Source organism: Deltaproteobacteria bacterium CG11_big_fil_rev_8_21_14_0_20_42_23 (assembly GCA_002796345.1).
In the GTDB taxonomy this organism is placed as follows: Bacteria; UBA10199; UBA10199; order 2-02-FULL-44-16; family 2-02-FULL-44-16; genus 1-14-0-20-42-23.
Window position 1 is genome coordinate 1 of record PCXC01000039.1, and the last position, 56,601, is coordinate 56,601.

61 protein-coding genes and 1 pseudogene (1 of these 62 only partly in view) are annotated in these 56,601 nt (G+C 41.8%); 39 read left to right on the forward strand and 23 right to left on the reverse strand.

The genetic code is table 11. The features are described from left to right. The first annotated feature begins 95 nt into the window (after positions 1-95). On the forward strand, positions 96-770 hold the full coding sequence (locus COV43_05235) for a hypothetical protein (protein ID PIR25452.1): 675 nt from the start codon (positions 96-98) through the stop codon (positions 768-770). Here COV43_05235 and COV43_05240 read toward each other — a convergent pair. The 4 genes from COV43_05240 to COV43_05255 form a co-directional block, all read right to left on the reverse strand. Continuing rightward, entirely contained in the window at positions 750-1,745 is a 996-nt protein-coding gene (locus COV43_05240) for a hypothetical protein (GenBank protein PIR25453.1), read from the reverse strand. The genes COV43_05235 and COV43_05240 overlap by 21 nt on opposite strands. 15 nt (positions 1,746-1,760) lie before the next feature. After that, positions 1,761-3,011: a hypothetical protein gene (locus tag COV43_05245; protein PIR25454.1), complete on the reverse strand. Its 1,251-nt coding sequence runs from the start codon at positions 3,009-3,011 to the stop codon at positions 1,761-1,763. Between the two features lie 227 nt (positions 3,012-3,238). Continuing rightward, a complete protein-coding gene (locus COV43_05250; GenBank protein PIR25455.1) occupies positions 3,239-3,652 on the reverse strand; it encodes a hypothetical protein in 414 nt (137 codons plus the stop codon). Between the two features lie 43 nt (positions 3,653-3,695). Further along, complete coding sequence (locus COV43_05255; GenBank protein PIR25516.1) at positions 3,696-5,303, reverse strand: peptide chain release factor 3; 1,608 nt, start codon at positions 5,301-5,303, stop codon at positions 3,696-3,698. A gap of 113 nt (positions 5,304-5,416) precedes the next feature. On the opposite strand from COV43_05255, the gene COV43_05260 reads away from it, so the two are divergent. After that, positions 5,417-6,268 carry an ABC transporter ATP-binding protein gene (locus COV43_05260; protein PIR25456.1) on the forward strand — a complete coding sequence of 284 codons (852 nt, stop codon included), beginning with the start codon at positions 5,417-5,419 and terminating at the stop codon, positions 6,266-6,268. Beyond that, positions 6,265-7,032 carry an ABC transporter permease gene (locus COV43_05265; protein PIR25457.1) on the forward strand — a complete coding sequence of 256 codons (768 nt, stop codon included), beginning with the start codon at positions 6,265-6,267 and terminating at the stop codon, positions 7,030-7,032. The genes COV43_05260 and COV43_05265 overlap by 4 nt, the downstream gene beginning before the upstream one ends. Before the next feature lie 54 nt (positions 7,033-7,086). Here the strand turns inward: COV43_05265 and COV43_05270 are convergent, their stop codons facing one another. After that, positions 7,087-10,392: a hypothetical protein gene (locus COV43_05270; protein ID PIR25458.1), complete on the reverse strand. Its 3,306-nt coding sequence runs from the start codon at positions 10,390-10,392 to the stop codon at positions 7,087-7,089. A gap of 71 nt (positions 10,393-10,463) precedes the next feature. On the opposite strand from COV43_05270, the gene COV43_05275 reads away from it, so the two are divergent. After that, on the forward strand, positions 10,464-10,673 hold the full coding sequence (locus COV43_05275) for a hypothetical protein (GenBank protein PIR25459.1): 210 nt from the start codon (positions 10,464-10,466) through the stop codon (positions 10,671-10,673). 13 nt (positions 10,674-10,686) lie between these two features. Here COV43_05275 and COV43_05280 read toward each other — a convergent pair whose 3' ends face one another. Next, positions 10,687-11,157, reverse strand: a complete 471-nt coding sequence (locus COV43_05280; protein ID PIR25460.1) for a hypothetical protein — start codon at positions 11,155-11,157, stop codon at positions 10,687-10,689. An 84-nt stretch (positions 11,158-11,241) separates the two neighbouring features. Between COV43_05280 and COV43_05285 the strand changes: the two genes are divergently transcribed. After that, positions 11,242-12,513 (forward strand): AAA family ATPase, encoded by a 1,272-nt coding sequence (locus tag COV43_05285; protein ID PIR25461.1) that lies wholly within the window; start codon positions 11,242-11,244, stop codon positions 12,511-12,513. Positions 12,514-12,516: 3 nt separating this feature from the next. On the opposite strand, the gene COV43_05290 is transcribed toward COV43_05285, so the two are convergent. The 5 genes from COV43_05290 to COV43_05310 form a co-directional block, all read right to left on the reverse strand. Then, positions 12,517-13,404, reverse strand: coding sequence for a hypothetical protein (locus tag COV43_05290; GenBank protein PIR25462.1), 888 nt, complete (start codon positions 13,402-13,404; stop codon positions 12,517-12,519). A gap of 9 nt (positions 13,405-13,413) precedes the next feature. Further along, positions 13,414-13,884, reverse strand: coding sequence for a peptidylprolyl isomerase (locus tag COV43_05295; protein ID PIR25463.1), 471 nt, complete (start codon positions 13,882-13,884; stop codon positions 13,414-13,416). Positions 13,885-13,971: 87 nt separating this feature from the next. After that, entirely contained in the window at positions 13,972-14,976 is a 1,005-nt protein-coding gene (gene thiL / locus COV43_05300) for a thiamine-phosphate kinase (GenBank protein ID PIR25464.1), read from the reverse strand. Positions 14,977-15,059: 83 nt separating this feature from the next. Next, positions 15,060-15,908: a hypothetical protein gene (locus COV43_05305; protein ID PIR25465.1), complete on the reverse strand. Its 849-nt coding sequence runs from the start codon at positions 15,906-15,908 to the stop codon at positions 15,060-15,062. Between the two features lie 23 nt (positions 15,909-15,931). Beyond that, positions 15,932-16,237, reverse strand: coding sequence for a hypothetical protein (locus COV43_05310; protein PIR25466.1), 306 nt, complete (start codon positions 16,235-16,237; stop codon positions 15,932-15,934). Positions 16,238-16,447: 210 nt separating this feature from the next. Here COV43_05310 and COV43_05315 point away from each other — a divergent pair, with 210 nt between their 5' ends. Both COV43_05315 and COV43_05320 read left to right on the forward strand, forming a co-directional pair. Further along, entirely contained in the window at positions 16,448-19,129 is a 2,682-nt protein-coding gene (locus tag COV43_05315) for a hypothetical protein (protein ID PIR25467.1), read from the forward strand. 45 nt (positions 19,130-19,174) lie between these two features. After that, a complete protein-coding gene (locus COV43_05320) occupies positions 19,175-20,062 on the forward strand; it encodes a hypothetical protein (protein ID PIR25468.1) in 888 nt (295 codons plus the stop codon). A gap of 38 nt (positions 20,063-20,100) precedes the next feature. Here COV43_05320 and COV43_05325 read toward each other — a convergent pair whose 3' ends face one another. After that, positions 20,101-20,841 (reverse strand): hypothetical protein, encoded by a 741-nt coding sequence (locus COV43_05325; GenBank protein ID PIR25469.1) that lies wholly within the window; start codon positions 20,839-20,841, stop codon positions 20,101-20,103. Between the two features lie 136 nt (positions 20,842-20,977). On the opposite strand from COV43_05325, the gene COV43_05330 reads away from it, so the two are divergent. The 23 genes from COV43_05330 (at position 20,978) to COV43_05440 (ending at position 37,950) form a co-directional block, all read left to right on the forward strand. Beyond that, positions 20,978-21,280, forward strand: a complete 303-nt coding sequence (locus COV43_05330; GenBank protein ID PIR25470.1) for a hypothetical protein — start codon at positions 20,978-20,980, stop codon at positions 21,278-21,280. Positions 21,281-21,486: 206 nt separating this feature from the next. Further along, entirely contained in the window at positions 21,487-22,026 is a 540-nt protein-coding gene (locus COV43_05335) for a hypothetical protein (protein PIR25471.1), read from the forward strand. Positions 22,027-22,118: 92 nt separating this feature from the next. Further along, the gene (locus tag COV43_05340) at positions 22,119-22,568 is read left to right on the forward strand and encodes a hypothetical protein (GenBank protein PIR25472.1); all 450 of its coding nucleotides are present in this window, start codon (positions 22,119-22,121) and stop codon (positions 22,566-22,568) included. Continuing rightward, positions 22,540-23,520, forward strand: coding sequence for a hypothetical protein (locus COV43_05345; GenBank protein PIR25473.1), 981 nt, complete (start codon positions 22,540-22,542; stop codon positions 23,518-23,520). Before COV43_05340 ends, COV43_05345 begins: the two co-directional genes overlap by 29 nt. Before the next feature lie 167 nt (positions 23,521-23,687). Then, the gene (locus COV43_05350) at positions 23,688-24,089 is read left to right on the forward strand and encodes a hypothetical protein (protein PIR25474.1); all 402 of its coding nucleotides are present in this window, start codon (positions 23,688-23,690) and stop codon (positions 24,087-24,089) included. A gap of 10 nt (positions 24,090-24,099) precedes the next feature. Further along, entirely contained in the window at positions 24,100-24,444 is a 345-nt protein-coding gene (locus COV43_05355) for a hypothetical protein (protein PIR25475.1), read from the forward strand. 213 nt (positions 24,445-24,657) lie between these two features. Beyond that, positions 24,658-25,548 (forward strand): RNA polymerase subunit sigma-70, encoded by an 891-nt coding sequence (locus COV43_05360; protein PIR25476.1) that lies wholly within the window; start codon positions 24,658-24,660, stop codon positions 25,546-25,548. Continuing rightward, positions 25,529-26,029: a hypothetical protein gene (locus COV43_05365; protein PIR25477.1), complete on the forward strand. Its 501-nt coding sequence runs from the start codon at positions 25,529-25,531 to the stop codon at positions 26,027-26,029. The genes COV43_05360 and COV43_05365 overlap by 20 nt, the downstream gene beginning before the upstream one ends. Before the next feature lie 8 nt (positions 26,030-26,037). Next, entirely contained in the window at positions 26,038-27,045 is a 1,008-nt protein-coding gene (locus COV43_05370; protein ID PIR25478.1) for a hypothetical protein, read from the forward strand. 54 nt (positions 27,046-27,099) lie between these two features. Then, complete coding sequence (locus COV43_05375) at positions 27,100-27,789, forward strand: hypothetical protein (protein ID PIR25479.1); 690 nt, start codon at positions 27,100-27,102, stop codon at positions 27,787-27,789. A gap of 18 nt (positions 27,790-27,807) precedes the next feature. Then, positions 27,808-29,163, forward strand: coding sequence for a hypothetical protein (locus tag COV43_05380; GenBank protein ID PIR25480.1), 1,356 nt, complete (start codon positions 27,808-27,810; stop codon positions 29,161-29,163). Positions 29,164-29,168: 5 nt separating this feature from the next. Next, positions 29,169-29,687 (forward strand): hypothetical protein, encoded by a 519-nt coding sequence (locus COV43_05385; GenBank protein PIR25481.1) that lies wholly within the window; start codon positions 29,169-29,171, stop codon positions 29,685-29,687. Between the two features lie 12 nt (positions 29,688-29,699). After that, complete coding sequence (locus COV43_05390) at positions 29,700-30,497, forward strand: hypothetical protein (GenBank protein ID PIR25482.1); 798 nt, start codon at positions 29,700-29,702, stop codon at positions 30,495-30,497. 12 nt (positions 30,498-30,509) lie between these two features. Then, a complete protein-coding gene (locus COV43_05395) occupies positions 30,510-31,424 on the forward strand; it encodes a hypothetical protein (GenBank protein PIR25483.1) in 915 nt (304 codons plus the stop codon). Continuing rightward, positions 31,421-31,897 (forward strand): hypothetical protein, encoded by a 477-nt coding sequence (locus COV43_05400; GenBank protein PIR25484.1) that lies wholly within the window; start codon positions 31,421-31,423, stop codon positions 31,895-31,897. The genes COV43_05395 and COV43_05400 overlap by 4 nt, the downstream gene beginning before the upstream one ends. A gap of 21 nt (positions 31,898-31,918) precedes the next feature. Beyond that, positions 31,919-32,263 carry a hypothetical protein gene (locus tag COV43_05405; GenBank protein ID PIR25485.1) on the forward strand — a complete coding sequence of 115 codons (345 nt, stop codon included), beginning with the start codon at positions 31,919-31,921 and terminating at the stop codon, positions 32,261-32,263. Further along, complete coding sequence (locus COV43_05410; protein ID PIR25486.1) at positions 32,256-33,065, forward strand: EscR/YscR/HrcR family type III secretion system export apparatus protein; 810 nt, start codon at positions 32,256-32,258, stop codon at positions 33,063-33,065. Before COV43_05405 ends, COV43_05410 begins: the two co-directional genes overlap by 8 nt. 35 nt (positions 33,066-33,100) lie before the next feature. Next, on the forward strand, positions 33,101-33,367 hold the full coding sequence (gene fliQ / locus COV43_05415) for a flagellar biosynthetic protein FliQ (GenBank protein ID PIR25487.1): 267 nt from the start codon (positions 33,101-33,103) through the stop codon (positions 33,365-33,367). 28 nt (positions 33,368-33,395) lie between these two features. After that, positions 33,396-34,310 (forward strand): hypothetical protein, encoded by a 915-nt coding sequence (locus COV43_05420; GenBank protein ID PIR25488.1) that lies wholly within the window; start codon positions 33,396-33,398, stop codon positions 34,308-34,310. 195 nt (positions 34,311-34,505) lie between these two features. Beyond that, entirely contained in the window at positions 34,506-35,666 is a 1,161-nt protein-coding gene (locus tag COV43_05425) for a hypothetical protein (GenBank protein PIR25489.1), read from the forward strand. A gap of 24 nt (positions 35,667-35,690) precedes the next feature. After that, positions 35,691-36,470, forward strand: a complete 780-nt coding sequence (locus COV43_05430; GenBank protein PIR25490.1) for a hypothetical protein — start codon at positions 35,691-35,693, stop codon at positions 36,468-36,470. 3 nt (positions 36,471-36,473) lie between these two features. Beyond that, positions 36,474-37,382, forward strand: coding sequence for a hypothetical protein (locus tag COV43_05435; protein PIR25491.1), 909 nt, complete (start codon positions 36,474-36,476; stop codon positions 37,380-37,382). 7 nt (positions 37,383-37,389) lie between these two features. Then, positions 37,390-37,950, forward strand: coding sequence for a hypothetical protein (locus COV43_05440; protein ID PIR25492.1), 561 nt, complete (start codon positions 37,390-37,392; stop codon positions 37,948-37,950). A 203-nt stretch (positions 37,951-38,153) separates the two neighbouring features. Here the strand turns inward: COV43_05440 and COV43_05445 are convergent, their stop codons facing one another. From COV43_05445 to COV43_05475, 7 genes and pseudogenes are all read right to left on the reverse strand, one after another. Further along, a complete protein-coding gene (locus COV43_05445) occupies positions 38,154-39,539 on the reverse strand; it encodes a Fis family transcriptional regulator (protein PIR25493.1) in 1,386 nt (461 codons plus the stop codon). A 16-nt stretch (positions 39,540-39,555) separates the two neighbouring features. Further along, entirely contained in the window at positions 39,556-42,216 is a 2,661-nt protein-coding gene (locus COV43_05450; GenBank protein ID PIR25494.1) for a hypothetical protein, read from the reverse strand. Between the two features lie 15 nt (positions 42,217-42,231). Further along, entirely contained in the window at positions 42,232-42,843 is a 612-nt protein-coding gene (locus tag COV43_05455; protein PIR25495.1) for a hypothetical protein, read from the reverse strand. 54 nt (positions 42,844-42,897) lie between these two features. Then, positions 42,898-43,142: pseudogene (locus tag COV43_05460) on the reverse strand (transcriptional regulator). A gap of 160 nt (positions 43,143-43,302) precedes the next feature. Further along, entirely contained in the window at positions 43,303-43,620 is a 318-nt protein-coding gene (locus tag COV43_05465; protein PIR25496.1) for a YggU family protein, read from the reverse strand. Further along, positions 43,621-43,926: a hypothetical protein gene (locus COV43_05470; GenBank protein PIR25497.1), complete on the reverse strand. Its 306-nt coding sequence runs from the start codon at positions 43,924-43,926 to the stop codon at positions 43,621-43,623. It abuts the gene before it with no gap. Between the two features lie 86 nt (positions 43,927-44,012). Then, on the reverse strand, positions 44,013-44,693 hold the full coding sequence (locus tag COV43_05475) for a YggS family pyridoxal phosphate-dependent enzyme (GenBank protein ID PIR25498.1): 681 nt from the start codon (positions 44,691-44,693) through the stop codon (positions 44,013-44,015). A 108-nt stretch (positions 44,694-44,801) separates the two neighbouring features. Here COV43_05475 and COV43_05480 point away from each other — a divergent pair, with 108 nt between their 5' ends. The 7 genes from COV43_05480 to COV43_05510 all read left to right on the forward strand — a co-directional run bounded on the left by COV43_05480 (position 44,802) and on the right by COV43_05510 (position 52,571). Next, a complete protein-coding gene (locus COV43_05480) occupies positions 44,802-45,323 on the forward strand; it encodes a hypothetical protein (protein ID PIR25499.1) in 522 nt (173 codons plus the stop codon). A 33-nt stretch (positions 45,324-45,356) separates the two neighbouring features. Next, positions 45,357-46,178 (forward strand): transporter, encoded by an 822-nt coding sequence (locus COV43_05485; protein PIR25500.1) that lies wholly within the window; start codon positions 45,357-45,359, stop codon positions 46,176-46,178. 1 nt (position 46,179) lies between these two features. Continuing rightward, on the forward strand, positions 46,180-46,917 hold the full coding sequence (locus COV43_05490) for an ABC transporter ATP-binding protein (protein ID PIR25501.1): 738 nt from the start codon (positions 46,180-46,182) through the stop codon (positions 46,915-46,917). Between the two features lie 15 nt (positions 46,918-46,932). Further along, positions 46,933-47,766, forward strand: coding sequence for a hypothetical protein (locus COV43_05495; GenBank protein ID PIR25502.1), 834 nt, complete (start codon positions 46,933-46,935; stop codon positions 47,764-47,766). A 74-nt stretch (positions 47,767-47,840) separates the two neighbouring features. After that, positions 47,841-49,943: a serine protein kinase gene (locus COV43_05500; GenBank protein PIR25503.1), complete on the forward strand. Its 2,103-nt coding sequence runs from the start codon at positions 47,841-47,843 to the stop codon at positions 49,941-49,943. 25 nt (positions 49,944-49,968) lie between these two features. After that, the gene (locus tag COV43_05505) at positions 49,969-51,066 is read left to right on the forward strand and encodes a hypothetical protein (GenBank protein PIR25504.1); all 1,098 of its coding nucleotides are present in this window, start codon (positions 49,969-49,971) and stop codon (positions 51,064-51,066) included. 2 nt (positions 51,067-51,068) lie between these two features. Beyond that, positions 51,069-52,571 carry a SpoVR family protein gene (locus COV43_05510; protein ID PIR25505.1) on the forward strand — a complete coding sequence of 501 codons (1,503 nt, stop codon included), beginning with the start codon at positions 51,069-51,071 and terminating at the stop codon, positions 52,569-52,571. 1 nt (position 52,572) lies between these two features. Here the strand turns inward: COV43_05510 and COV43_05515 are convergent, their stop codons facing one another. Genes COV43_05515 through COV43_05525 form a run of 3 tightly spaced genes read right to left on the reverse strand, consistent with a single transcriptional unit; the run spans position 52,573 to position 55,431 of the window. Continuing rightward, entirely contained in the window at positions 52,573-53,313 is a 741-nt protein-coding gene (locus COV43_05515; GenBank protein ID PIR25506.1) for a hypothetical protein, read from the reverse strand. 5 nt (positions 53,314-53,318) lie between these two features. After that, positions 53,319-54,299 carry a hypothetical protein gene (locus tag COV43_05520; protein ID PIR25507.1) on the reverse strand — a complete coding sequence of 327 codons (981 nt, stop codon included), beginning with the start codon at positions 54,297-54,299 and terminating at the stop codon, positions 53,319-53,321. Continuing rightward, entirely contained in the window at positions 54,292-55,431 is a 1,140-nt protein-coding gene (locus COV43_05525) for a two-component system response regulator (GenBank protein ID PIR25508.1), read from the reverse strand. Before COV43_05525 ends, COV43_05520 begins: the two co-directional genes overlap by 8 nt. A 3-nt stretch (positions 55,432-55,434) precedes the next feature. Between COV43_05525 and COV43_05530 the strand changes: the two genes are divergently transcribed. After that, the gene (locus COV43_05530) at positions 55,435-55,719 is read left to right on the forward strand and encodes a hypothetical protein (GenBank protein PIR25509.1); all 285 of its coding nucleotides are present in this window, start codon (positions 55,435-55,437) and stop codon (positions 55,717-55,719) included. Between the two features lie 4 nt (positions 55,720-55,723). Beyond that, complete coding sequence (locus tag COV43_05535) at positions 55,724-56,416, forward strand: endonuclease (GenBank protein ID PIR25510.1); 693 nt, start codon at positions 55,724-55,726, stop codon at positions 56,414-56,416. Here the strand turns inward: COV43_05535 and COV43_05540 are convergent. After that, a protein-coding gene (locus COV43_05540) for a hypothetical protein (GenBank protein ID PIR25511.1) crosses the window boundary here: on the reverse strand, positions 56,406-56,601 show its end. It continues 2,351 nt past the right edge of the window; only the last 196 of its 2,547 coding nucleotides appear in the window; the start codon falls outside the window, past its right edge; the stop codon is at positions 56,406-56,408. The genes COV43_05535 and COV43_05540 overlap by 11 nt on opposite strands.

Below are 56,601 nucleotides of genomic sequence, written 5' to 3' on the forward strand. Positions count from 1 at the left end.
AAACTCTGTACTGAACTTCTGTTGTCTTCCCATATTGCCCTCCAGTGAGAGCCTTACCTCTTTCAAACTGTCCGTCAAATCGGGGTCGGATCATTGTGTACTTGGCTGGAAGCAGTACTTCGGCAACGCTTCCACAGATGCTTCCATCGGTAAAGCCAGAGCGAAGTGCTCAGTATATTCCAGATGCCATGGTGATGAAAGTAAACTTGAAGGGAGAAGTAATAGCTTCCTTGTTTTTGGGTGGCAATTCGATAGATCAGGTAAATGATCTTGCGCTTACGAAAGGTAAAAAACTTGTTTTGGTGGGAGCGACGCGTTCTGATAATTTTCCCTTAAGTTCAGATGCTTATGTGAAAACAGTGAAGGGAGAGGAAGACAGTTACTTTGCTTTTCTTGCTCAAGTTTCATCTTCACTTCAAGAAATTCCTTTTTCAAGCTACCTCTACGAAGATCCATCTTATTCGTATTCAGTTTCGTCAGATGTCTGGGAGAGAACCTACATTTCAGGCTCGGTGCAAAACAAAGAAGAAAAACCGGGTGAAGTGCAGGATGAAGAAATCACTCCCGCCGATTATGATGCTGTAGTTCGTCAAGTTCACTTTGGCCTTGCTTCGAAGTCCACCGGTTTCCTCGCGGAAAATCCATTGGGAGTAGTTACTGCAGGTGATGAAGAGGAACAAGCTGTACAGTTAAACCAACAAGACGTGGGGAAAGGTGCTAGCAATCAAAGTGCCGCTGGTGGATGCAGCTTAATTCAAAAGAGATTCTAGCTTTTTGGCTCGTTTGAGCAGGAGTTTCACTTCGGGATCATGAGGATTTTTATGGTGCTCTTCACCTAGAACACAAATCAGTTCCTCAAGTTTTTTGATGGATTTTTTGTGTTCCTTTGCTTCCGAAATATAAGCGGCATATTCCTCAGGATTTGCTTCCAACAAAAGATATCGCCAATTAATCATATCTGAAACCGTAAAGGCATCTTCGATTGCTGCAATGTTCAATTCGGCCTGATGTTCTTTGGGATTCAGATAAGTTCCAAACAGTTTATCCATGAGCGGATTTACAATGGTGAAGTTGCAACGTTGATCCCAATGGTGGAGCAGGTGAATATCCTCGAGCCATTTGAAGTATTTGCTTCCAGCCCATTTGTGGCCTTTTACATGAAACAGCTTGTGGCATTTGCTGATGACACACTTTGCATACCACGCAACAGCAGCGATGAACGTGACGGTGGCAATGCTGATGCCATGTTGAAAGAGGAACAGCCCTGCCAGCAAAAGCCCAGGCAGAGACCATGTCCAGGCGATGCCTTTTTCTGCAGCGGCATACTCTTGAGCACGTTTGTAAATGGTGCCGATGGGGTAAATAATCATGTGGTGAATCCAATGATATCTCTGGCTTTTACGAATAAGGTAAGCACGTCGAGTCATCCAACTAACATGCTGAAACCAACGGTGATAAAGATAGCCAAAAAATTCTACCAGCAAGATGCCACGAATAAACATGACAAGAGGAAGTAAAACGTAATCTGCAATCCAAGCTGACATGCCACGCGCTACAAAAGCATCAAGCGCCATTTGGCTGAAGGGTTCCATCCACGAAAAGAGGAAAAGAGCGCCCAAGCCAAACCAACACCAGGCCCTGTACAACACTTCCTGAGCAAGAGTACGTCTAGGTTTTAGGGCTTGTTCGTAAATCATAGGCAAAGTGTAACTTTTTTTGCCCAAGACCGTCAATGTGAAAAACATTCACCTTAAAGTTGTTTATTGAGCTTGTATTTCTACTCCTTTCGTCAAAGCATCTCTAATCTCACCTCTTCTTCTTTCAAGTGCAAATGGAGGAAGATTGTTTGCATAAATATAATGTCCTATACGGCTTCCGGTTGAGCCTTCTGGAGCATGGGTGGTATCACCAGGCACAACCCAAAGTTCATGAGATAACAGACCCTCAAGTCCGCTGAGTTCACTGGGTGGTGTGGCAGTAACTGTTCCTGCATGAGGTGCTGCAAGCAGTTCAGTTCCAATATCATTGTCACGGTAAATGGGATTTGGTTTATAGTCTCCATCAAAAAGCGCCAAGACCCAAGCTTCGGCGAGATCAATACCGGTGAAGGCTTTGTACAACGGAACAATTGATCCGCCAGGAAGACGTAGTGCAGCTTCACCAAAAAGAATGCGTTGATCGGGAGTGAGGAAAAATTCAATGTGAGCAACTCCCGTTTTGTTTTGAACCTGAAGAGCGCGCAACATTTTTATTCCATATGCTATCATTGTTTCTTCTTGCGGAGTTCTTGCGTAGTGGCACGTCATATTCCCCGGAAAGGCAGCATTAAGAAGGGGTTCCGGGTATCGGCATAATTCGACGAACAAGTTTTCACCACCTCTAAAAAGTAAATCAACATGATATTCTGCAGCTGCGTTCACAAAAGCTTCTGCAATATAATGCTGTGATTTGCCTTGTATTTCATACCAGGCTTTTAAAAGTTCACTTCTCTTGTTGATCACTTTTGTTCCAATGCAACCAAAGCCAGTGCGAGGTTTGAGCACGATGTGAAAATCGTATTCTCGAGCAAAGTTGTAGAGGTCGGTGTAATTTCGAGTGAGATCAGTAAAGTCTGCCGTAGCCAGACCTTGCTTTCGAGCAGCTTGTTTCATCAAAAATTTATCACGTGCTAGTTTGGCGGAGTCTGGAGAAATTCCTACAAGGTTCAGTGCACCACTTAAGCTTGCGGCAGTTTCTACGCAAGCTTCGCGAAGAGGAAGAACATGGCGGACATTACTTCCTTCAAGTGCTTGTTGTACATGACGATGGTTGAAAACATTAGGCACTTGGAGAACTCTGATGCTGCCTGGTAATTGTGGGCGCTCACCTTTCGGAAGAACAAGCGTTGTACCAGCTCCTTTCAAAGCAGCGGCATTTGCCATGCTGGTGAGTTTGCTGTGGTAAGGGCCTACTGAACTTGCTCCAAGTGAAGGGCTGAGAACGACAAGCTGCGGTGTAAGTGGTTGAAGCATAAAATCTCCTTAAAAAGGATTCCGCGTGAGCAGAAATGAAAACAATAAATTGTGGGTAAAAAAGGATGTTTGGGCTAGAGGCCCATCATCATAGACATCATGACGAAAAGAGGTCCGTCCATGTTGTGGGCGGAGATTGCGGGTAATGCTGAGGAGAATGAAAGATTCATAAGACTTGGGAGAACTAGCCTTTTTCAGAGTTTACTGTCAAGTCCTAAAAAAGAGAGCTAAGGATTTGCGTGGGCTTGATGACAGGCAAAACATGTCTGAGATAAAAAGTCTAAGTCTTGATGCAAAAGTTCGGGGGATTTATTTTTGAGGTGCTTTTGCATGGTTTCCATCTGAGAAATAAGGGAGATGATGGGAGATTCAAGCTTGGTGTTTTTATTCATCTTGGAAATTATTTGTGCAGTGTTTTTCATTTTTTTCAATGTTTTGGCCACTTCTTTATAATTTATTTCAGCAGACGAAGAAAGTATTTCTAAGTTCACCCACTCGGAAGCCATGTGGGACATGTGTTTGCGAAGCATCTCATTATTTTGAGGCTCAGTTTTTGTTGCGGTATTTCCGTAAGCAAAAGCGGAAGCTGAAAAAATGCAGATGAAAAAAAAGAGAAGAAAAGAAAGGTGTTTTGGTTTCATAGGCTGGAGTTTCTATCAGATTACAAAATGAAGACAAGAGGAATCAAAGCGCATCACGTTCATAGGCGATGAGGCTTGAATAAAAGCTAAGGTCAGGGTTTTTATCTTGCAAGTAATGGAGGCGCCATTCATTTTCCAACAAAACAAGAGGATAATCTCGTCTGTCGTAAACCACTTGTGCATGATGATATTGGATAAACTCATCCAACTTTTTCTTATCTTTGGAATGAAACCAGCGAGAAAGGTTTGCGTTGATGGGCAGGAAATCTGCATCAGCACTGTATTCGTTAAGAAGTCTAAATTTCACTACTTCAAGTTGAAGTGTTCCCACAAGTCCAATGATGGTTTCGGAAGTATGCTTTCGGTGGAAAATTTGAGAAGCACCTTCTTCTGAAAGTTGTTCCAAGCCTTTGTGAAGCTGTTTCACTTTGATGGGGTTTTTGAGTTCAACGCGGCAAAAAATTTCGGGAGAGAAAAAGGGAATGCCTGTAAACTGAAGTTTTTCACCTTGCGTGATGGTGTCACCAATCATCAAGTTCCCGCGATCATTAATACCAATAATATCTCCAGCATAAGCAGTGTCTACATTTTTTCTATCTTGAGACATAAACTGAATGGCATTGTTGAGCTTGAAAGTGCGCTCTTTTCGAACGTGATAAATGTTCATGCCTTGTACAAACTCACCCGAGCAAATGCGCATAAAAGCTACACGGTCCCGATGTTTAGGATCCATGTTGGCTTGAATTTTAAAAATGAGACCGGTGAAGTTTTTTTCGGAAGGATCAACAACTCTGCTTTCGGCTTTTCGAGGTAAAGGTTGTGGCGCAAGATTGATGAAGCTTTCAAGCATTTCTTGAACTCCAAAATTATTAAGCGCTGATCCAAAAAAAACGGGGCTTACATTGCCTGCCAAAAAATGTTCTTTTTTAAATTCAGCTCCAGCTCCTTCAATGAGTTCGAGATCATCTTTCAATTTTTGAAGAAGGTGATCGTCAATTTTTTTGTTCAGATTTTTATCTTGGATATCGGTGAAGACTTCAGTTTCAAACTGAGTTGTTTTTGCGCCAGCTTCAAAAAGTCGCACTTGCTTTTTGTCGATATCGTAAACACCTTTGAAGTCCATGCCTTGGCCAATAGGCCATGAGAAAGGAAAACAGGGGAGGTTCAATTCTTTTTCAATTTGATCAATGAGGTCGAACGGGTCTCTTCCTTCACGATCAAGTTTGTTAATGAAGGTAATAATGGGCAGATTTCTATCTCGGCAAACTTCGAACAGTTTTTTGGTTTGCGTTTCAATTCCTTTTGCGGAATCGATGACCATGAGAGCGCAGTCAACTGCGGTGAGTACGCGGTAAGTGTCTTCGCTGAAATCTTCGTGGCCTGGAGTATCAAGCAAATTGATTTCATAATTTTTGTAGGTGAACTGCATCACTGAAGAAGCAACTGAAATGCCGCGTTGCTTTTCAATTTCCATCCAGTCCGATTTTGCAAAATGCTTTGCGCGTTTTGCTTTTACCACGCCAGCCATGTGAATGGCATTTCCAAAAAGAAGTAATTTTTCGGTGATGGTGGTTTTTCCGGCATCAGGATGCGAGATAATGGCAAACGTACGTCTGCGGCTTATTTCGTGTTGAATTTCTGAGCTAGCCATTTGCATGTGGCGATCTCCTAGTGAGATTTTGAGGGGGATGCAACTAAAAAGCTTGCGCGAAAAAGTGGCTAAAGTTATTACCTTTCTCTCATTTCATTTGAAGAGGAAACTTTATGGCAGTGGCACTCGAAATTCATCAGCTCAAAAAACATTACGGCTCATTAGTTGCGCTCAATAATCTTGAACTCAGTATTTCAGAAGGTGAATTTTTCGGCTTACTTGGTCCAAACGGAGCTGGAAAAACAACCTTGATCAAAACGATTATTGGTTTAGCACGAAGAACATCAGGTTCTATAAAGGTGTTTGGAAAAGATGTGGAAAAAGATTATCTCTATACACGAAAAATGATTGGCGTTGCGGCGCAAGAACCAAATATAGACCACTACTCGCCAATTCAACGTGTGCTTGAGTTTCAGGGCGGCTATCATGGCATGAATAAAAATGATCGAAGGGAAAAAGCTTTGGCTTTGCTGAAACAATTTGGCCTCATCGAAAAAAGAAAAGCGATGTTCAAATTTCTTTCTGGCGGAATGCAGCGAAGAGTGATGATTGCACGTTCCATGATGGGATCACCAAAAATCCTCATTCTCGACGAACCCAGCGCTGGAGTTGATGTAGAGCAGCGTCACGAATTATGGAATGCACTTCGCGATGTGAACAAACAGGGTGTGACCATCATTCTTACCACACACTATATTGATGAAGCTGAAGAATTGTGTGAACGCATTGGCATTATTAATAAAGGCGAAATTGAACTTATGGGAAATCCACAACAACTGATCAACAAGTATTGCGATCAGTATTTTATGGTGAATGGTGAAAAACGCAAAACCTTAGAAGGTCACGATGTGCGTGATGTAGAAGTAAAACAAGGTTCGCTTGAAGAAGTATTTTTAAAAGTGATTGGAAAATCTATGCATGAATGTGAGCAAGACAGTGAAGCCTCGAAGGATGTTAGTTTATGAAAAGATCACTTGTTCCTTTTTTGACTCTTGTAGAAAGAGAGTCGTATCGCATTTTCAGATTATTTAAGCAGACAGTTGTTCCTCCTGTGATTACCACGGTATTGTTTATCCTCATTTTTGGTTTTTCACTTGGATCTAGAATTCATGAAATTGATGGCTTCTCTTATATTCTCTATATCCTGCCTGGATTAGCGGGTATGGGAGTTCTGACGAATGCGTTTTCAAATACAACCACCTCAATTTTTTTGGCAAAACTCGACAAGTCCATTCAAGGTATTCTCACAGCTCCACTTTCGTATGTTGAAATTGTTTTAGCTTTTGTCTTGGGAGGAGTTGTTCGTGGTGTCGTGGTGGGATGTATTACATTACTTGTCGCCTATGGTATTACAGATCTTGCCATTGCATCTCCTTTTCTTACCTTGCTCATTTTTATTCTTTCTTCTTTTTGCTTCAGTGCTTTTGGAGTGTCGGCTGCGCTGTGGGCTGAAGAGTGGGATCAAATGGCAACGCTGATGAATTTTGTTTTAACGCCACTTACGTATCTTGGTGGTGTGTTTTATTCTGTGCAAATGCTTCCACCAGTTTGGAAATACATCTCACTGTGCAATCCTCTTTTCTACATGATTGATGCCACACGATATGCAGTCTTGGGAACTGCAGACCAGCCAATAGTTGTAAGTCTTTCTGTTTTGCTGGGTTTTAGTGTTTTTGCTTTTGCCTTGGCTCTCGTTCTTTTTAAACGTGGGTACAAAATTGTAGTATAAAAAAAAGCGGGCTCAAACTGAGCCCGCCCTTAGGTAAAGCGTGATGATAACATCCTAGTGCACTGGGAAAACATAATCCTGTTTTATAAAATTATCTCCTGAGGCAGCATTTGGATCACTGTACGAAAAAGCTCTTACATGCACTTCACTTATTCCCGTAGGTATGGTTACTCTGCATTCAGGATTTGTCGTAAATGGACACCACTTAATGTCTGAATAAGCTGCGCTTGTTCCAACTGCCACTTCGAATTTTGCAAATCCGTCACCATCAAATCTAAAGTGAACAATATCACCCGCATTGATGCTAGGGTTTGTGGCAGCACCGAGCATGAGCACTTTTTCTCCAGATTCTGGTTCAGGAGTAGGTATTGGCTCTGGTTCTGGAAGAGGCTCAGGTTCTGGTTCTGGAGTTGGTGCCGGAACTTCAGTTTGACTTCCTATTGAGACCTCAACATCTTTTATCTGAACAAAGTTTCCAGAACTTGCATTTACATCACTGTAGTAGAACACACGAACGAAGATCGAACTCACTCCAGTTGGAATTTCCTCTCTTGAGATGCATTTAGCTTGAGTGGTGAGTGGGCACCATCCAAGATCCGCATAGGCTAAGCTGGTTCCTACAGCAGCTTCAAATGCTACAAATCCATCATCATCAAATCTAAAGTGAACGATATCACCCGCATTAATGCTAGGGTTTGTAGAGCTACCAAGCATGAACACTTTTTTTCCAGGTGCTGGCGCAGGAGTTGGCTCCGGCGTAGGTTCTGGTGTTGGTTCTGGTTCTGGAACTGGCTCAGGTGTTGGCGCTGGAGCAGGCTCTGGGTCTGGATCTGGTGTTGGTTCTGGTGTTGGTTCTGGAACTGGTTCAGGCAGTGGCGCATTGTGCATGTGCGCTTCAATGCGTTCTGCAAGAACTCTTCTCATGTTGTAGACAGCTTCAGGTGAAGTGGCCGTAACATTGTCAACATTTGGGAACAGTGAATACGTCATATCACGAGCAAACTCTTCATCGCCAAGTTCTTTCAAGAGGTGAAGGTATTCGTAATCTTCAAGGCCTTCGCGAATGAGCTTAAAGCGAATGGATGCTACTGGAATATCATTTTGTCCACCGATGATACTTGGTTTTCCAGGGTAGAAGAGAGTACCGTCTCCTGATCCAGAGAAAGCACATTGTCCACCTGCATTCCATGCTGTTTTCAAGTTATATCCTACGTTGAAGTACAATTCTCCAGTGACATTTTTCTGAAAACTAAACCATTCCATCGCACGTGCTTGCATGGCAGAAGCATCGATTACATAAGATGGCCATCCGTTGTAATAGCTGCTGGTGCTGGTATCACAGCCATTTCCGCAACCGTGCGACATACAAGACTGATACCACCACATTTCTTTTTCTGAACCTTTTGCAAGATGCGTATCATACATTTCTCGAGTTCCGTAAGGAAGTCCTGCTCCCACCCAGTTAATAACAGGCACGAAGATATCGATAGAGTCTTCGATGCCTCTGCTGAGGGCTTCGGGATATCCAGTGGTAACAAGAGTTGGAATACCTGCACTTTGAACTGGTGCGGCTCGCGTTGGAATTGCACTCCAAGAACATCCAGCTGGTGGTTCATCACATGTGTAGTTGAAATAGGTGGTATCGTTCCAACCTTTTAACGCCATATGATCTTTCCAGCGTCTTACTTCACTTTCAGGATCACTTTGATTGAGCGTGTACATACTGAGGGCAGTAAGTTTTGCACCTTCAAGCATGGTGTCTGCAGTTCCGTCGAGAAGTGGTCCATAGAGTTCATCAAAGTGACTCCAGCCAAGAGACTCTTTTGGCCAATAGTAAATACTAGATTCAAGCGACACGCGATGATCCAGTGCCACACGTGCATAGAGAAGATTGTAGTGTTCAATACCAGCATCTCCTCCGCAACCACTGTAGCTTCCACCGTGTGCTACGCAAGGCGCATCCCATCCAAGAGCAAAGGCTGTTTTAAGCGAAGCCGTTGAAGGAAGATCGAAGTCAAACACACGCAACTGGAGAGGCACATCAATGGTTTCTGTGTCTGTTTCTACGCTCACAGTTCCTTTAAAAATACCGGCCGCAATTCCTTTTGGGACAAGGACTTCCACCCAAAAGTTTGATGAATCTGCAGCATTGATGTTGTGAGGAAGTGCATTACGTTTTTCTTGAAAGTAAGGATCTACATCAGGAATCAAAGGATCAGGCCAATTTCCGGCGGCACCTTCAAGGTTTGATGCAGATGATACAAAGTAAAGTCCTTCGCGATAAATGGTAAAAGCACTTGAAGCAATGCTTTCCTGGTTGGGTCCAGTTAATGAGCTCACGCGGATAGCATTAATTCTTCTTCCTTGCGATCCACCAGCAATCACCACCTGAAAAGGCTCAAACTCGTTTCGTGCGGCTTCAATTGCAACTTCTTTACCCGTTGGTAATGTTGCTCCGGGCCTAAATTTCTGCGTCGCATTTCCAACACCAATCCAATCGGGAACGTTTGAAGGTTCTGGAACTGGTTCAGGATCTGGAACAGGCGCTGGCTCCGGATCTGGGAGCGGTTCTGGTTCTGGAGTTGGTTCCGGAACTGGCACAGGCTCGGGATCAGGAACTGGAGCTGGTTCAGGTTCTGGTGCAGGCGCTGGTTCAGGTTCCACTACGGCTTCCTCGATGTTGAACGTGTGCATAAGCATTGCTGCCGTTTGTCCAACTGTAGCCAGTTGCTTGCCAAAGCTAGAATCGCTTAGGCTTCCATTGAGGTCTAAGTTAAAACCGTCTGTGCTTTCGAAAAGTAATTTTTCGTACACAAACTTGAAATGTGCAGAGTTGACGCCAAATGGATTTTTATTTGTTCCAAGATCTGGTCCCGAATAATCTTTTACCAGCTGAAGGAAATCTGCATTTCCTCCTGGGAATCTTCGATAAAGTCTATTTTGTGTCACAATCACATTGCTAAGCGGTCGTTTAGCCTGAAGTGACGGACATTTTTTTGTGGTGAATACTCCAACAGAAACGAGGTACGAAAACACGGGAGCATCTGGACACTGCCAACCCGTGAAGGCCATGGCTTCCTCGTAGCGTCCACTTACGCGAACGTACATATCGATGAGCTGTTCCGTAAGAATGAGCGCATCTGGATTGACCATCGTTTGGCCTTCTGCAAGAGGCATCATACCATTATCAATCAGAGCTCGTAACTCTGCTTCGAAAGGATGCCCTGAAATGTCGGTGATGTTATCACTGAGCGCCGCTTGCAGGTTTGGTGCGGCCAAAAGAAAGAGGCCAAGAAGAAAAAAAACTAATGTAATCTTTCTTGGCCACTTTTTACTTCTCCACCATCTTATTTTCTCCATATATCCCCCTTATTGTAACCGTCGACTATGCTGCTCTTTCTGTAAGTATGCTGTCGATGCTATCAAAGAGGATGGGTGCCCTAGAAGGCCTTAGAATTCTGATTGTGCGGGGAGTGTTGATAGAAATCCGGCGCAAAGTGATTTATGATTCATTTTGCGGACTTAGTGTATGTAGGGACTACCAAATTTTCGGCAGATGGCCAAAAAGTGGGAAAGAAGAAAGTTGGGGAACAGGTGAAAAGGCTAGTCTAAAGAGAGTGTTTTTTGTTCATTTCCTTTGAAGAGAAAAATAATCTACGGCAAAGGGGTGATTTTAAAGTGCCCAAAGGCAAAGCCAAGATCCCAACCTTTGCCTTTTCCCGAAAGGGTGAGGCCAACGTTTCCATTCCACAAGGCAGCTGCCGAGGCAGATGAACTTGCTCCAGCGTGTGCTTCTGATTGGGCATAGCCCCCAAAGAGTTTTTCGATGTCATGCACCTTCGAAAAAGTGCCTTTCCCATTTACAATTTCGTTTTTTCCAAAGCTAATGCCGCCGCCTTTTGTCCTGATTTTTACGGAAGCAGTTTGGCCATTGTCGCAGGAAATCGTTCCCGTTCCCTTTCCAGATTTATAGAAAACGGACCAGCTTTTTAAATTGAAGCTAAGCTGGCAGGAAACCGTGCCAAGTTCCTTTTCTTCACTTGCGGCGTGAAGTGTTTGCGCGCTGGCAAAAGAAAAAAGAACAAGAAGGAAAAAGAAAGATGCAATAAGCTTAAGTGGTTTCATGTGAAAACCTCCTTTGTTGAACGTCAGGGAAATTAAAACCTCATTTCTGTTGCGAATGTCAAGTCTGTTCAGTAAAAGGGCGCGATGAAAAATGAACCAAGCCAAGAATTAAAGGATATTTTTAAAACCTTAGAGAAAAAAACGGAACATGTTTTTATAACGGGTGGTGCAGGAACGGGCAAATCAACGCTGCTTCAGTATTTTCGGGAAAAGACAAAAAAGAACTGTGCCGCACTGGCGCCAACTGGTGTTGCAGCGGTGAACATCAAAGGGCAAACTATTCATTCTTTTTTCGGCTTCAAGCCAAATGTGACCTTGGAAAAAGCAAAAAAAGCTGCAAAGACTTTGCTGAAAAATGAAAAGGGCGAGCTCTACAAAAAGCTAGATTGCCTTATCATTGACGAAATTTCCATGGTGCGGGCCGACCTGATAGACTGCATAGATCAGTTTTTGCGCCTTGTTCGCGGAGATGGCTACACTCCTTTTGGGGGAGTGCAGCTTTTGTTTTTTGGTGATCTTTACCAACTTCCTCCCATTGTTCCTCCGCTTGAGGCTGAAAAATTTTATCAGCTTTATTCAAGCCCATATTTTTTTGATTCACACGTTTTTGGCGAGATCCATTTAACGCGCATTGAATTGACACAAGCTTATCGTCAACATGAACCAGAATTTATTTCCATCCTTCACAAAATTCGTGAAAAAAAAGTAACGCCACAAGATCTTGATTGGCTCAATCAACAGTGCTGCGGAAAAAAACCAGATCATTTGGCAGTTTACCTTACACCACTCAACCGCAAAGCCTTTGGTATCAACGAACAGAAGCTGACCACACTTTCTGGAAAAGAAATGATGTATCAAGCTGAGCTGACGGGAAAGTTCGATCAAAAAGCTCTTCCCACTGAAATTGAATTGAACCTCAAAGTGGATGCGCAAGTAATGTTGCTGAACAATGATCCTCATAACAGATGGGTGAATGGCAGCGTTGGCACTCTTTTGCGTTTGGGAAAAGACAGCGTTTCAGTTGAACTTGAAAACGGAAGTGTGCACGAAATTGAACCGCATACGTGGGAATTGTTTGAATATGAACTCGAAGGCAAAAAACTGCAGACGAAAAGTGTGGGTTCGTTCACTCAGCTTCCGCTTAAATTGGCGTGGGCACTTACCATTCACAAAAGCCAAGGGAAAACGTTTGAGCAGGTGGTGGTAGACTTGAGCACAGGCACCTTTGCTTCGGGCCAAGCCTATGTGGCGCTTAGCAGATGTAGAACGCTCGCGGGTTTAAGCTTGGTGAAGCCGCTGCGCGTACATCACATTTTAGTGGATGCAAAAGTAGGGCAATTTATGAGTTTAGAGTAAACACTACTTTGCAGACTTCACATCCAATTGATGTTGGCGTTCTCTGCATCGTGCTTTTGTTTTTTCGGGAGCAATGTGAAAACACTTTGGACAGGTGACACCTTTTTCATAAAGAGGAGATTTAATATCTTCCGGCGCAATAGGATTTCCGCAGCCAAAACACATGTTGTGTTTTCCCACTTTCAAGCCATGAGCAACAGCAACCCGTTCATCAAACACGAAACACTCACCTTGCCATTTGCTTTTTTCTTCAGGAATTTCTTCGAGGTATTTTAAAATGCCACCTTTAAGGTGATAGACATTTTCAAAGCCTAAACCTAAAAGATAGGAAGTGGATTTTTCGCAGCGAATGCCACCAGTACAAAACATAGCGACTTTTTTATGTTTTTGTGGATCTAGATTTTTCTTCACGTACTCAGGAAAATCTCTAAAATTGCGAGTTTCCGGGTTTCTTGCATTTTCGAAAGTTCCAATCTGATATTCGTAATCGTTTCTGGTATCAACCAAAATAACTTCAGGATCTTCAAGAAGGGCATTCCAGTTTTTTGGCTCAACATAAGTGCCAACTTTTTTAAGCGGGCTTACACCTTCTTGGCGAAGCGTTACAATTTCTTTTTTCACCAAGATTTTAAGACGTTTGAAACTGCAAAAATCGGCATAAGATTTTTTCTGTTCAAGTTTGGCAAAGCGAGCATCAGCTTGAAGATACGCAAGAAATGCATCTATAGATTCTTCAGATCCAGTAATGGTGCCGTTGATGCCTTCGTTGGCAAGAATGATAGAACCCTTGATGTCATTGCGTTTGCAGAACAAGAGAAGATCATTTTTTGTTGTATGTGGATCTTCAAGTTCAACAAAAGTGTAAAAGGCTAAAATGCAATACGTCTTCATTTTCTTCTCCTACTCACAGCAACCGTCGCCGTGGGCGTGGCCGTGATCCATCTCTTCTTGGGTTGCTGCGCGTGTTTCAATTAATTCCACATCGAAGCAAAGATCGACGCCAGCTAGTGGATGGTTGGCATCCAACGTAACAAGGTCATCACTCAACTCGGTAACGCGAAAAACTTGACCTTCCAGCTCGCCTTCGGCAGCTTGAAGCTCGGCTCCAATTTCAATGTCCTCGAGGGGAACATCTTCTCTTGGAATTTTGAAGACGAATTTTTCGTTGTATTCACCGTAAGCTTCCGACGCTGGGATAAACACTTCTTTTTTATCGCCATTGTTCATAGTTTTCACCGCTTCTTCCAAGCCGGGAATAATTTGTTTTCTGCCTTCAAGGTAAGAAAACGCATCACCGTTTCGTGAAGAGTCTATTACTTCACCTTCTTGATTGGTGAGTTGGTAGTGAATGGTCACAATGCGTTTCGACATAAAAAACTCCTTTTTGGGGAAAATAGTGCCGCAGCCATAGCGACTTCATGCTTTTTTGGCAATAGCTTTTTGGCTAAAATCTCGAGTTTAAGGCTTAAAATGGTCAAAGCCAGAGCTTTTGAGGGTGAAGGGCTTTCCCTTTTGTGAGTATTCGAGCTTTTTTCCTTTTTGGCACATTCCAATGCAGAAAGGCTTGTGGCCAAACGCTGATGCATACTTGGCTTCAAAGGATTTGCTTTTTTTGCCATCCACGCTGAAGAGTAGCGCATAATCCTCTCCGCCGCAAAGAGCCAAAGGATAAGGTGGGAGTTTCTTTCGCTGAACAAGCGTTTGAAATGCTGCGGAAAGCGGAATATCTTCAAGCTCAACACGCGCTCCCACGGAAGAAGCCGATAGCATTCTTCGGAGGTCCAGATCGAGCCCATCCGAAATGTCCATCATGGCGTGCACTTCTTTTTGTGTTGCCAGCCATTGTCCTTCGCGCAGAAAAAGGCGCGGTGAAAGATGAGATGAAACAAGCTTTTTTTCCACGGCTGAAAATGTTTTCTGTTTCAACAGCAGCTGCAATCCAAGTGCTGAATCCCCCAATGTTGAAGTGACATACAGGAAATCATTTGCTTTTGCGCCATTTCGATATTTTATCTTCGCCGTTTTTATCTTTCCCATAATGGTGATATTGATAAAAACATGCTTGGGAGATGTGCTTGTGTCTCCACCTAAGACTTTTATTTCAGCTGCATCTGAAATTTTTTTCAGGCCTTTATAAAAATCTTTAATCCACTTTTTTGAAATTGATTTTGGAAGTCCAAGGCTAACGAAGGCGCAACAAGGGTTTCCGCCCATGGCTGAAATGTCACTGATATTCACCAGCATACTTTTTTTCCCAAGTTCTTGTGCCGAAATGAACTTGAGCTTGAAGTGAATGTTTTCAATCAGCTGATCGGTGCTAACTAAAAGCGATGAAGTTTTATCAAGAGGCAACACCGCACAGTCATCTCCAATGCCTGCTTCCCGTTGATGACGGTGGCTGGAAAAAACTTTTCGAAGGTAAGTGTAAAAACTTTCTTCATGATGAAATGACGACGAAGGCATGCCGAGGTCTTATTCCGCAAAAGGAGAAACCACAAGAACGAAAACGGGGTGGAGTTTCTTCGAGTAGAGATAATCGAAGAAAACTAACGATCAACCCTTGTAATAATGCCGCTAGAGGTACAGTCCCCATCGGATTGAAGGTTACAAGTAATATCAATGGCAAAACTGCTTGTAAAATCGAGACCTGTTAACGCTGTAATGCCGTAGTTTGTAAAGGTACTAGCTGCAAAAGGAGAGCTTTCAAGTGCTGATAGTGAGACCTCAGCTGTGCTTGTTCCGGTTCTCACCATATCAAATTCGAAGATCCAAGTTGACGTTGGAGCGCTGAAGTCTCCATTATAGGAAATAGAGCCAACAGAGGTTGAATCGACTTTTACCGAAAGGATTTGAGAGCTTGTGGCAGAAACAAGCGATGTTCCGTAGGTTTTCACATGAAGTACCTCGCCCGTGTTATTTAGGGTATTTGCCGGAATGGTAACGGTATTCACAGTCTCTTCAGATCCGGTGATTGTGTTTGAAGCATCGGTAGTACTGACGGATACAAGACTTGAACAATTTGAACACGTAAGCGCAAAAGGCACAGCTGAAAATTCGTTCCGTGGTAACATTTCGCTATCGGTGCCTACCGTGATGCCCAGATAGAGAGCGGATTCTAGGCTTGGCAAAGCATTTGAGCTTGTTCCAAGTGTAGTGCTATAAAAGCCATTTGAAACAGCAACTGAAAGCGTGCCACTCGACCATGCTGCAGTTCCACCTGTTGCAGCTGTGTAAAGTTGGAACACCATGTCTGTTGTGGCATTCACCACATTTCCGCTTGCATCAGTCAGATAACCTTGAACCGGAATTTGCGTGTTATCAGCTCTTAGCGAAGAGAGTGGAGCTAGCAGCGCCAGATTGAAAAGGCAGAGGATAATGAAGAATTGTTTACGCATAAAAACCTCGGGGTTTATTTGTGTTAGAGACTGTCAAAAAGGGTTTCCCCTATAGCTAAAATGTTATCCGCAGCTTTATTGTTTGTAGATGTGTTTTGCTGCGTAAAGCCATCCGCAGAAATACACGCTGAATTTGCATAGCTGCTTGATGTAGACTTCACAATTTTACCAATGCAGTTTAACTTTATCCCCGAAAAATCAGCCGAGCTGCTCGTGGTTGTTGTAGTGGTGGTAGAGCCCACTTCAATGCCTCCGGCTACACAAGCTCCACCTCCAAAAAAGAGGAGGGTGAGAAGAAGATAGAAAAACTTTTTGCTGCCTTTCAGCATAGGTACAACCTCCGGAAGTCCTTAAAATGACTGCAAAACCTCACACAGCCAGACCGTAAGTTTAAGCCAAAAAAAGCGTAATTACAAGGAGTTTTGTTTTTTCTGGTCCTTTGAGTCACCACCTTATCTAAGGCTTGTTTTTTTTCGAAAGCTTGCTAGTGGGCATGCACGCTTAAAGCCCTAAAAAAGCCCATCCTCTGAGGTATGTGAATGCGACAAAAATTTTTCCATTTTCTTTCGAAGCTCATCGAAAAAAAGTCTCTCTTTATTATCATCGCCGCCACTTTTTTTTCATGCGCCAGCATTTTTTTTGCTTCCACGCACATCAGAATGAATTCAGATTATGATGATTTGGTTTCAGAAGATCTTCCGTATCACAAAAGGTACAAAGATTTTTTGAAGGAGTTTGGCGATCAAGAATATTTGTTTGTCGTCGTGGAAAAGGGTGAAGATTCAAAACGAGCAAAAGCATTTATCGATGCTTTAGCAAAGCGCTTAAAAAATGAAGCAACTTTAGAAGAAGTGTTATGGAAAATTGATCAGCCAAAATTAAAAACTTCGTTTCCTCTTTATCTTTCTCCGTCAGCGTTAGATGCAACAAAAGATTTCGTCCAATCGCATCAAGCGTTTACACATTCTCTTCTTTCCATTCATCATTTGGCTTCGCTTTTTTCTGTCGTGAATCAAAGTTTCAATCAAGTGCAGCCTTCTGCGGAGCACGAGCCTGTTTTTGAAAAAGGTTTTCAGTTTTTAAACGCTTTGCTCAAAGATCTTTCCAGTGTTTTGCGAGGAGAAGAAAGAAAAGCGATTTCACTTGAAGAAACACTAATGGAACTTGATCCAGAATTTGATTCTGATGCCTATCTCAGAAGCGGTGAACTCTACTTTCTTTTTCTCATGCCCAAAAAAGATTTTGGCACCATGGAAGTTATTGCCGAACCTCTTCAAAAAATTAGAGAACATTTAACAGAAGTAAAAAAAGAATTCCCAGAAGTGAAAGCGGGATTAACCGGAAGACCAGTGCTTGCGGCTGATGAACTTGCAGCAACAAACAAAGACATGACACTCGCAACCACCTTAGCTTTGCTGTGTGTTGGGTTTTTATTTGTTTTCTTTTTCCGCTCTGTTTCTCGTCCAGCACTTGCAATGCTTACTTTGGTGATGGGTATTTCTTGGACGTTTGCTTTTGTGGCTTTGGTATTTGGTGAGCTCACTATTTTGTCTATTGTGTTTGCTCTCATTTTGATTGGAGCTGCAGTTGAATATGCCATCCACTTTGTGGCGAGATATCAAGAGGAAATACAAAAGCACAATTCGCTTGCAGATGCAGTTGAGCAAACCTTGCAAACTGCTGGCAGGTCGAACATGACCAGCGCGCTTACCACGGCAGCAGCTTTTTTTACATTTACGTGGACAGATTTTACGGGGCTTGCAGAGTTGGGCGTCATTGCAGGAGTGGGAATTGTCTTGTGTTTGCTGGCGATGACACTTGTTCTTCCTGCGTTGCTTTACACGAAAGATAAAACCCTTTCTCAAGAACAGCGTAGGCACACGTTTCCTTTTCAGGTCCCAGCTTTGCTAGGTCTCTATCGTTATCCTAACCGTGTTTTGCTTGGCTTTGTTCTTTTTCTTTTTATGTTGAGCCCATTTTTTGCTCGGGTTTCATTTGATAACAATTTGCTTCACCTTCAACCTGATGGGCTTGAATCAGTTGAGATGGAGCACCTCATCCAAGAAAAATCGAGCGAGCGCAGTTGGTTTGCAAATGTTCGTGTTGATACACTTGAAGAGATGCAATCTCAAATTGCTCAATTGAAGCAATTGCCTGTTGTTGATCATGTTGAGTCGATCACAAAATTAGTTCCAGATGAGCAAGAAAAGAAACAGCAAATCATTGCTGATATTCGATCTAAGCTTGGAAACATTTCTTTTCCTCAGCTTTCAAGTTCTGTGCAAAAAAACGAATTGCTTCATCAATTAGATTTGTTTCAGAAAAAAATATTAAGCCTTCAAGATGCAGCTTTTAGTTCTGGGAAAATTGAAGAGGTTAATGAGTTGGAACATTTCAGTTCGAATATAACAGAATTTTCTGCTTTGCTTCAGCAAGCTGACGAAGCAACATTAAAAGCACTGCAAGCATATCAATCGGATTTGCTTGGTCCACTTCGAACTGCGATGCTTTTAGTTGTGCAAGCGCTTTCTCCGGAAAAGCTTGCTGTGTCTGATTTTCCCGAAGCCATAACTCGCCGTTATATAAGCTCAAAAGGTGCCTATACTTTCTATATTTATCCCAAAGAAAATATTTGGGATCCAGATGCACTTGATGCATTTGTTACTGCTGTAAGTGCAGTCAACCCAAATGCATTTGGAACACCGTATGAAGTTCATGAATCAGGAAAGCTCATGAGAACAACTTTTCTCTATTCAGCCATTTTTGCTTTTGCTGTTATTCTGTTTTTAGTGTGGTTTGATTTTAAGGCCATCATTCCTACATGCCTTGCAATTGTGCCTCTCATGGTAGGCATGTTTTTATTGGTGTGTGTGATGGGGCTTCTTTCTCTTTCGTTCAACATGGCAAATTTCTTTGCTATTCCCATTTTGATTGGAGTTGGAGTTGATAGTGGTGTTCACTTAGTTCACCGTATACTGCACGAACGAAATCTTTCAGCGCTTGGCACCGCCACCGCTAAAGGCGTGTTGCTTACGGTGTTTGCCAATGCCATCGGTTTTGGAATGATGATGATTGCAAGTCACAAAGGGCTCGCAAGCCTTGGAAAAGTTATGGCAATTGGCTCGATTACGTGTTTGCTTTCAGCTGTGGTGTTCATGCCACCGTTAGCGGCTTTGCTCTTAAAGCTTCCTGCGCTTGACAAGAGTGCAAGAGGCTCTTAGAGCAGAGGCCCTTCAAAGAAACTTGCTTGAGAAGATGAGAAAAAAATGAAAAAAACTCCAGACATTCTTTCCAATGATGAACTTGTGGAACTTTTGTTCACAGAAGAAGATCATCTCAAACGTATTTATGTAGATGAGATGCTTGAACGTATAGATGAACTGCGTGAAGAACTTGCAAGTATTGTTTCAGATAGGTTCCTCTGGATGATCGATGGCGCCGAATGGTGGGCAACGTTGCATGCTACCTACATCCTGGGTGCAGCGGGAGATGAAAAAACTGTTGTTCCTCTGCTTTCTGCACTGCGTTGGTCCGATGCCTATGACAATGCTTGGGTTACTGAAGAGCTGCCATCTATTTTTGGGCAAGTGGGTGAGCCTGCGGTAAAATCGCTCATGCAAGTAGTGAGCGACAAAAGCGCAGGATGGACTGTGCGGTCAGTAGCTCTCGATAGCCTTGCTGCTATTGCGCTTGTTCATCCTGATTGCGAAACAGATTTGCTTTCGTACATCAAAAGTATTCTCAAAGATAAAAATGAAGAGCATCCTCTAAAAAGATCGGCTGCAATCATTTTGCTCGATTTTCGGCAACAAGATATGCGTGAAGAACTTTTGCTCGTAGCGCACAACGAAGTAAGGCTTGGCGGTGAAATGGAAACCGTGCGTCCCATTTTAACTCCCGAAGATGTTGAACGAGAATTAAAAGTAAGTATCCGCGCCGAAGAATTTTATCTTCGCAACTGGCTTCGTTTTTATGACGACGTTGAAATCAGCAGAAGACAACGGCTTGGGGTTGATGGCGATCAAAAAATAAGAGTGATGTCTGCGTTTAGTTATCAAAGTGAAGAAGGGTATGGCCTCGCCGAAGGCTTACGACTTTGTCCTTGTGGAAGTGGTTTGATGTATCGAAACTGTTGTTGGGAAAAATTACATTAGACCTTTCTCTCTACGAAACATGTCTTTGCAATTTACCTCTAATGAATATGAAAAAAGAGAAGCAGTGCCATCATCAACATCCCGACTGCCAATGAAATGAATGAGCTAATACGCCCTTTGTTTTCGTGAAATGCCTCCGGAAGTAAATCACACGTTGCGACATACAAAAACGTTCCGCCAGCCAGAGCTTGCGCTGTACAAAGCATTTGCGCCGACATTGCATGACTTAGCTTTAAGCTTGCAATGGCAGCAAGTGGTGAAGTAAGCGCAAAAAATACAAGAAGTGCAAAGGATTTAAGGGGTTTGAAACCTGCCAAGCGAAGTACAGTTGCAAGTGAAAACGCTGCGACCGCTTTGTGCGAAACAATGGCAATAAACAGTGGAAGCGCAACATGAGGCAGCGCAAATGCAAAGCCCAAGCTGATTCCCTCGGCAAGGGCATGAATGCTCAGTCCCATTAAAGTGGTATATCCAATTACTTTGTGACCATGCGAACAATGGTTTCCGCAGTGACGTTCGTGTTGGTTAAAGAGAACGCGTTCAAAAAACAGCAGCGCCAAAAATCCCAAAAGTAAAATGGCATTGTTTGAACTTGGAGTGCCTTGGCCGTTGATTTCAGGCAGAATGTGCAAGAAGAGAGCTCCTAAAAAAATACCAGCCCCGAAGGCAATAAACAGATGAAGTGTTCTCTGTGACCAGTTTTTAAGCAAGGGCAATACTGCACCTAAAAGAGTTAAAACAAACATTCCCAGCAGATAGGAGTTGTATTGTGTAAGCATAGCCTAAGTGTTCCCTTTAGTGAAAATCGCTTCTACGTTTTCAGCGCTTGAGTGTCAATCGGCATTTAAAGTGGGGTATCTCTTTGAAAAAAGGTCGATTCTTGCTTTTTCTCACGGAGTTTGATACAGTGCAAAAATGCCAAAACGAAAATCCCAATTAGAAGCTAAAACATCCACCCAAGGCCAGATGGGCTATCCCGAAATTGAGAAGCTCATCGATTCAGAGCATTTTGATGAGGTGAATGGGGCCTTCTCCCGTGCCTATGATGAGTTGGTAGAAGTGGAACGAAAGAAAAAAGGCCTCAAAAAAGGCAAGGATGCAGCCAAGGGAATGTTGTCCATCGAGCTCACCATGGAGCTTTTCCGCGAGCTTCTTTCGCTGAAATATCAACTTCAAGAAGAGTTGAAGAAAAAACATCAACAAACACATGCTAAGTAACTTATATGCTTAAGTTTTTCCAGTTTTCGGAAGCTTTTGCCCTTTCAAAAGAAAGGGCTTTTCTTTTTTAAATGGAGCGCTTCTATCCACTTGAAATGATTTAGCTTTGGAATATTTACTGAGAAGTGTATAATAAAAAATACGTTTAGAGCAACTTTGTGTAAGCGCTTCACCGATAATACAAGTGAAATCATTGTGGAGGCACTATGGCAGGATTAGAGGCAATAAACACACAACAAATTAGGGCACAAAGTTCTGCTCGTGCCATGACCACCAAGAGCGATGGTGGAGAGGCCTTTTTAGGTATTCTTGAAGCCCTGGGACCTGTAACGGCAGAATCTGCAGCTCAAGCTGGAGCGGGAGTAAATTCCCAAACCGTTTTGTCTTCAGCTTTTTCTGGTGTGTCAGCCAGCAGGCATCAACTTGGCGGAGTTCCCAGCTATAGTTCGGCCACTGGAAGTGGAACCTATGTAGGCGGAGGAGTGAGTTCTACCAGATTTAACCCAAGCGTGAGAGCTGCATCTTATGATGGCAGCGGCCCGGGCGATCTCAACGCAGGCAGTGCAGATACTTTAGCAGACAGAGCCGCGCTCCTTGATCAAATGAACCAAAGCAATACTGAACTGCTTCAATTGCAAGCGCAAATTCAGTCAACCTTGCAGTCATTTAACATTAAATCGAACATTCTTTCAGCCGATCACAGAGCACGAATGTCGATGATTGAGAAGTTTACAGCGCGAGGATAATAAACGTGAAGCGGAAAGAGGCGAAGACGAAATCTTTGCCTCTTGCTTGCTTCTTCACGCAAGATTAAATACTGATTTGTGGGGGGATAATTATGGTAAGTCTCGATCGTAAATACCTGCTGGTAATGATGGAAGCGGGTTACGTTTATTTGGGCATGCAACGTTTTGAAGAGGCAACAAAAGTATTTGAAGGCATTGCTGCTCTTGCTCCTGACAGTGAAGTTCCTATTGTAGCCCTTGGTGGAGTTTCCTTTTGCAAGGGTGATTTCAAAGATTCCATTCGGCACTATAAAAAAGCCCTCAAAATTGATCCCGACAGCCTTTTTGCCAAGGTGTATTTAGGCGAAGCGCTTTTTTTCTCAGGAGAAAAAGAAAAGGCCATGAATTTTTTGCAAGAAGTCTTGAAAGCAGATCATGATGGAGCCGCCGGCAATTTTGCAAAGGCACTTCTTGAAGCTATCGATCACGGATTTACACCAGGAATGATTCTGGAAAAAGAAGGAAAACAAGCTCATGCAAAAGCGCAAACACAAGTACATTAGTCTTCTTTCACTTTGCTTTCTTTTGTTTGTTTCTTGTGCTCGCATTACGCTTTTTCAAAACCTAAGCGAGCAAGATGCAAATGAGATTTTGGTTCTTCTTCAAGAGCATGGTATTGCTGCCAACATTGGCGAAGAAAAGCGCCAAAATGAAATCTTCTTTTCAGTCGAAGTGAATAAAGAAGAGCTCTCGAAAGCTCGTTCACTTTTAGTAAAGCATCAGCTGCCACGCAGGAAAGAACTGGGTTTGCCGGGAGTGTATAAAGAAAAAGGTCTGATCCCAACGCCCGATGAACAGAAAGCTCGTTATCTTTTAGCGCTTAAGGGTGAGATTATAAATTCACTCGAAAAAATTCCAGAGCTCATCGATGCTGATGTGGTCTTGAATATTCCAAACCAAAGTGAATTTTTACGAGAAGAAGAAAAAAAGCGAAAACGTCCAACTGCATCTGTGATTGTGCGAGCCAAACCAACTCTGGTTGGCAACCCAGCAGTTACCGAAGCGAAGATACAACAGTTTGTGGCCAACGCCGTGGAAGGCCTTAATCCACGCGATGTTGCGGTGATCATCAGTTATATTCAATCGGATGAACGAATTGGCGCAGAGTCTTCATCCTCATTGGTACCAGAAGTGATGGACGTAAAATCTAGTTCAGCTGCAGATTCAGCGTCATCTTTTCCTTCACTTGAAACAGATGAAAGCCTGTTGGGCTTAAACCTTGATGCTTCCTCGAAAGAAAAACTTCGACTCTACTTTTTAGGTTTCTTTACACTTTTACTTTTGCTCTCAGCCGGCCTGATTGTGAGCATTGTAAGTGCTGCTCGTATGCGTAAAAAAGTAGCTATGCTTTCAGCGGGAGAACCGCGTCAGGCCTTGCATCCAGGCTCACAGAACGAAGAGTTTGAAGAGGCTGAAACCGAAGATGAAATGGACCAAAATGAGGAGCCTTTCTAAGCTGCTGGAATAATTGAGTTTATTTTTTAAGTTTTTTTCATTTTGAAACAACTCAGCTATGCGAAAAGACGATAATGAAGAAGAGAATAAAAAGTGTATAATGAAAACAAAAAATGGAGTTCGCGGTGGACGGTATAAAACCAGATTTAATTAAATACGAGATGAGGATGGTGCAGGGCACAAATCCTCATGAAAAGGCGACCAAACGTCCAGGCGCTTTTTCGCGCTTTTTGTCTGGTGTGGGAAGAGTGTTTGGCGCAGTAGCGGCACCACTTTCGTTTATCTTTCCGCCGGCAGCCATCGCTGCAGCTGGTTCCTACGGCTTGGCCAGTATGGGTGATCAAGGCCAACAACGAGCTGCAAATAAAGTAGCCGAAGAAAATGCACGTAATCAAGCAACTACAGTTGCCTTTCCAGGTTTAAGCACTGGAGCTGCGTCACCGCTTCAGCCGGCATCTGCAGCAGGATCAACGCCTGCAGATCAAGAAGTAATGAATGTGTTGTTTGCCCGAGGCAGCCTCATGACCGAGCAAGCGCATTCATTGAAAGATGACAATAAAGGGATTTAGGGAGGTTAGGATGAATGTAAAATTTCCAGGAATGAGAGCTTTACGAGTTATCTTCAACGAAGCTAAACCAAAAAACGAACCATCAAAAAGTAACTCCTCATCAAATCCATCTGCATCAGCATTTGCGGCGAGTGGGAGTAACACATTTGGTCTTGTAGCAAGCAGAACGGTAGGAAGACCTTCATCAGCTTCTCTTCCTCCTCTCAGTCCTAAAGAAGGGGCTGCAATTGACAAGGACCTTCGCGATCTAAGCCTTGGTATTGCAGCAGCAAAACACCTAGGTCTTCCAGCAGAAGAAGAGAAAAACGCTGCACTGCGTATTGCAATGCTGCACACAATGCTCGAAAAAGCATAACTTCCAATCCTAGAAAAAAGAGAGTAAAACCTGGGGAGTGAAATCCCCATTTTTTTTGGCCAAGCCGCAAATAAGGATTGGAAAATTGAGATTTTGAACGCTGTCTTTTTAAAAAAACTTTATAATTCAGTAAGTTATGTATATTTTGATTTTTGCATTCCGTGGCATGTTTTCTGCATTTTTGTTCTGCGTACGAATTCATGAGGGGGTAGCATGGCAAAAGTAGCCACAAAGAAGAAAGAAAAGGCTGAAAAGTCCGAGCGCGTGGCAAGAGCGAGGCAGAGCGCACACTCAAAAGTGAAAACAGCCCGAAGCAACAGTGCTGTGAAACAGAGTGAGCTTTCGAAAAAAGACTTGGCAGAAATGAAGCAGCGAAATGATCTTATCGATCAGTACATGCCGTACGCTGCATCTATTGCGAATCGAGTTTGTCAGACGCTTTCTTCCGCGGTTGAATTTGATGAAGTGCTTTGCAACGCAAGACTTGGTTTGTTGGAAGCCGCAAAACGTTTTGATCCAGAGCAAGGTGTAGATTTTAGAACCTTTGCTTATTACCGCATCAAAGGTGCAATTTATGATGGACTTAGACGAAGTGGTTGGTTGCCGCGGACTTTATATTCGAAAATTAAATTTGAAGAAGCCGCAAACGAATACATGCAGAATCGCGCGCTTCACGTGGATGAAGAAAAAGTAAAAGAACTTCCTCCCGGTTATGAAAAGAAAGATGCAGCACGAGAAACCATTGGCGGACTTACTTCGATGTACATTGTTTCCATCGATGCATCAGAAGATTTAGAAATTGTAGATGAAAATTCCGAAGACATGGAAAGTAAAGCTGAGTTTATGCAGGTAAGACGGCACATGCGAGATTCCATCGGAAGCTTACCTGAAAAGGAAAAACAACTGGTGATGATGTATTATTTTCAAAGTAAAACGCTCGAAGAAATTGGTGATAAGTTGGGTCTTTCAAAATCATGGACCTCTCGCTTACACGCACGAGCATTGGCTTTATTGTTCAAGCGCATCAAACAAAAAGCGCATACAAATAGAGATGCTGATAATGAAGGGGTAGAGGAGCTTGGCGATGTCAATTACGATTGCTAATAAACTTGCTTCCAAAGCCGCTACAAAAGCTTTGGAAAAATCTTTTCAAGATACATCGAACGTTGGAAAACAAAAAACTTCCTTCCAAGATACCCTTTCAAATGCGGGTGCTGAAGCAAAAGAATTTGCAAGCAAGCTTGGAGTGAGTGAGACAAACCAAGCTCCCAAAATGCAAGTGGAAGCGCTTAATGGAAAAACGGTAGACTTCACACCAGATATGTCAGTTACCGAAGTGAAAGCACCAAACGGAAGTGAAAAATTAGTCGATATGCTTTCCGAAGTGAACAAAGGCCAAATGCAAATGGATAGCCTTGTGAATCACGTGTTGTACAGCGGCAAAAAATTCAGCCAGCAAGAACTCTTGGTCGTGCAAGCTCACGTTTTTCATTATGCTCAAATGACAGAGTTGACCGTAAAAGTAGCCGAGCAAGGAGTTTCATCATTTAAGTCAGTCATGAACACTCATGTTGGAGCTTCATAGGAGAGTAAATGCATTTTGCAGAAAAACAACGACATGCTTTTGTGAGTGATTTGATGATGCTTAACGGAGATGATGAAGAGCTCTTAAATTATGCGCATCAAGACGAAGCTAAACACATCAAAAATATTTTAGAAACGTACAATCATGAAGATAAAGCAAAAAATGTAGAAGGGGCCGAAGAGCATTTTTATTCTTCTATTGCAGCAAGTAAATTTTCTGGTCTTGCCGAAATTCATCCTGCCTGGATGCTGGAAAAAATAAAACAGGAACCACCAAGAATTATAGGCATCATTCTTCGCTATCTTCCATCGCAGCATGTTCGATATATTATTCAAAATCTTTCGGAAGAAATCAGAGCCGAGTTGCCTGATATGGTGGAAGCTTTTTCGGTTGATAAAAAACTTCTCGAAATTATTCGCCTTCGTTTTGAGCAGCTGTTTCCATCTTTGCATCTTGCTCGTGCGAAAAAAGAGTTTAGATTTGAAGATTTGTATTCTCTTTCTCACCTAGATCTTGAAACATTATTTATCGACTGGGGCATGCAAGAACTAGCGCTTGCATTGCGACGCGTTTCAAAACGTGTTCGCCATGTTTTGTTCAATAGACTTCCTCTCAAAGACGCCAAAAAAATTCACGATCGCTTGAAAGGCGAAGAACATTACTCTGAAAAATTGTATCACGAGGCTTGTCTTACCGTTTTGGAAGTTTCTGGTGACCATGTTGGCTCGAAACAGTTTTTCCTTGAATTGGGAATCGCTGCATTTGCCAGAGCCTTTTCTAAAGAAGATAAAGAAATCTTTGATTTCCTCAAACTGAAGATAAAGCCTGAATATGCTCATCTCTTAAAACGCTTTTTGAAGCAATCTGTGGAGCGTCATCATTCTGACGATTTGGAAGAAAGACGCCAGATGATCCTTTTCCGGGTGAGTGCCCTCGCGATAAAACATCAGATAGACCCCTCTTGGAGTGCTTGTAGGCCACTTTCTGCCAATAATGAACAATCTTTAGCTCTCTAGTTGGCTTAACTGCCTGATTATGTTAGACTAATACGATTAAATGAGGTGGGAGCTATGTGCGCCAAAATTGTAAAACGAAAAGACTTTGAAGAGGACAAAAAGGCCAAAGGCGAAACCTTAAGCCCTCTTGAAAAATCCAGTGCCCTTTTGGGCAAATCATCCGGCGCCATTCTAGGAAGAAAAACCATAGAAGCTCAAAGCGAAGCCGAGCACATTCTTTTGCATGCAGAAGCCGAAGCAAAAAAAATTCGCGAAGAAGCATTACAGCTTAAAGCTGAAGCCGAAAAAATTTATGAGTCAGAGCGCAAACGAGGTTATCTGGAAGGGGAAAAAAGAGGCTTGGCTTTAAGTTCTGAAAAGTTAGTCAAACTTGAAGCGTTAAAAGAACAATTTTACAATAGTGTTGAAGATGAAGTGATTCGTCTTTCCATGGCGGTTGCAGAAAAAGTAATTGGCCAAATTGCAATCGAAAATAAAGAGATGATCAAAAGTGTAGTGAAAAAAGCGATTGAACGCAGCATTGGTGATCGCATCACCATTCGCGTTCATCCCGATGACTACAAAAACATAGTAGGGCACGACGGTGAATTTAGAGATGTCGTCGATCGTACCAAACGCATTTTATTTAAAGAAGATGAAGCAACACCGCAGGGGGGATGTATTGTGGAGACTGAAGTGGGCACTATTGATGCTCAACTTGAAACACAGCTCGAAGCAATACGTAAAGCATTAGGCCTTTCCTAATTTGCTTTGGGGAGCAAGATGAGCGAAGAAGCCAAAAAATCAGCATCGGCATCACTTCCAGTTGTGGATTTCGATAAATACCATCATCTGCTTTCTGCAGTAACCACCTATACCATCAAGGGAAAAGTTACCGAGCTTACCGGCATTGTTGTTCGTTCCGTGGTGCCCGGAGTGAAAATTGGAGAGCTCTGCTTTATTCTTCCTTACCACACAAAAATTCCCATCAAAGCTGAAGTGGTAGGATTTCGAGATCAAGAAGTTTTGTTGATGCCGCTTGGAAACCTAGAGGGCATAGGGCTTGGAAACGATGTCATTCCAACAGGGCACTCTCTTACCGTTCGCGTTGGACCACAATTATTGGGACGCATTTTAGATGGGCTTGGTGATCCGCTTGATGAAGAAGAAAAAGGTCCACTCAAATATGAAGAGGAATATCCCGTTACAGCCGAACCTCCAAAAGCGCTAAAAAGAAAACGCATTACCAAACCACTTTCGGTTGGAATTAAAGCCATCGACGGCATGCTCACGGTTGGCGAAGGTCAGCGGGTTGGCTTCTTTGCAGCAGCAGGTGTTGGAAAGTCTACCATTATTGGAATGATTGCTCGCAACACCGAAGCCGAAATCAATGTAATTTGTTTGGTTGGTGAGCGGGGAAGAGAAGTTCGTGATTTTATCGAAAAAGATCTTGGTGAAGAAGGTTTGAAGCGTTCGGTGGTTATTGTTTCTACTTCAGATCAGCCTTCGTTGGTTCGTATGAAGGCAGCTTATGTTGCAACTGCGATTGCCGAATATTATCGGAACCAAGGCAAAAAAGTTATCTTGATGATGGATTCTGTTACGCGTTTTGCGAGGGCACTTCGCGAAGTGGGTCTTGCAGTTGGTGAACCGCCTGCAAGAGAAGGTTACACGCCTTCTGTTTTTTCAACGTTGCCGCGTTTGCTGGAACGTTCGGGAAATTCGGACAAAGGTTCCATCACCGCTTTTTATACCATCCTTGTTGCAGGTGATGACATGAATGAACCTGTTGCAGATGAAGTGCGTTCAATTTTAGATGGCCACATTATTCTCTCCCGCGAACTTGCTTCCCGTGGGCATTACCCGGCGATTGATATTTCTGAAAGTGTCTCGCGGGTTATGGACAACATCATCGACGATAAGCACCGTGATGCAGCAAAAAGTTTGCGAGAAGTGGTGGCAAATTATGAAAAAGAACGAGACCTCATTCTTATAGGTGCCTACGAAGAGGGAAGTGATTCAAAAGTAGATTACGCTCTCGAAAAAATTGAGGATGTAAATAATTATCTCAAGCAGGATGTAAACGAGAGCATCTCTTTTCAAGAGTCTCAAGAACTTTTAGAAGAACTGTTTGATTAAATATTATGGCAAAAAAAAATAACTATCGACTTCAAGCTCTGCTTACATTGAAGGAGCGTTTAAAAAGAAAAGCTGAAATTGTGCTAGCGCAAAAAATTATTGCGCTTAAAAAAGAGGAAGAAAAACTTGAAGAACTAAAAGAAGAATTAAAAGAAATTGTTGAAGCATGGAAAATGGCAAGAAAAAACATGAGTGATGAACTTCGAAAAGGAGCAAGCTCGCACCGGAGTGACATCCACAGCAATTATCTGAAGCGTTTAAAAGAAGATGAAGAACAAAAAGAAGAAGAAATGGAAGAGCAAAAAGAATGTATCGAAGAAGCAAAAGAAGCGTTGAAAAAAGCCAGAAGAAATTACATTGATGCAGCAAAAGAACTTCAAGTGATGCAAAAGCATAAAGAACTTTGGGCCAAAAAACTTAAAGGGGAAATTTCAAAGAAAGAAGCAAAAGAGTTGAATGACCTGGGAAACACTATTCATCAGCTCAAGGCGTGGAAGGGTGAAAAAAGCGTTTTTCAAGCCTAAGAGGAAAAAACAATGAGTGAGAAAATTATTATAAAGCCAAAAGATACTCCTGCTTACCGCGAGAAGGAAAAAGAGCGCGTGAAAGAGAAGGAAAAAAATGAGCCAAGTCAATTCGATCGCTTGCTTGCTCAAAATAAACTTGGCTTGAAACCAGACATCAAGTTGAATTTAGACCAAATTACGCAGCAAGCGAATTATCAGACTAAAAATAAAGATGAAAAAGTCTTTGATCGTGAAAAGAAAAAAGAAGAAGCCAAAGAGCGAGATGCTGAATCTGATACACGCTCTTCTGAAAAAAAAGAAGGCAGCTCAGGATCAAGTCAGAAGGTGCTTGCAAAAGGTGGCTTGAAAGATGGCTCTGGTGGTTCTTCGCAAGGTGGTGCAGGTGGAAATGCTTTTGGTGGAACCGGAGCTCAGCGGAAAAAAGCCGCCAATACTTCCGAATCAAAACTGGCATCGCTGCGTACTTCACTTCAACATCAAGCTGGAAGCTTTACGAATCGAGTTGCCAAGGCTATGAATGCGGCTGCATCACAAAAACCAGAGCTGTCGCAGAAACTTCTCGATAAACTGGTTCAGTATGTCAAAGTGGGAATGAACAAAGAGGGTGAAAAAGAAATTCAACTCGAACTCGATGGAAAACGTTTTAGAGGTTTGCGTTTGAAGGTAACCAGTAAAGATGGAAAAGTTGCGGTCTTGCTTAATGCACAAGATCCAAAAATGAAAAAAATGTTCGAAGATCAGCAAGACCAGATTTTGTCAGCTTTAGAAAAAGGCGGCGTTGATGTTGCTTCGCTTCATATCGTTTAGGAGTAGAACAAGATGAAACAAACTGTGAAGCCTTTCCATTTTCACTTGCAACAACTAAGTCGAAAAAACTTGGAGCTTCAAAATCATTTCTTTTCTTTATTTCCTTCCGTGTTTGCGGATTCATCCTTTCATAATATTTTGCAGCAAAGTTTAAAAAAGCATTTGTCAGCTCAAGTAGAAATGAAATCAGAATCGTTCAAAGTTATTCCAGCTGACGAAATGCTGAAGACCGCCTCGGAAAGTTCGATTTTACTTGTTTTACAGCTCGATCCTTCTCCAGCAAGAATCATTTTGGAACTTGATCAGCTTTTGGTAGAAAATATCGTGAACAAAATGTTGGGTGGCACAAAAGCTTTAACGCAACAGAGAAAAGTTTCCAATATTGAACTTGGTGTTTTAGAATATTTACTTTTGCAGGTGATTAAAGATGTGCACAAATATTCTGCCCCCAACATTCCTATGCATTTTCGTTTTGAAACCTTTGTGAATTCAAGACAGGAATTAAAAAATTACGAAGAAAAAAACAGCTCCTATTTTCTTTTTACAGAACGTATTCACTTAGATGGACTTACCGCTTTTGTAAGATTTTATTTTCCTCAAACGGGGCTACAAGAATATTCGCAACGCTTTTCGTCTCCCCATTTGGAATCTTTGGCAGAGTACAAAAATTTTCCCTTCGTACGTGTTCCTCTCTGGGCAGAAATTGGAAAAATTACCCTTTCGCCAGAAGAAATTTCTCAAATAGAAGTGGGTGACGTGATTATGTTCGAGCAAAATGAATTAAGCCTCAACGACAAAGATATTTCAGGTAATCTCATCCTCCGCGTTGGAAATGGGAAAAATGCTGGAATTCTTTCTGAAGTGAGCGTAAAAAAGAAAACAATTACGTGTACCTTACTAGAGTCTCAAGAAGGAGATGGTTTATGAGTAAAAAAGAAAACGACATCGATGATTCATTTTTAGATGACGATCTTGAAGGCTTCGATGACTTCGACTTAGATGCCGAAGAAGATCAAGAATCTTCAAAAGCTTCAGCTTCAGACGAAAACTTTCTTGAAGATACCGCCGTCGACCTCAAAGTAGATGAAGACGAGATGGATGAAATGGAAACTTCTTCAAGTGATACGCAGGAAATGCCTGTAAACAGTACGCTTCCCGCTGATGATTTTGGCCTCCTCAATTTAGCTTCCGATGTTCCTGTTCAGCTCATTGCGATTATGGCAAAGAAAACCATTTCCATGCAAGACTTGGCAGCCTTCCATAAAGGCAGCGTCATCGAGCTCAACCGTCCTCCATCTGAGCAAGTTGATTTGGTGGCAAATGGAAAGCTTGTAGCGCGAGGTGAGCTGGTTGAAATTGACGGAAAACTTGGCGTGCGCATTATCAAGCTTATTCGCTAACTTTTAAGAAATGAGAAAAACGTGATAGCTTTACTCGCTCTTGCAACAGCTTCAGTAACAGAACAAAGTACTTTAGATTTTGGAGTACTTTTTTTCAAAATGCTTGGAGCTTTAGGTGCTGTAACCGTTTTTGCTATTTTGGTTTTAAAGTTTCTAGTTCCCAGACTTAGTTTTGCAAAACGATATCACGAGGAAAAAATGTTTAATGTGATTTCTCGATATCAACTTGAACCGAAAAAAAGCTTGTATCTTGTGAAAGTAAGTGAGAAATATTTAGTGCTTGGAGTTTCAGATTCTGCTATACAGACACTCACCACGTTAACAAAAGAAGAAGCCTTGGGGGAGGCAAAAAAAGCAGATGCCTAAACAAACAACGCTTCTACGTACATCCGCAATTGAGAGGAAAGGGAAGAGGAAAAAACTTTTCCTTTCTTTATTCGTTGCCCTCTTTGGTGTTGGTATAAGCAGTGTTGCTTATGCTCAAACTGCAAACGCCGGCGTTTCAAAGCCGCTGATTCTTCTCCTTACCCTTGCAGCCCTTTCAGTTGTTCCTTTTTTGGTGATGCTGGTTACATCTTTTGTGAAAATTGCAGTGGTTTTGTCGCTGATTCGCTCTGCAATTGGAACGCAGCAAGTTCCGCCAAACATTATCATTACGGGCTTGTCCCTTATCTTGACTATTTACATTATGGTTCCAGTTGGCCTCGAAATTTACAAAGCTGCAGGTGATGTGATTAACCGTGGAACTAATCAGCCGCTTTTATCGCAAGCATCCGTGAAGCTGTTGCAAGAGGGCGCAAGCAAAGCCAAAGAACCTTTACGAGCTTTTTTAATTAAGCATGTGCATGAAGGTGAAAAAAGTTTGTTTTACAACTTGGCCCTCAAACTTCGCACGACTGATGAAGAACGAAAAGAAATTAGCAGCGATGATTTTATCAATCTTGTTCCAGCTTTTGTCATCAGCGAACTTTCTGAAGCCTTTCAAATTGGCTTCATTATTTTCTTGCCGTTTTTGGTGATTGATTTGGTGATTGCAAATATTTTGCTTTCTTTGGGTATGTTTCAAATTTCGCCTGTTACTATTTCGCTTCCGTTTAAGTTGCTGTTGTTTGTGTTGGTAGATGGTTGGTTGCTCATTACAAAAGGCCTCGTGTTGGGGTATGTGTAAAGATATTTTCTGAACCAAGAAAAAGAGACTTTCTTATGCCAGATTATTTTATCGGAGTTGCAAAACAGACTTTGTTTTTAGCGCTCGTTCTCACGGGTCCTCCAGTTTTGTGCGCCATGCTCATTGGGCTTATCATCAGTATTTTGCAGGCCACCACTCAAATTCAAGAGCAAACACTTACCTTTGTGCCAAAGCTTTTTGCCATTGTCATTGTTTTGGCTTTTGCTGGTCCTTGGATGCTCTCTCAGCTTATCGCGTTTACAACGGCGCTCTACGATGCCTTTCCCAATTATGTGCATTAGCGTTCCGTTTTCAGAGGAAATGTAAAACATGGATGCCTATCTCGCTCAACTTGGGGTAAATATCAATGTGAGCTTCAGTCTTTTGTTTTTGGGGCTCATTTGGATACGCATCGTGGCCATGGCTTCTGTAGTTCCTTTTCTTTTTGGAAATCCTGTTCCCAAAAACATCATGGTGGGCATCTCATTTTTGATTGCTGTTTTTCTTTTTCCGGCTCTTGTTCCTGAAACTCCGCCCGATCTCTTTGAAAATCTGCTCGCTATTTTTCTCCTTTTTTTGAAGGAAGCTTTTTACGGTCTCTTGTTTGGATTTGCTATGGGTGCCATTTTCTATGGCTTTGAAGCTGCGGGATCCATGATTGACAACCAGCGCGGCGTTTCCATCGCCAGACTTCTTATTCCGCAATTGAACCAGCAAGGTTCGCTTTCTGGAAACTTTTTATTTCAGATGTCCATTGTTTTGTTTTTGGTGTTGAACGGACATCTTTTGTTTTTGGAAGCCTTTCTGCAAAGTTTTGTCAGTCTTCCTGTTTTGCAATTCCCCGATGCAGGTGCCAATTTTTTTTCTATGCTTGGGCTCTTTGTGGATATCACCAGCGAAGTGCTTTATGTTTCGGTGCAACTTGCAGCTCCGGTGATGATCGCCATTTTCATGGCGGATATCATTCTGGGCATTGCCAATAGAGTAGCGCCGCAAATCAACGTGTGGGAATTGGGCTTCAACATCAAAGGTTACGTTGGTGTTTTGCTGCTCTTTGTCTCCATCACCATGATTGGCCAACAATTTGAGGCCTATGCCATTCATTCGGTTTCGTATGTGCCGCGGATTACAGAATACCTCAAAGAAAAGCCGCCATCTGCACCTTCAGACGAAGAACCCGTAGAAGAGGGCCTTCCTGCAGAAGACGCCCTGCCTCAGGTGCTTTCTCCACAGCCACAACACTAGCCTTTTTCCTGGGGTCTTTTTTCCCCATTTTGGCAGTATTTCCCTCTATTTTTCACGACTTCCTCGAAAAAGACTTTTCTAAGTAATTGATATTAATACATTATTTTAGATGGTTTGGCCAAAAGCTTTGGCATTGGCATTGCATTCATAAGAGGGAGACGGGGACATTTCCTCGGACAACCATGAGGAGTAGTTATGAGTGTGACTATAAATAGGGTGCAGAAAAAAATTCAAGAAGCTCTCAGCAATGATTACAGAATTGATGAGCAGGAGATGAATGAAATAGAGGATTATTTCAAAGAGGGTATTCAAGTTGAAGATAATTCCGCTGACACTATTACTTGGAATGAATTGAAAGTATCCTTATCTAATTCAATTACTGCAACTACTGCTCAACCACTTAATCCTTCAGAAGCAAGTGTTGAGCAGCTAAAAGTTTTAATGGAAAGAATTGAAACTCTCACAAAAGAAGCTGAGACGCTTAAAAGCGCTCTTGAAGCCGTTAAAGATGGCACAACTGCTGAAGATACAAAAAATAGACAACTGCTTCAAGCAAAGTTAAGCACAACACAAGCTGCTCTCAAAACTTTTCTTAATCAAGCTACAACGTTGGCAAAAAAATTTGATCAAACCGCATTGCTTAAAGATGAAATGTTTGAAGCTGCAGGTATGGACATCCCGGAAGAATTGCATGCTCAGCAAAAGTCACTTCGTCCGCAAACACGTGCCATGGCAAATGGGCGTGGCGGAGCAAACACAGCCCAAAATGCAAGAGGGCAGAATGCTTCCAGAGCACTCAGTCTTCCACAATTGCAAAGCCCTGGCGTGAGAGCGCAAGGAACTGGTGATGGCGAAAACTTTCCAAGTGATGCTTTTCTTCGAGCTGGCGCACTTGATGATATCGCTCTCAATAACTTCGATCAAATTTCTCAGAATCAACGACGTGGTCAGGAACTGTTACGCCTTTTCCATAAGCTGGCAAAGCAAGCGATGACAGGTGAACTCGAATACATGTTCGAGTTTTTCAAAGTGGTGAATTACATCGTTTCCAAAAGCCGAGGTAAATCATTGGTGGATATGGGAACGCGTTTGATTCAGATTGAAAATCAAAACAAAGAAAACTTAGCTATTTTGCAAAATACAAAAATTGACCCCAACGATCCAAATGCAGCTTTTGAAATGACGAAGGCGCAGAGTAAATACACACAAGACAGTAAATCGTTGGAACTTTCGCAAAAAATGATCGCGCAAAATATGGAAGACATGGCTATCGTGGTGGAAACGATGAACAACACCTTAAAGGGTATTTTGGAAGCCAAAGGCAGAGTGCTTCGAAACATGTCTCGTTTTGGATAAAGGATACCGTATGGCGCTGGCAAGATGGGGGATGTGCTTCAAAAGTACAATCCCCCTCTTTTTACGGCGTATAATGACAAAAAGCGAAGAAAGAACGAAAGGTTGTCTAAAAGAATGGAAAAAACGGAATATATTTGGCATAATCAAGAAGTCTGCGATTTTACAGGCTTTTTGGAGATAAGTCCTATGGGAAAAGACAAAAAAGAAAAGCCGGCGAAAGCATCCGCATTCCGTATTGGCTTTGATGAGGCCATGCCAGAAGAAGAGGCCAAGCGCCAAGTGGCTGAATACATGCGCAAGCTCGAAGAGGAGTATAAAGATGTGCCTCCCGAAGAGCTTGAAGCTAGTGCCGAGAAAATGCGCGCCTACCTTCGCGGCGATATTGCGTGGGGAGACTTGTTCAACTTTAGCATCGAAGCGCTGATGGAAATGACCGACTTCGGCTATCATCAGTTTAAAATGGGAAGATACGAAGATGCCGAGCGCATTTTCAAAGTGCTTACCGTTTTAGATTGGAACAATGCTTATTATCATTCCATGTTGGGTTCCATTCTTCACCGGCAAAAACGTTATGCCGAAGCGCTTACCGAATACTCGCAAGCTATTGAACTTTCTCCAAACGATATTCCAAGCCATACGCATCGTGGAGAAATTTATCTTATGCATGGTCTTTTGGACAAAGCCAAAGCTGATTTAGAAAAAGCTCTTTCACTTGATGAAAGCGATGAAAACAAGTGGGTGAATCGCGCACGTATTTTGATGCAGCAACTTGAAAAAAAACAAGCTGCACAAAAAAAGGATTAACATATGGTTACTGAAATTAGATCGCAGACGGGAAGTCAGCGTCTAGGGCAGACTGAAGAGCGGCAGAAGGTTCTTGATGCGCTCAAAGAAGGAAATATTTATGAAGTCCTTCGGAATCTTCCCGAAGGTGTTTCTGCGGGAGATATTCAAGATTATTTTCGTGGTCAAGGTGCATATTATCACCAACTACTTCAAGATACAGAGCAATCTTTCGCGCACAAAGCATCAATGCCAGCGCCAGATCCCAGTATGTTTGTAGCGCATGAATCAGGGGTGCGCTTGACTGAAGAGGAACAAAAAGAATTGGCTCTTGCGCTTGAAGGCATGGCGAGTCCGCGTGCAATGAACATTAAAGGTGCTGGAAACGTTCGTGCGGAACATGTTGAAGGCGAACAAGATGCGGCGCATGCAGGAACACCATTAAGCAAAGAGGAACTTCAAGATCTCCAAAAAAGAACAAAAAATGATGTTGAATCAACCTTGTTTGAACTTATGGATAGAGTTTACGATCAACAAATGATGTCCGACTACAAAAGGCGTATGGCTGAAATTAAAAAAGAAATTGAAATCGCAAAACGTTCTGGAAATCCAGCGTTGATTATTGTTGCCTTGACTAAAAAAGTAATGCTCAAAAAAGGCATTTACATGAGCCGCATTGGAAAAGAGATGGCGCTTACCAATGAGAAGCTTAACAAAATTCAAGAAGATCTTGGAACAAGTACCGATGTAAAAGATTTAAGCAAAGCCCAAGCCGATACAAGACAAGAAAACTTCAGCTTGAATCAATTGACCAGCGATTTTCAAAGTTTGGTTCAAGGAGTTGCTTCAGATCTTGAGTTTGCACAAAGTACAGTGCAAGACTATTTCCGTACTTCAAACGAAATTTCGCGCAAAGTCAGCGGACAAGGATAAACAAATCATGCAGACAGCTGAACCTTCAAAAAGTACGCAGATTATAGATCCTACGCCGCCGCGTCGTAAGCATCTCATTGATGTCTTGTATGCGCTTATGGATGATAAGGTGAGTTATGCCGAAATGACAGGCGTGAAAAAACGTGAGTTGATCAATTTGGCAGAAGTGGGATTTGTAAAGTTGAGTCATGGCCGTTTGGAAGAGGCTGAAAAGATTTTTAGAGGTTTAAGTGTGCTTGATCATCGTAATGCCTATTTTCATGCGATGCTGGGTTCTATTCATCAACGTTTGGAAAGGCCTGTGGAAGCAATTTTGGAATATTCTCAAGCCTTAGAATTAAATCCTCACGATATTTCAGCTCTTGTAAATCGTGGAGAAATTTATCTTCGCCACAAAAATTACCGCAAAGCAGCTGAAGATTTTAAGTCTGCTATTTTGCACGACATGTCAGGTGCAAACTTGTGGGCGAACCGCGCCCGCTCTCTTGTGATTGCTATCAAATGTTCGCTGGAAGCCGATAAAGAAAGTGTGCTAAAGCGAGCCAGAAAATCCCGTTCCGGAAAATGATTTTGAATTGAGAGAAAAATTTTCTTTCCTTTGCGTCGCTCTGATATTTCCGCTCAAGCGCCGCAGAAATATCATCCAACATTTCGACCTTCATCATTTTCTTTAAGGCTGTTCAAGAGATGAAGGTCTCAAAAGTGCGCTCTCACAAAGGAAAGAAAATTTTTCTGAAATGGAAAATCAGTATCGCTTCACTTCTGAAAACATTATTCTTTAGTTGGAATATCATATTTCTTCACCAAATTTCTCAAATGCTTTCGATCTATTTGGGCTTCGCGTGAAGCTTTTGAAAGATTGTAGTTATGCTGCTTTAACAGTTCCGTTAAATATTCGCGTTCGAAGTTTTCCACTACATGTTGTTTTGCATCTTTGAAGGGAATATCTGAGTCAATAGTCATCCGTTCGGTGCGTTCTTCACCATGTTCAAGTTCGGCAAAAATATACTCCAAATTTTTTCGCGTGAGTGTGTTTCCATCTGCGAAAGAAACCGCGCGTTCCACTACGTTGTGCAATTCTCGCACATTTCCCGGCCATTCGTAGCGTGAAAACATTTTTAAAGCTTCATCTTCCACTTTAGTTACGCGGAGAGTGCCATCTGTATTTTTGTTGAAGGGTCTTTCCTTTAAAAAATGCTCAACAATTAAGGGAATGTCTTCAGGTCTTTCGCGAAGAGAGGGAATGAGAATTTTAACAACGGAAAGACGATAGTAAAGATCTTCTCTAAAATTTCCAGCTTGAACTTCTTTGCGTAAATTTCTATTGGTGGCGCAAATGACGCGTACGTCTATCTTTACGGGCACATTACTTCCAACGCGTCTAATTTCTCTTTGCTCCAAAGCTCTCAAGAGTTTTGGCTGCAAATCTGAAGCGAGCTCACCAATCTCGTCCAAGAAAATAATTCCGCCACTTGCAGCTTCAAAAGCACCACGTCTGGATTTGTGAGCGCCAGTGAATGAACCTTTTTCGTGGCCGAAAAGTTCTGACTCAATCAAATTTGCAGCTACAGCTGAACAATCGAACACAATGAAGGGCGAAGATTTTTTTCCACTGTGTTCATGAATTGCTTTCGCAACAAGATCTTTACCCGTTCCTGTTTCTCCTTCGATAATAACAGTTGCTTGCGAAGGTGAAATTTTTTCCAGGATTGAAAAAATCTGGCGCATTTTTCTGCTGCGGCCAACAAGTTCTCCAAATGCTTCACGATCGGAAGGATCGATTTTAACTTTTTCATCGAAAGCCACAAATTCGAGTGTGGTGCCGCCAATTTTGATAAGGTCGCCAGGGCTCAAGTAGACTTCTTTTACACGCGAGCTATTGAGGTAGGTTCCATTTGTAGAGCCAAGATCACGAAGTAAAAAAGCATCATCAACATAATCAATCTCGAAGTGTTTACGGGAGACAGTTTTATCGGCAACAACCAAATCATTGTCTTCACGTTTTCCAATACTCATTTTATCTTTGGAAAGCGTGATTTTTTTTCCACGCGTTGCACCATCAGTAACAATGAGCTGACATTTTCTAAGAGAAATAACTTCAGGTCCGTCTTCAAGTTTGAGAAGTTCCGTTTTGCTTTCAAAATCTTTTGTAGCCATAAGCTGCTCCTTACATCTATTTTTCGAGGATGATATTAAATCTTGTTTCACCTGAGCTATCCATATCGAAAGTTCGTTTCCAAGTTTTGTACCCTTTGAGTTTTACTTCAATTGTATGAGGTTGGTCAGTTCGAACTTTTTTTACAATAACAGGAGTAGGTGGAGTGTTTTGCCCATCAATAACAACTGATGCACCTGGAGGTGTGGTGGAAATGCTCACCTCACCATAGAGATCACCCAACGTAATGTTACTTAAATTAATGGTTTCTCCAGACTTCAGCTTCATTTTTTTCACGAAACGCGCTCTTCCTTCTTTGGTGACAATAATGGAAACATTTCCAGGATCAACGCTTACGGTAAGAGGTGTAGTTCCTTTTGGGTCTCCGTTTATGAAGACATCGGCATTTGAAGGATTTGATTTGAGAACAATTTTTCCAGGTTTCCCACCTTGTCTTTGCGGTGTTTCATCTGCGGGAGCAGGAGTTGGCGTTTTCACTTCAGCTTTTTCTTCAGTGAGGCTTACATTCAAGCTCTCTTTTTCTTTTTGGAGTGATTTTTTTCGATAAGCGGCTTTATAGCCATCTTTTTCAAGACGAAGAGAATAGGTTTTTCCTTGGAGCAACTCAGGGATTGAAAGCGGTGTTTCACCTTTTTTCTTTCCTTCTAAAAAGACAGTTGCACCGGCCGGAGAAGAAGTGACTGCAAGCGTTGCAGGTTTTGCAGTTTCTGGTTTTGGTGCTTGCTTTTCTTCAGCTGCTTTCACTTGTTCGGTTGAAGCAAGTGAAGCTTCAAGTTGAAGCGTTTTTGTTCCAGCAACATCAATGCTTTGCGACCACGAAGTAAAACCCTTCATCTTTAATTCCACTTTGTGTTTGCCGAAGTCGATATTTCCAATGGTGGCAGGAGTTGTTCTTCCTGTTTCAGTATCATCGATATAAACCGAGGCGCCAGCTGGAGTGGAGCTAATGAAAACAGAACCTTGATTGCTTTGTAAACGTGAAAGGGTTTTTGAAATTTTTTGAGGTTTTGAATTTGTAAGATTTACCGTTTGTTCAAAATCCTCATAGTCAGGTTTTGAAAGTGTGATCTTCAAATCGGTATTGAGCGGCAAGTTTTCAACGGTAGCTGGAGTGGTCATGCCGGTGAGTCTTCCATCTATTGATATAGCTGCTTCTGATGGATCGGTGATAATGTTCATTGATCCCGTTGCTGCTTCCATTCTGTATCTTAATTCTTTTGTCGTTCTGTCTTTAAGCGTGAATTTGTCTTCAAGTGGATTGTGCTTATCCAGTTCGAGGCGAACTGTATGCTCTTCATCAAGTGTAATTTCACTTAAAGTTGCGGGTGTTGTTTGATAAGTTTTTTCGCCATCGATGAGGATGGAAGCGCCGCTTGGAGTTGAACGAACTTCGATACTTCCTTGAAGTATTGAGCTAACAGGGCTTTCACTTTTTTTCCAAAACTGAAGTTTGGGAAAAAAGGCAAATGAAGCTGCAAGGCTTATCAATACTAAAAGTGCCAAGACAGGTTTAAGATAATTGCGCGAAGTTTTTTGCTTTCCTCCGGATCTGCTGGTGGTTTCTTCGCCAGATGCGCTGCCTTGTGTGATTTCTGCGTCCAAGGCCCTAGCTTTTTGTGGAGTAGGGGTGCGATGCACCAGTTCAACTTGCTTTGCACTTTCGCGAATGCTCATTGAAGAAGTTTGTTGCTCAAGAGCGGATTCTTTTGCAGATTTTTCACCTTCGACTGAGATTTCATCTTTAAAAGTGTTGCGAATAAATTCTGCCAATTTTCGAGGAGAAAAATCGGAATTGCTTGAATAAAGATATTTTGTCAGTGCAATTTGAAAATCTCCTGCATTTTCATATCGCTCTTCAACAGTATAAGCTAAAGCCTTTGCGAGGATGGCTCTTATTTCGGTTGGAATTTTTTTGTCTAAATTTGAAGCGTCAATTTTAATCGTTCTGATTTTTTTCAAGACTTCAAATTGAGATTCACCCGTAAAAAGTTTTTCACCAGTGAGCATCTCATACAAAAGAATTCCCGTTGAAAAAATATCGGTTCTGCTATCAACCGTTTTCCCCATTGCTTGTTCAGGTGACATGTAAGCAATTTTGCCTTTGAGAATTCCTGCCATGGTATGCGAAATATTCATGGCCGCTTTTGCGATACCAAAATCCACAATTTTTACTTCGCCTTCAAAAGAAATGAGCACGTTTTGTGGGCTTACGTCTCTATGAACAATGTGAAGTGGAGTATTGTTGTTATCAGTTTTTCTGTGTGCGTAATCGAGGCCTTTACAAATTTCACTACAGATATAAACGGCAATTTCTAGAGGGATTTTATCGCCTTTTTCTTTACAATGGTACACTACGTCGCGAAGATTTACGCCATGAATAAATTCCATAGCGATAAAATAGTCATCGCCAACTTTTCCCAAGTCGAATACTTGCACAATGTTGGCGTGCGAAAGCAAAACAGAAAGTTTTGCCTCATCGATAAGCATATGAATAAAATCTTTATCGGCCGCACAATGAGGAAGGATACGCTTTATCGCCAACTGCTTTTCAAAACCATCCACGCCAAATGTTTTGGCTTTATAAATTTCTGCCATGCCGCCGACAGCTAATTTATCGAGCAGATAATATTTTCCAAACTGTTTTGATTCAAAACTCATATGTTTAAAAATCCCTTAAGTAAGCTGCAAGAAGAGGAAAAACAAAAACAGAAGAAGAAAAATGACTCCTGCAATGTTCATCCAATTTATTTTTCCATTGCTATAAAAAATATGTTGAATGCTTTCATGTTCTTCATTTTTTTGACTTTCAACTTTTTGCAGCTTTTTTTCCGAAAGAGGAAAAGAACCTGAGTGTCCAGAAAGTTGTGGCAATCCAATTTCAATTTCTTCTCCAGTTTTCCAGTATTTGTCAGGAACTTTTTGCCCAACTTGAAAATGTTGAAGTTTTACAAAATGTTCAAGTTTTGAAAGCAGGATGTGGGCTTCATCTGTTATCTGCCCATTCTTCCAACGCAACGTGCAAATAAGAGTTGCGATGCCTTGACGTTGAACCACATGTTTAAAGATGCAATCTAAAATGCGATCGGTTTTTATTTTACTGGGCTTGATGGTGATGGATCGCTGATGAAACTTTTCCCACTCTTTTGCTTGGCCTGCATTCGATGACTCTTCATCGCCTTCTTGATCGGGCTGTTGTTGATTTCTCCTTTGCTCGTCACCTGCAGCAGAGGATTCGTTTATACGATATGTTGGCCGCAAATCTGGCCGGTCAATTTTGTCGACCATACTCTCTCCGTAAGAGGATTTCCTAAGAGGGGTTATGTTTCTTTCTTTTTTCCCTCAGGTTTTTTTTCCACCTTGTCGGCTGCAGGTGCTTTCGATTCTTTTTTTGCAGAACTTGTATATCCATCTTTATACCAACCGCTTCCCTTAAGCGAAAAGCTGGTGAGGGAAACTATTCTTTGTATGGACGTGCCATCACATTCTGCACAATCTGGTTTTTTGGTGAGTGGGCTTTCACTTATTTTTTGAAAGCACTCAAAGTTTTCATTACATTTTTTGCAGTGATACTCATAAAACGGCATGGGACATTTTCCTTCTTTTCTATTTTTAGGGTACTGAACACTCCAAGCGAAGTGTGGACTTAAGTCACCATTTTAAGCTATCTGCTGAGAATGTAAAGAGAATCTACCAAAAAAAATAAGCTTAAAAAACAAGGGGATACAGGACATTTTTTCGAATCTTTTAGCTTTTTTCCAGTTCGTGCTGAATGAAGTCTATGATTTCACTGGCTTTTAAGCCGTATAATGCAATTTTTTTGGATCTACTTTTTTCGCCCTGAACCAGTTCCAAGGCTGATTGCTTTACTCTCAAGCTCTTTGAGAGGAAGCGTATCAAGGCCTTGTTGGCTTTTCCATCATGCGCAGGAGCTTTGAGGCTAATGTGGGGAAGACTTTCTCTCATTCCCATCACACATTCTTTTTTTGCGTTTGGTGAAACGTAAACATGCAAGACAAGTTCACCTTTCACCATTTTGAGATAGGCGGGAAGTGCAGTATTCATCTACATTAACCGTATGGCGTAAGAAGTGAGAAGGCGAATGAAAAAGTTTTCGAAGAGAACGAGGAGAAGCAAGGCAATAAGAGGTGAAATATCGATGGGAAGGTAGAGGAGTTTGCGCGGAAGGTGTCTTCGGATGAAGGCATACACTGGAGTAGTGAGCGCGTGGAGAATGCGCACGATAGGATTGCTGGGGTCGGGGCTTACCCAACTGAGCAACGAAGAGATAATAATCACATAAGTGTAGAGGTCGATGACGATGCTCAAAACTTTTGCAATGGAGAGAAGAAGATAGGCAAGTGCGCTCATGGTTTTCCTTTATCGGAGTTTGTGAAAACGTAAGAGATAAATTTTCGAGGTTTTTACTCGGTGACGTTAAAAAGATCTAGGTTTTTTTAACGTTCTCCAAAAATGGCGCTGCCAAGGCGAATCATGCTGGCTCCCTCTTCGAGAGCTATTTGGTAGTCATGACTCATACCCATAGAAAGTTCTGTCATTTCAGTTTTTGGTTTTAGCTTTAGGTTCAGTTCATCCAACAATTTTCTAAGCCTTACAAAGTAAGGGCGTGAGTCTTCAGGTTTCTCGGAAAAAGGAGGAATGCACATGAGGCCTCTCACCTCTAAGGTAGTGTGAGAAAAGATTTGCGCGGCCACGTTTAAAAGATTCTTTTCGGCTATCCCAGATTTTTTTTCTTCATCTCCAATGTTTACTTGAAGTAACACTTTAAGGTTCCTTGAAGCTTTTTGTTCAAGAACTTGTGCAAGTTCAAAAGAATCAAGCGTGTGAATCCATTCTGCGTGTGGGGCAATATACTTCACTTTATTTTTTTGGAGATGACCTATGAAATGCCAAACGATTTTTTGTGAGGCGAGTTCAGTTTGTTTGTCTCGAAATTCTTGCGCATAATTTTCGCCAAAATCAATTTGTCCCGCTTTGAGTGCTGCTTGGATGTGAGCAATGCTTTTCTTTTTGGAAACTGCAATCAGACGAACTGAAGAGGGGTCTCGTCCACAGTTGTGACAAACAATAGAAAGAGCTTCTTTTGTCCTCAGAATTTTGTTGGCAATCTCGTCCATAGTGCGTGTGAGCTAGCAAACCTGGAAGGTGCTGTCGAGAACTACGATATTTGTGTTGTTTTTCCCGGGCTCATTTCCTATATCATAGCTGCTTTTACGGGGGGATAGGTGCGTACACGAGTTTTTTTAGCTATTTCTTTTTTGCTTTTTTCTTCATCCTGCATTTTTGGGCCAAGTCGTTCTAATGGTATAAAGTACGCGCGCCACGGAAAAATTTATATTTCTCACAATTCGTTTTATACTGTTGGCACCTTGGATGATACTTGGAAACCATTCGAAACAAGGGAGAGAGTTGTTGCCTATTACAATAAACATTTAGACACTACTCTTTATACGGATGCTTTTTGTTCAACATCTTTCGACGACCTAAATCACCAACAGCTCATCACCCAAAAAATTGAAGGGCTCGAAGATATAGTTGTGATTTCTGAAAGAACTTTTTCTCTCGATAATCGCTTAGCTGCATCAAGAACGGTGAATGCCCGTATAGATGGCGTTGCCGTCACAATTGAAAATGTAGTAGTGAAAAAAAATGTATGCCTTTTTGATTTTGTGCTCATTTCAACCCCTGCATCATTCAAAGAAGCACAGTCTTCTTTTCAGTCATTTTATGAAGGGTTTCATTTTTAAGAGGTTCATGCATGTTGAGGGAAGGAGAGACAATTGCAACATCTTAAAAATGAAGAAAGTTCATCTTTTTCTTCTCCTCTCCGTCGCTTCTTAATTTCACTTGGACTTCAAGTCCTTTCTTTTCTTCGCTTTGTAGGTGAGTTGAGTTTTTTTTCTTGGAAAGGATTTACGCAAAGTTTTCGCAGACCTTTTCCCTTTCGCGAAACACTTGCGCAATGTTTTGTTATCGGAAACAAATCACTTTCTATTGTAAGCTTGATCGCCATTTTTACCGGAATGGTGATTGCGCTTCAATTGGCAGTTGGGCTTGGACGATTTGGCCTGAAGATGTACATCGGCCAAATAGTTGGCTTGGCTATTTTTAGAGAATTGAGCCCGGTGCTTACCTGCCTCATGCTTGCAGCAAGAGTGGGAAGTGGTATCGCCGCAGAGCTTGGTTCCATGGTAGTTACAGAGCAGGTGCTGGCTTTAGAAGCAATGGGAGCAAGCCCTGTGCAAAAGCTTGTGGTGCCACGTGTTATTTCGTGTCTTGTGGCAGCTCCTTTTTTAACCGTTATTTCCAATTTGATTGGTATTTTTGGCGCGGGGCTTATCACTTGTTCTGAAGCAGGTGTGACCGCACACTTTTTTATCGATCAAATTAAGCACACGGTTTTACTTCAGGATTTTTTCAGTGGAATTTTTAAAGCACTTTTTTTTGGATACGTCATCGCCATCACAGCTTGTTATCATGGTCTTAAAACCCAGGGAGGAACAGAAGGAGTTGGGCTTTCCACCACAAAAGCAGTAGTGCATGCATCGATTATTATTTTTATATCAGATTTTTTTCTGACGAAACTTTTTCTCTTTTTCTAATATGGATATTATCGAATTCAAACAGGTGTTTAAATCTTTTGGCCAAAAAGACGTGCTAAAGGACACAAGCCTTTCTGTAAAAGAAGGAGAAACCATTACTATTCTGGGAGGAAGCGGAACAGGAAAGTCGGTGTTTCTCAAATTGTTACTTGGAGTGATGAAGCCTGATGAGGGTGAAATCTTTTATCGAGGTGAAAATATTGTTGAGATGAATGAACAACGACTCACTGAAATGCGAAAGAAAATTGGAATGCTTTTTCAAGGAGCAGCTTTATTGGATTCATTAAGTGTAAGAGAAAATGTTGCTTATCCGCTTCGTCAACATTTTAAACTTAAAGATGATGAGTTGGAACAGCGCGTTCAGGAAAAGCTTTCCCTGGTTGGACTTCCCGACAGCTTGGATTTGTATCCTTCGGAATTATCGGGAGGAATGAAAAAACGAGTTGGCCTAGCGCGTGCCATAGCAACTGACCCTGAAATAATTTTGTATGATGAACCTACAACAGGTCTTGATCCAGCGAATACAAAAAGAATCAATCATCTTATTAAAGAATTGCAGAAAAAACTTTCGGTTACTTCCATAGCCGTAACGCATGATATAGAAAGCGCGTTTTTTATTAGCGATCGATTTGCTTTATTGAAAAATCATTCATTTCGTTTTGTAGGAACCAAAGAAGAGGCGAAGCATTCAACAGATGAAGTAGTTCAAGGTTTTTTAAATGGTGAACTCGAAGAGTAAAGCTAAGGATATTTTATGAAAAAAGAAAAAATGACAGAAGTACGAGTAGGAATTTTTGTTGTTCTGGGTCTTTCTCTCTTGATGCTGAGCATTTTTATGCTGGGGGAAGATGCCGGACTTTTTCAAAAAGAATATGCTTTGAACGCACAATTTATATCAGCAAGTGGATTGAGACCAGGTGCTGCCGTTCAACTTGCAGGAGTGCGAATTGGAACTGTTGACGAGATTATGCTGCCAAAAACACTTGAAGATAAAAAGGTAAACATCAAACTTCGAGTAGAAGAAAAATATCAAGACTATCTTCGCGTGGATAGCAAGGCTTCTATTCGTACACAGGGTTTGCTTGGTGATAAGTATATTTTTATTTCAGTGGGAAGTACTGATGCTGCAAAGCTTTCCGCTGATGATTACATGAACACCGAAACAATTGGCGACATGGCATCCGTCTTTGAAAAGTCGAATGTGCTTATCAATAATTTGAATGAACTTTCAGCATCTGTTCGAGATCTTCTAAGAAAAGATGGAGATAAAGAAGGTGATTTAAGGATGATTGTTTCATCGTTGAGAAAAACGTTGGAAGAAATTGAAAAAGGTGATGGAGCAATTCACAGCCTTATTTTTGATAAAGAAGGCGGAGCCGTTGCTGGTGATTTGGGAAAAACATTAGAATCGCTTAAGCATGTGGCCAGTGATTTAGAATCTGGAGAAGGAACATTGGGCAGGTTGATCTCAGACCCCGCACTGTACAACGATTTTCGTACGCTCATGGGAAGAGCAAATAGAAATAAACTTCTTCGATCTGTCATTCGAAAAACACTCGAAGAAAACGAGAGGCAAGTGTTGAAATAGCAAAAAAATCATGCTATTATCAAAACATAGCGGCAGTTTTGAAAGCTGTTTCTACCCTCACCAAAGGAGGAATTATGTCATACGATGTCGGAACTCGGCACGCCCTTGTGGATTACATAGCTGGACTCCATGACGAACTTAGCAACTACAAAGACTTACACTGGGAAGGAAATTTTTCAGATTATCTGGAAATTGTGGAGAAGAATCCGAAGGTTGCAAGAACGGCGTTCCAACGACTCTATGACATGATTATTCGAGAAGGCAGTGAAGAATACAGCGAATATAAAAAACGCATCGTTCATTATAACTTCTTTGAAGATCCAGTCGAAAACGGAAAAGATGCCATTTATGGTTTAGACCTTCCGCTGATGAAATTGGTGAATGTCTTCCAAGCGGCGGCAAGAAGATATGGCCCAGAAAAACGTATCATCCTTTTGCATGGCCCTGTAGGTGGCGCAAAATCTACCATTGCGCGCCTTTTGAAAAAAGGTCTCGAGCGTTACAGTAAACTCGAAGAAGGTGCACTCTACAGCTTCACCTGGATTCGTGGTGGTGTTGAAGGCATCGAACACATTTTTGGAACAGCAGAATCTATTCCGTGCCCTATGAATGGTGAGCCGCTTTTGCTTATCCCCGAAGACATTCGAAAAAAAGTTCTGCTTAAAATAAACGACAAACTTCCTCGCGAAGAGCATGTGATCGTAGAGGGCGATTTGTGTCCAGCTTCACGTTTTATTTACAACGAGTTATTAAAGCACCACAAAGGAAAATGGGATGATGTGGTGAACAACCATGTTAAGGTAAGAAGATTAGTGCTTTCAGAAAAAGATCGAATTGGAATTGGAACGTTTCAGCCAAAAGATGAAAAAAACCAAGATGCCACTGAGTTAACAGGCGACATCAACTATAGAAAAATTGCTGAGTACGGTTCAGATTCAGATCCACGTGCCTTTAATTTTGATGGTGAGTTCAACATTTCCAATAGAGGAATGATTGAATTTATCGAGGTGCTCAAATTAGATGTGGCATTCTTGTACGATTTGCTAGGCGCGTCGCAAGAGCACAAAGTGAAACCAAAGAAATTTGCGCAAACTGATATTGATGAAGTAATTATCGGTCATACGAACGAAGCTGAGTATCGCAGATTGCTCAACAATGAATACATGGAAGCGCTTCGAGATCGTACCATCAAAATTGATATTCCCTACATCACAAAACTTCATGCCGAAATAAAAATTTATGAAAAAGACTACAGCGCCGAACGTCTTCCAGGAAAACACATTGCACCTCATACGATTGAGATGGCAGCAATGTGGGCAATTCTCACACGTTTGGAAGAGCCAAAAAAAGCCAATTTAACCTTGTTGCAAAAACTGCAACTCTATAACGGGCGCTCTATTCCGGGCTATACCGAAGACAATGTAAAAGAGTTGAGAAAAGAAGCAATGCGAGAAGCCCTTGAAGGAATTTCTCCGCGTTATATTCAAGATAAAATTTCAAATGCGTTGGTTCAAGATGTTTCTGGTCATGGCATCAATCCCTTTATGGTGCTGAATGAACTTGAAAGTGGATTGAAAAATCATTCCTTGCTCAAAGATGAACAAAAGAAACGATACCGTGAATTGCTTTCGGCGGTGAAAGAAGAATACGAAGACATCGTAAAAAATGAAGTGCAAAGAGCGATATCGGCTGATGAAGAGGGTATTTCTCGTTTGTGCGCCAACTACATCGACAATGTGAAAGCCTATACGCAAAAAGAAAAATTGAAAAATGCGTTTACCGGTCAAGATGAAGACCCTGATGAAAGGCTGATGAGATCTATCGAAGAGAAGATCGATATTCCAGACAGCAGAAAAGACGACTTCAGACGAGAAATCATGAACTACATTGGTGCACTTTCTCTCGATGGAAAAGTGTTTGATTATCGCACCAACGATAGGCTGCGAAAAGCGCTAGAGCTTAAATTGTTTGAAGATCAAAAAGACAGTATCAAGCTTACAAGTCTTGTTTCAAATGTTGCCGATAAAGAAACGCAAAAAAAAATTGATGTCGTGAAAAGTCGATTAATTAAATACTATGGCTATAATGAAACGAGTGCTACCGATGTCCTCAATTATGTGGCATCCATCTTTGCGCGCGGTGATATTAAAGAGAAGAAAAATCCAGCTCGTGTGTAAAGCGTTGTGATTTGGATTTCAAACTATGGCTCAAAAAATTGATCAAGACTTGCAGCGATTTCGCCAAATTGTTCGGGGCAAAATAAAGAAACAGCTCCGAAGATTTATTTCTACAGGTGAACTCATCGGGAAAAAGGGGAATGAGCTTGTCAGCATTCCTATCCCTCGCATTACCATTCCTCACTTTGAATTTTCAGACAAACAGCAAAATGGCGTGGGACAAGGAGATGGTGGCGATGGTGAACCTGTTGGCCCTGGTGATGGTGGCGGAAAAGCGGGCAATACCGAAGGCAAACACTCGGTTGAAGTGGAAGTGGATTTCGAGCAACTTGCCGAGCTCTTAGGCGAAGAGCTTGAGTTGCCACGCATTGAACCGAAAGGTGAAGATCAACTTGAATCAGGCGGACTTCGCTATTCAAGTTTGGCATCCGCTGGTCCCGAAAGTCTTCGGCATAGCAAACGAACTTTCCGCAAAGCCCTCAAGCGACAAATTGCAAGCTCCACCTATGATCCCCTGCGTCCCATCATTATTCCTGTGCGTGAAGACAGGGTGTATCGTTCGGCCAAAGTAAAACCAAAACAAAAAAGCAAAGCCCTTATTGTCTATATATTGGATGTGTCTGGTTCAATGGGAAATGAACAAAAAGAAATTGTTCGCCTCACTTCATTTTGGATCGATACTTGGCTTCGCTCGCAATATCCAGGAGTTGATGTTCGCTATATTATTCACGATGCAGTTGCAAAAGATGTAGATCGTGAAACTTTTTTTCATACTCGGGAAAGTGGTGGTACCATTATCTCCTCTGCCTACAAGCTTTTGCTAAGGCTTATTGATGAAGAATATGATCCGAATGAATGGAATATTTATCCCTTTCAGTTTTCGGACGGAGATAATTGGTCGGGCAATGATACTGAAGAGTGCCTTAAAATTTTAAACGAACGCATTCTTCCTATTTCAAATATGTTTTGCTACGGCCAAGTTGAAAGTGAATACGGAAGCGGCCAATTTCTTCAAGATCTTTTAGGACGTTTTAAAGAGGATGAGCGTGTGGTGACAGCAAAAATTCCAGGAAGAGAATCTATTTCATCTGCCATTAAAACTTTTTTGGGCAAAGGAAAATAAGCATGACTCATGCTGTTTATAAAAAATATGACACAAGCCTTTCGCCAGAACTGCTTGCCATAAAAAAGAAAGTGAAGCTTTGTGCAGAAGAGTTTGGGCTCGATTTTTTTGAAGTTATTTTCGAAGTTCTTGACTGGCGGCAAATCAATGAAGTAGCTGCATTTGGTGGTTTTCCAAATCGTTATCCACACTGGAGATTTGGAATGGAGTATGAGCAACTCAGCAAAAGTTATGCTTACGGACTTTCAAAAATTTATGAAATGGTCATTAACAATAATCCTTGTTATGCTTACTTGCTTCATTCAAATCAACTTGTGGATCAAAAATTAGTGATGGCGCATGTATATGGCCACTGTGATTTTTTCAAAAATAATATTTATTTTGCGCACACCAATCGAAAAATGATGGATGAAATGGCCAATCACCGTACAAAAGTGATTCGCCATATCGAACGTTATGGCAGAGAGACGGTTGAGGATTTTATTGATGCATGTCTTTCTATCGACACTCTTATAGATTACAATGCGCCAGCTATTCGCAGAAAATCAATTGAGCATCATCAAGATGCTTCTGGAATTATTCATCGTCTGCATACCGATAAGCCTTATTTAGACAAATTTATCAATCCCCCGGAATTCCTGGAATATCAACGTCAGCAGCTTGAAGACCAGTTGGAACGTGAACAAAAACTTCCGCTCGAACCTGAAAAAGACATCATGCTCTTTTTGCTTGAGCATGCTCCTTTAGAAAGATGGCAACACGATGTCTTGTCCATCATTCGTGAAGAAGCTTATTATTTTGCTCCACAAATGCAGACAAAAATTATTAATGAGGGCTGGGCGTGTTATGTGCACACGAGATTAATGACTGAAAAACTTTTAACTGATGATGAAGTAATAGATTATGCCGATCACCATTCTGGAACAGTGGCAATGCAAAAGGGTGGACCCATCAATCCTTACAAAATTGGCTTAGAGCTTTTTCGAGACATTGAGGATCGCTGGAACAAAGGAAAATTTGGAAAAGAGTACGAAGACTGTACCAATATGGTAGAACGAGAAAAATGGGATAAAAAACTTGGACTTGGAAGAGAGAAAATTTTCGAGGTAAGAAAAATTTACAATGACATTAACTTTTTAGAAACATTTCTTACTCCTGAATTTTGTGCGCAGCATAAACTTTTTGTGTACGCACTTAATCCCACTGCAGACCAATACGAAATTGTGACGCGCGAGTTTAAAAAGGTGAAGCAACAGATTCTCTTTCAGATGACCAATTTTGGAAGGCCCATTATTCATGTGGTGGATGCAAGATACCAAGGCAGAGACGAGCTTTTGCTCAAGCATTCTCACGAGGGAATGGATTTGCGCGATGATTATCGCAAAGAAGTCATGCAAAATCTTTTCCGTTTCTGGCGGCGACCAGTTCACCTTGAAACTATCGCAGAGGGCACAGCAAAAATTTTAAGCTTCGATGGACACAACCACAGCGAAAAAAGACTTTAGATCAGTTGTCTTTACTCTTATATCCCACCAAAAAAACGCTTCCCATAATAAGTGAACTGCAGATGCCCAAGCCATAGGCGCCAATCCAAAAAGTGATGATAATGTTGAAGAGAGCGATTGAAAAATAAAAGAGTGTGCAGAGTTTTGATGTTTGAAACGATAAACGCTCTTTCAACAGCTTCCAAAGCAATTCATTCACTGCAATCACAATGGCAGCAACTAAAAACCAACCAGCAAAATTGCTGAGAGGCACATCAAAATACCAGCCAGGGTTTGGATAATAGTAAATTTCTCCCAAAAACCATTTGCTTCCCAAGTGAGCTATTGGATCAATTACTACATCAAGCAGTGTCGTGAAAAGCGCTCCAGTTGTGATTCTGAGAAGAGTTGCTTGTCTTGGCGAGGCGGTGAAAGTATGTGCTAAAACATTTGAATGCTGAAGACGAAGCGACATGCAGTATCCAGCAAAAATTAAAAAAGGATAAGAAAGGGAATCAAAAAACGGCACGCCAGCAACAAGCAGTTCGCCTGGCATGTTTTGGTAATGATAGAAATACCAACCGTACGGGAAACCATAGTTGATAGAGAGATATTCAGAAAACCAGGCAATGACATAGCCGCTGAAAAGCCACAGCAAGCTGCGTTTCAAGTTCCACAAACGAATGGAAAGAAAAAGATATCCCGCCAAAAATGCAAAGACATAAGGTCGATTCATTATTGTTGTTATGAGAGCATCGATCATAAAACTTATTTCATCCTTTGCTGATATGAGTGAAGAGCGTCTTTAAGCGTTGTTTCAACATCATGAGTTGGAATCCCAAAATGAGTTTGGAGTTTACTGCTATCAAAGCGCCATGGTTTTGCAACCGCTTTCAAAAAAGATAATCGTGCAAGCGGAGTTCGTTGCAAAATGTTTGCAATGTGCTCACCACAAAAAACAAGTACAAAAAGAAGTGTGTAAGGCAAATGGATGAAGAATTTTTTTTCACCCGAAACAATATTCATTTTTTCTAGAAGATGACGAAGTGAAATGTTTTCACCTCCTGCGATATAAAGCGCTTCAGAACTGGATTTGAAGAGAGCTGCTACGGAATAGGCTGCAAGGTCTCGTACATCGATGAGGTTTATGATGGTGTTGTAATAAAAAACACATTTGTGCTTTAGAAAAGCACGAAGAATACTTTGGGTTGCAGAGTGTATGTTGTCGCCGGGGCCAAAAACTGCGCTCGGCCGAAAAATGGTAGTGGGAATATAAGGCGAAAGTTCTTCAAGAATCAGTTGTTCTGCCAGGTATTTGCTCCGCTCGTAACTCCCTTCGGCTGACGCTAGTGAACAGAAGCTGCTTTCATCACGTTTTTCTCCATTTTTACTCGCGCCCATCACCATGGCACTTGAGAAATATAAAAAGCGTTCAATTTTTTCTTCGCGAGCAATGCGAATGAGATTTCGGGTGCCTTCCACATTCACATCAAAATATATTTCAGCAGAAGGTGACCAAAGAGCGGTGTGAGCTGCAGCATGAATGATAAAGCTGGCTTTTTTGCAAGCACGTTTTAAGTCGAGAGGATTTCTAATGTCTCCGTAAATGCAGGTGAGAAGCGGATGAGAAGGGAATGTTTCGTTTTGGTGCAGCAGAGCGATGACAGGAATTTTTTTTTCAAGGAGAAGCTTGCAAATATGAGAGCCAATGAAACCGCCAGCGCCTGTTACAAAAACAGTCTTAGGCATAGCCTTTAATCTCGAGAAGAGCTTTTACAATGCGAGGTTCCCACTGACCAGATTCAATTTCTTTCGCGAAGATGGAAAGGGCTTTTTCTTCACTCATGCCAGATCGGTAAGGGCGGTCTTCGGTCATGGCATCGAACGTATCGGCAACAGCTGTAATGCGAGCTGCAAGTGGAATATCTTCCCCGCAGAGATTGTCGGGGTAGCCTTTGCCGTCAATGCGTTCGTGGTGAGAACGGATAATTGGCAAACAAGGCTCCAAGCTTTTAAGAGGGGCACAAATATCGTGGCCTCTAATAGGGTGTGTTTTGATGTTGTCCATTTCGTCATCACTGAGTCTGCCAGGTTTGAGCAGCACGGCTTCCTTTACACCAATTTTTCCAATATCGTGAAGCAGTCCGCCCTTACGAATGTATTCAATTTCCTTGTCGGGAAGACGGAGAAAATAGGCAAGCTGTACCGAAAGCTCTGATACCCGTTTCGAGTGGCCGCTGGTATAGACATCTTTTGCCTCCAAGGCTTCGGCAAGAGAAAAAAGTATGCTTTCGCTTGAATCTACATTGTCATGCAGCATTTTCATGTGCAGCAACGATTTGATGCGCGTCACAAATTCTAATGGACTGACGGGATGCGAAGAAAAATCATTGGCCCCAAGTTCAATGGCCTTAATTTTATCTTCGATATCTTGAATGTGGTTGGTGATGAGAACGGGAATAAAGTGAGTGTTTGGATTTTGCTTCACTTCGCGCAAAACAGAAAAACCAGATAAATAAGGAAGAACGAGATTGAGCAAAATGAGATCTGGCGTGGTTTTTCGGATGGTGTTTAAAGCGCTGTCGCCGTCACGCACAAGATCTAAATGGAATGAAAAAGGTTTTAACTGTTCAAGAAAAAAAGAAATACGCTCTTCTTGTGTATCAATAATCAAGATGCGTGGAGTTCGTCTTGTTTTGATGATCATGGGGCACATGCCTAGCAAATGCGTTTGTGGAGTGCAAGGGATAGCTGTGTGATTTCCCATTTTTCTCTCAACTCTGCTTGCTTGAATTGGAAAAGTGCGATAGTTCCATTCCACTCGGTGTTCGAAAATACTTTTTTCCTTCTTCACCATGAGAAAACTCACATAAAGGAGCAAAATATGTTTCGTCTTTTGCGATTAATTCTTCTTATTGTTGTTATTGCGGTTGCTGTGTTTGCAGTGACTGGTTACAAAATTAATGGAAAAACCATTCAGGATTATTATCATAGCTTGAGTGAAAATAAAGAAGTGAAAGAAGGCATGAAAGACCTGCGAGTGTTGGTTGGTGAGGCGATGAAGGCAGTTGGCGAAGAAATGTCAGACACCATTAGCGATGAAGATAGAGAAAAAATGGAAGACTTAGTGAAAAAAGAATTAGAAGAAGGAAAGAAAGTGAAAAAGTAATTGTATGTCTTCATCCCGTCAGTTTTTGAAAGAAATCTACTCACATCTTTTTGAAGTTTTTGGTGCACAAAAATGGTGGCCAGCGGAAACTCCCTTCGAAGTGATGGTTGGCGCCATCCTTACCCAAAATACAAATTGGAAAAATGTAGAAAAGGCTTTGCAGAACTTGAAGCAAAGTGCTGCTTTGCAACCTAACGCTATGTATCAACTTTCCACGTCTGAACTTGAGCTGCTCATCCAGCCATCTGGCTTCTTTCGTCAAAAAGCAAAACGCTTGAAAACTTTTCTGAAGTATTTTTTGGAAGAATACGAAGGTGATGTTGCGCTTATGAAAGAAAAATCAACATCAGCACTCAGAGAAGAGTTGTTAGCTCTAAAAGGCATTGGCCCTGAAACTGCCGATTCCATTTTGTTGTATGCTTTGGAAAAACCAATTTTCGTGATTGATGCCTACACAAAAAGAATTTTATTTCGTCATTATTTAGCACTCGAAGAAGATGATTATGAAAGTTTGCAAGACCGCTTCCACTCGTCGTTTGCTGACGATCATGTTTACTTCAACGAATACCATGCTCTGCTTGTGCAAGTAGGAAAAAACTACTGTCGTCCAAAAAATCCAAAGTGCAGCGAATGCCCGTTAAATGCATTCAATTGGAACGGTGGAACGTATCAACGTCTCTCATCCTCTATGGAGTAACCAGCGAGAGCACATATGCATCTAAATGAATTAATTTTTTTGCTACCCGCAACACATCTTCAGTTGTTACTTTCAAAACGCGTTCGGGATATTTTTTCATTTCTTCAATGCCTAAACCGTACAACTCGTTGAAGGCCATGTTGGAAGCAATGGAGCCGAAGCGTTGAAGATCGAGTTCGTAAACT

Excerpts from the sequence above, each read along its gene's own strand:
- COV43_05320 (PIR25468.1), top strand. The coding sequence starts at position 19,175 with ATGAAAAAAACTCCAGACATTCTTTCCAATGATGAACTTGTGGAACTT.
- COV43_05355 (PIR25475.1), top strand. The coding sequence starts at position 24,100 with ATGAATGTAAAATTTCCAGGAATGAGAGCTTTACGAGTTATCTTCAAC.
- COV43_05315 (PIR25467.1), top strand. The coding sequence starts at position 16,448 with ATGCGACAAAAATTTTTCCATTTTCTTTCGAAGCTCATCGAAAAAAAG.
- COV43_05340 (PIR25472.1), top strand. The coding sequence starts at position 22,119 with ATGGTAAGTCTCGATCGTAAATACCTGCTGGTAATGATGGAAGCGGGT.
- COV43_05530 (PIR25509.1), top strand. The coding sequence starts at position 55,435 with ATGTTTCGTCTTTTGCGATTAATTCTTCTTATTGTTGTTATTGCGGTT.
- COV43_05465 (PIR25496.1), bottom strand. The coding sequence starts at position 43,620 with ATGAATACTGCACTTCCCGCCTATCTCAAAATGGTGAAAGGTGAACTT.
- COV43_05330 (PIR25470.1), top strand. The coding sequence starts at position 20,978 with ATGCCAAAACGAAAATCCCAATTAGAAGCTAAAACATCCACCCAAGGC.
- fliQ (PIR25487.1), top strand. The coding sequence starts at position 33,101 with ATGCCAGATTATTTTATCGGAGTTGCAAAACAGACTTTGTTTTTAGCG.
- COV43_05510 (PIR25505.1), top strand. The coding sequence starts at position 51,069 with ATGACTCATGCTGTTTATAAAAAATATGACACAAGCCTTTCGCCAGAA.
- COV43_05245 (PIR25454.1), bottom strand. The coding sequence starts at position 3,011 with ATGCTTCAACCACTTACACCGCAGCTTGTCGTTCTCAGCCCTTCACTT.
- COV43_05260 (PIR25456.1), top strand. The coding sequence starts at position 5,417 with ATGGCAGTGGCACTCGAAATTCATCAGCTCAAAAAACATTACGGCTCA.
- COV43_05350 (PIR25474.1), top strand. The coding sequence starts at position 23,688 with ATGGTGCAGGGCACAAATCCTCATGAAAAGGCGACCAAACGTCCAGGC.
- COV43_05440 (PIR25492.1), top strand. The coding sequence starts at position 37,390 with ATGCAGACAGCTGAACCTTCAAAAAGTACGCAGATTATAGATCCTACG.
- COV43_05420 (PIR25488.1), top strand. The coding sequence starts at position 33,396 with ATGGATGCCTATCTCGCTCAACTTGGGGTAAATATCAATGTGAGCTTC.
- COV43_05375 (PIR25479.1), top strand. The coding sequence starts at position 27,100 with ATGTGCGCCAAAATTGTAAAACGAAAAGACTTTGAAGAGGACAAAAAG.
- COV43_05295 (PIR25463.1), bottom strand. The coding sequence starts at position 13,884 with ATGTCGAAACGCATTGTGACCATTCACTACCAACTCACCAATCAAGAA.
- thiL (PIR25464.1), bottom strand. The coding sequence starts at position 14,976 with ATGCCTTCGTCGTCATTTCATCATGAAGAAAGTTTTTACACTTACCTT.
- COV43_05500 (PIR25503.1), top strand. The coding sequence starts at position 47,841 with ATGTCATACGATGTCGGAACTCGGCACGCCCTTGTGGATTACATAGCT.
- COV43_05395 (PIR25483.1), top strand. The coding sequence starts at position 30,510 with ATGAAACAAACTGTGAAGCCTTTCCATTTTCACTTGCAACAACTAAGT.
- COV43_05365 (PIR25477.1), top strand. The coding sequence starts at position 25,529 with ATGTCAATTACGATTGCTAATAAACTTGCTTCCAAAGCCGCTACAAAA.
- COV43_05455 (PIR25495.1), bottom strand. The coding sequence starts at position 42,843 with ATGGTCGACAAAATTGACCGGCCAGATTTGCGGCCAACATATCGTATA.
- COV43_05270 (PIR25458.1), bottom strand. The coding sequence starts at position 10,392 with ATGGAGAAAATAAGATGGTGGAGAAGTAAAAAGTGGCCAAGAAAGATT.
- COV43_05345 (PIR25473.1), top strand. The coding sequence starts at position 22,540 with ATGCAAAAGCGCAAACACAAGTACATTAGTCTTCTTTCACTTTGCTTT.
- COV43_05505 (PIR25504.1), top strand. The coding sequence starts at position 49,969 with ATGGCTCAAAAAATTGATCAAGACTTGCAGCGATTTCGCCAAATTGTT.
- COV43_05360 (PIR25476.1), top strand. The coding sequence starts at position 24,658 with ATGGCAAAAGTAGCCACAAAGAAGAAAGAAAAGGCTGAAAAGTCCGAG.
- COV43_05470 (PIR25497.1), bottom strand. The coding sequence starts at position 43,926 with ATGAGCGCACTTGCCTATCTTCTTCTCTCCATTGCAAAAGTTTTGAGC.
- COV43_05370 (PIR25478.1), top strand. The coding sequence starts at position 26,038 with ATGCATTTTGCAGAAAAACAACGACATGCTTTTGTGAGTGATTTGATG.
- COV43_05450 (PIR25494.1), bottom strand. The coding sequence starts at position 42,216 with ATGAGTTTTGAATCAAAACAGTTTGGAAAATATTATCTGCTCGATAAA.
- COV43_05400 (PIR25484.1), top strand. The coding sequence starts at position 31,421 with ATGAGTAAAAAAGAAAACGACATCGATGATTCATTTTTAGATGACGAT.
- COV43_05290 (PIR25462.1), bottom strand. The coding sequence starts at position 13,404 with ATGAAGACGTATTGCATTTTAGCCTTTTACACTTTTGTTGAACTTGAA.
- COV43_05445 (PIR25493.1), bottom strand. The coding sequence starts at position 39,539 with ATGGCTACAAAAGATTTTGAAAGCAAAACGGAACTTCTCAAACTTGAA.
- COV43_05335 (PIR25471.1), top strand. The coding sequence starts at position 21,487 with ATGGCAGGATTAGAGGCAATAAACACACAACAAATTAGGGCACAAAGT.
- COV43_05380 (PIR25480.1), top strand. The coding sequence starts at position 27,808 with ATGAGCGAAGAAGCCAAAAAATCAGCATCGGCATCACTTCCAGTTGTG.
- COV43_05490 (PIR25501.1), top strand. The coding sequence starts at position 46,180 with ATGGATATTATCGAATTCAAACAGGTGTTTAAATCTTTTGGCCAAAAA.
- COV43_05280 (PIR25460.1), bottom strand. The coding sequence starts at position 11,157 with ATGAAACCACTTAAGCTTATTGCATCTTTCTTTTTCCTTCTTGTTCTT.
- COV43_05425 (PIR25489.1), top strand. The coding sequence starts at position 34,506 with ATGAGTGTGACTATAAATAGGGTGCAGAAAAAAATTCAAGAAGCTCTC.
- COV43_05310 (PIR25466.1), bottom strand. The coding sequence starts at position 16,237 with ATGCTGAAAGGCAGCAAAAAGTTTTTCTATCTTCTTCTCACCCTCCTC.
- COV43_05535 (PIR25510.1), top strand. The coding sequence starts at position 55,724 with ATGTCTTCATCCCGTCAGTTTTTGAAAGAAATCTACTCACATCTTTTT.
- COV43_05240 (PIR25453.1), bottom strand. The coding sequence starts at position 1,745 with ATGTTTTTCACATTGACGGTCTTGGGCAAAAAAAGTTACACTTTGCCT.
- COV43_05385 (PIR25481.1), top strand. The coding sequence starts at position 29,169 with ATGGCAAAAAAAAATAACTATCGACTTCAAGCTCTGCTTACATTGAAG.
- COV43_05515 (PIR25506.1), bottom strand. The coding sequence starts at position 53,313 with ATGATCGATGCTCTCATAACAACAATAATGAATCGACCTTATGTCTTT.
- COV43_05250 (PIR25455.1), bottom strand. The coding sequence starts at position 3,652 with ATGAAACCAAAACACCTTTCTTTTCTTCTCTTTTTTTTCATCTGCATT.
- COV43_05275 (PIR25459.1), top strand. The coding sequence starts at position 10,464 with ATGGGTGCCCTAGAAGGCCTTAGAATTCTGATTGTGCGGGGAGTGTTG.
- COV43_05495 (PIR25502.1), top strand. The coding sequence starts at position 46,933 with ATGAAAAAAGAAAAAATGACAGAAGTACGAGTAGGAATTTTTGTTGTT.
- COV43_05435 (PIR25491.1), top strand. The coding sequence starts at position 36,474 with ATGGTTACTGAAATTAGATCGCAGACGGGAAGTCAGCGTCTAGGGCAG.
- COV43_05390 (PIR25482.1), top strand. The coding sequence starts at position 29,700 with ATGAGTGAGAAAATTATTATAAAGCCAAAAGATACTCCTGCTTACCGC.
- COV43_05255 (PIR25516.1), bottom strand. The coding sequence starts at position 5,303 with ATGGCTAGCTCAGAAATTCAACACGAAATAAGCCGCAGACGTACGTTT.
- COV43_05410 (PIR25486.1), top strand. The coding sequence starts at position 32,256 with ATGCCTAAACAAACAACGCTTCTACGTACATCCGCAATTGAGAGGAAA.
- COV43_05265 (PIR25457.1), top strand. The coding sequence starts at position 6,265 with ATGAAAAGATCACTTGTTCCTTTTTTGACTCTTGTAGAAAGAGAGTCG.
- COV43_05285 (PIR25461.1), top strand. The coding sequence starts at position 11,242 with ATGAAAAATGAACCAAGCCAAGAATTAAAGGATATTTTTAAAACCTTA.
- COV43_05325 (PIR25469.1), bottom strand. The coding sequence starts at position 20,841 with ATGCTTACACAATACAACTCCTATCTGCTGGGAATGTTTGTTTTAACT.
- COV43_05430 (PIR25490.1), top strand. The coding sequence starts at position 35,691 with ATGGGGGATGTGCTTCAAAAGTACAATCCCCCTCTTTTTACGGCGTAT.
- COV43_05305 (PIR25465.1), bottom strand. The coding sequence starts at position 15,908 with ATGCGTAAACAATTCTTCATTATCCTCTGCCTTTTCAATCTGGCGCTG.
- COV43_05520 (PIR25507.1), bottom strand. The coding sequence starts at position 54,299 with ATGCCTAAGACTGTTTTTGTAACAGGCGCTGGCGGTTTCATTGGCTCT.
- COV43_05475 (PIR25498.1), bottom strand. The coding sequence starts at position 44,693 with ATGGACGAGATTGCCAACAAAATTCTGAGGACAAAAGAAGCTCTTTCT.